This is a genomic window from Streptomyces sp. NPDC050211, from assembly GCF_040656035.1.
Taxonomy (GTDB): Bacteria; Actinomycetota; Actinomycetes; order Streptomycetales; family Streptomycetaceae; genus Streptomyces.
In genome coordinates this window covers 1-57,033 of the sequence record NZ_JBFALC010000058.1, presented here as the reverse complement: position 1 = coordinate 57,033, position 57,033 = coordinate 1, and the positions used below count along the sequence as shown (strand labels likewise).

Here is a 57,033-nt window from a genome sequence, read left to right as displayed (position 1 = left end):
CCGACCTGCTCGGTGAACGAGGCCCGCTCGCATGCCGACTCGTCGCACCACCAGCGGCGCTTGTGCCAGACCAGCTCCAGCCCCGCTCGCCGTACCGCAGATCCCGCGGCCGGGTGACCGCGCTGCCGCATACCCGCCGGGCGAACACCCCGCACCCCGGGCAGGGCCGGGCCGCTGTCTCCGCGGTGACCAGATGCACCCGACGGATGCCATCCGCACACCGCTCCACCCCTTCCACGGCCAGCCCGTCGAGGCCGAGCAGCCGCGTCGTATCGTTGACCACGCCCGTGGCTCCCGGATCCGTCTGCCTAGAGAACAGACATGATCACCCGGGGCCGCGGGCGCTCCGCATCCGGGTGCCTCAACTCCCCAGCCAGTCACCGATGGTGACCAGCAGACAAGCCCCACCGCTCAAGTTCGAGGACCCAGATATTCGAGGCACGCGGCTCATGCGCCGGATACCCAGTACGATCCGTGACGCACCGCGGGGGTTGTAGAGCCGTGGGCCGGCCGGCCGGCATCGTGCTCACCTAATTTCAGCCGATCCGGAGCCCGTCGCGCATCGCGGTTGAGATCGTCGGGCAATGGTGCGAGCGGGCCCGCCGAGATCCGAGGCGGACTGCGTGGGAGGGGACCGGGGATGCGGCCGGTGCAGCGAGACGGGCTGGGGCGGATACGGCGCGTGCACCGCGAGCGGCTGCGGTGGGGATTCCCCATGACGGCAGGGGCGGTGATCGCCGTCGCCGTGTGCGTCGGGATGGATGTCCAGGGGGTGTTCGACCGGCACCACTGGACCGCGGCCGCCGTCCCGCTGGTGCCGTTGCTGACGCTGGGCATGGCTGCGGCCTACGTCCTGTTCGCCACGCTGCCCGGCTATCAGCCGCGGCGCTGGGTGGCCGTCTGCGATGGCGGACTGCTGGTGTGGTCGCTGCGAGGGCCGGACAGGGAGGTCATCCCGTGGGAGGCGATCACAGGGCTGGAGGGGTTCACGGGGAGTTATCCGGCGAACGTCACGGACCAGCTGCTGTGGACCGAGGAGGACAGGAAACGGACCCTGGGGCTCGGCGCGTTCACAGGGCGCCGGGATCTCTTCCGGGCCATCACCGTGCGCGGGCCGGTGCGGCGGACGGTGGCCGGTCAGGTGGCGGCGGCCGGGGCGGTCGCGGGGCTGCTGGCGCTGGTGACGTGGCAGGTTGCACTGCCGTACTACGCCCCGGTCACGGTGAGCGACGCAGCGGACGACGTGGCGGACTACGCCCGTGCCTGCGAGAAGGCGGGGGCACGCTTCGAAGGAGCGGCACGGTATGACAGCAGGAGGGGCGCGTCCGCGTTGGCCGTCTTCACCGTGGGTGAGGACGGCCTGGTTGACAGCTCCGAGGGTGCGCGGCGGCTGACGGGCGGCCGCGGCAGCGAGACGGAGTCGCCGGACACTGTCGAACTAGTCGGGTGCTCCCACAGGATCGGGCGGGGGCCGACGGGCCTGGTGAAGTCCTGCTCCTACAGCAACGACATCTTCGTCGAGCACTATCAGGGCAGGTACCGCGTGGACGTGTACGAGGCGCGCACATACCACAAGGTCGGCAGCGTGACGGTGAACGGCGGCGTCGACGTCTCGTGCGGGTTCATCGCGACGGCCGACTACGAAGGGGAGGTACTGGAAAGGGAAACTGAGCCCGACGACAACGACTACGCGTCTGCGCTGGAGAGATTCCTCTCGTGATGCGGCCCGGGACGGCACCCGGACACCGGCGACTGCCCGACGACGCCCGGCACGCCACACCCGATATGGAAGATGCGGCTGCCACGCGGGCGCGCACCAGATCCACCGGCGCGTACGCCGGATCCGCCCGAGCCGCGCCCCGCTTCACATCGACGCCATCGACCTGGTCGACGTGGTCGCCGACGACGTCGAGAAGACCATCACCTGGAAGAGCTGGGAGACGTTCCCGCTCGGCGGCTGACTCCACACCACCAGTTCATCGAAGCCCCTCAACGCGCGAGGGGACAAGATCGTGAGACGGAATGCCGTGGCCCACGAATGAGACACGCCGAGAACGTGCAGGTCGCCTCCCCAGAACGGGACATTCCGATTGCGCGCCTACAGCAGCCTGCCGTGCGGTGATCGATCACTATCCCATGTGGTGCTGTAGGCTCGCATTTTCGATGTCCCTTTCTCGTTGACGGTGGCCCTTTTCTGGCCCAAGGGACAAGCGCGTGAGACGAACTTCCGTCTGTTCGTTCGCCTGTAGTAGTGCTGATCCCGTTCTCGACTACGCAGCGGTGTTCTCCGACATGATCGTGGAGATGTCCCAACTGGTCGCGGCCGGGGTCTCGACTCCCCTCTCTTGGGCACGCCGACGTCCGCAGCACCGGCTCGGGAAGGGGCCGACCGCGCACCAGTGAGCGGGCCGTGGGCTGCCAGGCGGATCCGTGGGCTGGTGGTTCAGCACGCTGTCGACCCGGCCGCTTCTTCGCCCCTTGCCCCCCAGTTACACCGAACGTTTGGCAGACCCTCGAGACGGCGCGCGGCCGTACGCCCCAGGGGCAGAATCCACCGCGCGCCATTGATGTATGCCCCTTCGCAAAAGCGTTGGAGCAGGAAACCCTTGAGTGTACGGGCTGAGGGCTTCGAAGGGCAGGACCATGCGGCATTAGGTGAGCGCTGTCTGAGGCAAGGGTGGTGTGTCGCCTGGTTATTACTGCTGTTTCGACGCTGATCTGGCCGCTGCGATGTGGTAGTCGGCCGGGAAAGACGTGCGCCGCCTATTGGCGCATCAGTTGCCCGCTCTGGCCGGGGAGATTCGTTAGTTTCTGCCCGCGACGGTCGCCGGGGCGGGCGTCTGGGGCGGCATTGGGGTCTCGCACGCCTCCACGGCCCTGTCCTGCGCCGATGTTACTTACCGAGGCTCGCCAACTGTCAGGAGTTGCAGTCGCGGTGGCAGCTGTAGTCGAGGGCGGTGTGCTGACGGGGATGCCGTAAGGGTCGGGGCATCGCCGCTGTCCCCGAAGCGCAGCTTGTCGATGCGCTTCTGTCGGAAGCGTTCAACCTCACGATGGAGGAAGAAGTAGAGATGTCTCAGCGTGACCGCGAGAACCTGACCGTCGAGCTTGTCGACGCCAACGGGAACACCACCGGAACCGCCACCGTCGAGGACGCACATCGGAACCCTGGGAAACGCCACCGCGCCTTCTCGGCCATGCTGTTCGACGGCAAGGGCAACGCCCTCATCCAGCGCCGTGCAGCTGGCAAGCTCCGCTTCGCCGGGCAATGGGGCCCTTCCACCTGCGGACATCCCTTTCCCGGAGAGACTCTCTCCACCGCCGGGCAGAGGCGCATCTTTGAAGAGCTGGGCGCCTCGGGGGTTGAGGTCCATGAGGTCGGTCACGTCGAGTACCGCATCACCGAGCCCGGTGGGGCCTACACGGAGGAGGAGTACGACCACGTCCTGATCGGTTTCTACAACGGCACCCCGCGCCCCGACCCCGAGGAGATCGACGAGGTCCGCTGGATTCCTGTCGACGAGCTGACCAAGGAACTCGCCAACCCCAGCGAGGGCAACGTCTACGGGGAGTGGCTGAAACTGGTGTGGGAGACCGCTCTGCCCGCGGCCGTCGAATCCGGTGCGGTCCGCATCGAGTCGCCTCAGGTCCACAGCGACCAAGAGGCCAACACCTACGCGTACTACGAGTACAAGAGGGCCGACACGATCAACATCGCCGCGGGCGACGACGATTACGTGCATTCCCACTTCTCCGTCGTGCCTTTCAACCGCGCCGTCCTCGACCTTGAAGGGCCCGCGCGCGAGCGGGCCATCCTGCGGGAACTCCACCGGCTGGAAAACATTCAGTCGCAGGAAGTCCTCGCCCTCTGCGGGGACATTTCCCCCAACGCCCGGTTGCTGGACACTGGCTGCGGCAGGGGCGGCACCGCCTTTCATGCCTATGAGCGTTTCGGTTGCCACGTGGACGGGGTGGACTTCTCCCCCTTCCGCGTCGAGCACGCCAACAGCGTGGCCCGCCAGCGCGGCATCACCGACCGGGTCGCCTTCTACGTCGGCAACATGACGTCCACCGGTCGTCCTGCCGATCACTACGACGCCGTCTACGTCAACGAGGCGGCGATGCACCTGGAGTCCATGTACGAGCTGTGCGAGGAAGTCGCCCGCGTACTCAAGCCCGGCGGCCGGTTCGTATTCGTCGAGTGGACCGCTGACGACATCGCCGCCCGGCAGGGGGCCGAAGTGTCGGCAATCGACAAGAACTACTACACCTGTATCCAGCTTCGTGCCAATGCTCTCGACGCCATGCTGCAGAACCGGCTCGTCCCGCGGCGCATCGAGGACCGTGCCAAGGATGTCCTGCCCTACTGGGAGCTGCGCAGCGAGTCGGATCACCGCACCGGTGTGGAGGAGCCGTTCCTGAGGGCATTCGGCAACAACATCCTCAACTACTTCATGGTCATGTGCGACTACCAGCCGGAGTGGACCGGCGAGCAGAGGACGTGACCGTCATGGCTGCCACGTCCGAGCACCCACACCACCGGCCGTCGCTCGCCAGACCCGGTACCCGGCCGACGAGTAACGCCGGCTGTAGCTGGTTGGGTGCGTCGGCCGAGCGCGAAGCCGGGGCTGGCAACCGCAGTCCTCGCCTGGCAGAGGTCACCGCCGCGTCCGGCCTGGCGGCGGGCGGTAAGCGTCTGCGGCCGGTGATGTGTGTCATGCCGCTGCAGCCCGCGGAGAAACCACGATGACCCCGCCGCGCCCCGCACATCGCCCCTCACCTGTCCCGCCGCCGGCCCGGACAACAGACCGGGTACTGATCCACACACGGCAGCTCATCGGGCCGCTGCTACGGGACGAGGTCGACCGGCTGCCTGCGCGGGTACGCCGCGTCGTCGGCTACCAATTTGGCTGGTGGGACGCCCACGGCCGCGTCATCAAGGCAGAGTCCGGGAAGGTATTGGTGCCGACCCTAGGGCTGTTGTGCTGCCAGGCCCTGGGTGGCGAGGCCGGTCAGGGCGTGCCCGCCGCGGCAGCATCCGAGCTGCTGCACAACTGGGCGCTGGTACAAGACGACATCATGGACGGTGACGTGCTGCGGCGCCACCGCCCCACGGCCTGGAAAGCCTTCGGCACCTCGAACGCGCTGCTGGCGGCGGATGCCCTGCTGATGCTGGCCTTGCAGCAGCTGACCGCAGTCGATGAGCGTGGCGCTCTGGCCTGCACGCGCATCCTGCAAGGCGCAGTTCTGCAGCTGATCGAGGGCGAGGACGCCGACCTCGCCTACGCGGAGCGCCCCGCTGTCAGCATGGACGAGTGCATGGCCATGACGGTAGACAAGACCGCCGAAGGGCCCGCAGCCTGTGCGATGGGCGCCCGCATGGCCAGTGATGACATGGAACGGGTCGAGGCCCTGCGGTCGTTCGGCGAATGCCTGGGGCTGGCCTATCAGATTACCGACGACCTGCTCGGCATCTGGGGCGACCCCTCCGTCACCGGAAAGTCCGCAGCTTCCGATCTGACCAGCCGAAAGAAGACCGTGCCGGTGGTGGCCGCCCTGAACTCAGCCACCCCGGCGGGCCGGCAACTGGCTGATCTCTACCAGCACGAAGGCCCGCTGGGGCCCGATGAAATCACCCGGGCAGCGCGGCTGGTGCAGGAGGCCGGCGGACGGGCCTGGGCCGAGCAACAGGCGACCAGCTGGCTGGCCAAAGCCTTCGGCCATTTGGACAGCGCCGCCCCTGCTCCGCAACCGCGGTCAGAACTGCGCGCCCTGGCACACGCGATCATCCAGCGCAACCACTGACCGACACCCCAAGGGAGCGTGACGATGACCGCGCACACCGACACGCCATCGCCCCTGCACCGCAACGCCTTCGAACGCGAGGTCTTCGCCTACTACCACACCAAACGCGACGACGCCCTCAACCTCGACCTGGGGCATGTCGACGGGTTCTACCACCACCACTTCGCGGTCGGCGACTTCGACCGCAGCATCCTGGCCCTGGACGGCTATGCACGAGAGCGAGCCATCGGGGCCGAGATCCACCGAATGGAGACCCGGCAGGTCGACACCATCATCCAGGCACTGGGCAACGTCTCCCCCCAGGCACGACTGCTCGACGCCGGCTCGGGCCGCGGCGGCACCGCCTTCCTGCTCCATCATGCCTTCCGCTGCCAGATCGACGGCGTCAACTTCTCCTCGTACCAGAACCAGTTCGCGCGCGCCCAGGCCGACAAGCACGGCTGCGCTGACCGGGTCCATTTCCACGACCGGAACATGATCGGCACTGGTTTCCCCGACGCGCACTTCGACTACGTGGTCACCAACGAGACGACGATGTACGCCGACTTGGACGAGGCATTCGCCGAGTTCTCCCGTCTGCTCAAGCCCGGCGGCCGGTATGTCCTGCTGAGCTGGTGCCGCAACGACGCCCTCGCACCGCACTCCGATGAAGCCACAGCCATCGACGCGCACTACCGCCAGACCCACCGACGCGACGAATATCTACGAGCCCTGCTCCAGGCCGGACTGATCCCCTACCAGGTCGACGACCTCACCTGCCGGGCCACCCCGTACTGGGAACTGCGTAGCCAATCGGCACTGGCCACCGGAGTTGAGGCGTCTTACCTCAACGGCTACCGCAGCGACCGTGTCAACTACATCCGCATCGCCGCGCGCAAGAGTCTCTCGGACGCGGGTAGCTAGCCTGCAGGAGTCGGGAAGTAAGGGGATCAGGATGGCAAACGCGACATACGCGCTCGCAGACCTGGCAGGGATCACGATTCCACGCTTGGTCACTCCGTCGACCAAGCGGGCGGCCGTCATTCAGCCACCCATATGTATCGGAACTGCAGTTGGCGCTGCTCGCGCTGTCCGACTGCGAGCTGCTCCCAGCCGCTATCCGGGATCTGAACGCCCTGGCTCACCTGATCACCCACCGCGATACATGAACTCGGCAGAGGTGCGTCGACCTTCGCTCGGGAATCGGATCCGACGCTGCCCATCGGGTGAATGGGACTCGGTCTCCGGGCGGTGAACAGGCCCACCTGCGTAACCGCGCTTCGGCTCACCATACGAAGGGATCACAGACATGGTTCAGGAGCCGCTTCCCGGCAGTCTCGACGGATGGGTCCTTCCCGAGGGGGAGCTGCGCAGCGTCTCCGCGCACAAGACCGGCGTTGAGGCCCCCTTCCTCGCCGCCTACCGCTCCGGTCCGCTGAAGATGAACTACCCGTTCGCCGACTACCAGCGACCCGCGTCATGACCGACCCCGACACCGTACGCGCCCGGATCGCCGAGCGGCTCGACGAGCACCTCACGCGCCTGACCGCAGACACCGCCTGCGAAGCTGACCGCCCCCTCATCGACCGCACCGCCACGCTGTGCTCGACCGGCGGCAAACTCCTGCACGGCCGCTTCTGCCACGCTGGATGGCTCTGCGCCGGCGGAGACGACGACGAAACCATCTTCGACGCCTGCGCCGCCGTCGAACTGTTCAAGGCTGCCTGCCTGCTCCAGGACGACATCGTCGACAACTCCGCACTGCGCCGCGGCCAGGCTTCCCTGCACCAGGCCACGGCGGACCTGCATGCCAAGAACGCCTGGCGTGGACCGGCAGCCCACTTCGGCACCGCCACCGCCCTTTCCCTCGGAGGGGTCGTCTTCGGCTGGGCCTACGACACCCTGGCGCGCTCCTTTACGGGCCTGGACCCCGCTGGCGCCCAAGCCTGCCTGGCCTGGTTCTCCCGCTCCATGTACCGCGCTTTCGCCGGGGAAGTTCACGAGCTGTACGCCCAAGCCACCAACACCCTCACTCCTGACACGGCGTGGCAGATCGCCATGCGCAAGACCGGCACCGTCACCGCCTATTCCTTCAATGTCGGCGCTGTACGCGCCCCGGGCGGCCGGACGATCGTCCAACAGATGGAGACGCCCCTCGCCCGCATTGGCACTGCATTCCAGTTCCGCGACGACCTGCTGGGCATGTTCGGAGACGTGCACCTGACCGGAAAATCGGACCGCGACGACCTGCGCGACGGCAAGCCCACGCTGCTGGCCTGCACGGCCCTGGAGCGCCTCCACGGCGACGACCGCGCCCGTCTGCTGGCCCTGTACACATCAGGCCGCGACGACGATGCCGCCGCGCAGGAAGTACGTGCGCTGATAAACCAAAGCGGGGCGGTGGCCGAGGTCGAGGACACCATCGGCAGCCTGGCGCGGGAGACAGAGCAGGCACTCGCCGCAGCACGACTGCCATCGATGGGGAAACAAGCACTCGCCACGCTGGTCCATGACATTGTGTGGAGGAACCGGTGATGCCGCCCGCGGCGGGCGCTGCGGGCCCGCACGGAATGCGCTATCCAGACCTTCCCGATGAACCCGAGGCACGGATCAACCCTCACTACCCGGCCGCCGCCCGGGCCGCCGAGGAGTTCATAGCCACCTGCCCGAACCTGTCCACTGCCGAGCGGGAAGTGCTCTTGGAGGAGGACCTCGGCATCATCGCTGCCTGCGGCTGGCCGCTCATGAGCCGGGACACGCTGTGCGCTTCGACTCAGTTCCTGGTGACGGTTGTGGCCCGCGACGACCGGATCGACGAAGGCGACACAGACGGCGCCGCGGCACTGGACGAAGCCAACGCTCACGGACTGCAACGGCTGCTGAAGACGCTGCCGACTGCTTCCGCCCAGCGGGTTGCGCGCGCGGCGCGGGCGGAGGCGGAATGGGCGCGTGGACCCTGCGCGCCGTCGGCCTCGGTGGAGGCATACCTGGAGTACATGCACGGTGCCGGTCAGCAGCTGGGTGTAGAGCTGACGGCGGCAGGCGCCGGAGGAGCGTATACGCGGATGCTGGACGCGGCTGAGGCACAGGAGTTCATGCGCCTGAACGCGGATCTGATGCGGCTGGCCAACGACATCGTCGGTGCCCCGAGGGAGATGAGCGAGGCCGGCGCGCGACTCAACGCCGTCGTGGTGCACCAGCGGCTCACCGGTTGCACGGCACAGCAGGCGCTGGACGCCTGTCTGGAGCTGTACCACCGCCTGCGAGAGCGGTACGCCTACGAGCGGCAAGAGCTGGCCCGCCGAGAGGGTTTTGAGATGATGTGCGCGCACTTGCATGCGATGTACTGCGGGCTCGTGTTCGCAACAAAGCGGTCGCCGCGCTATCAGCGGTACTGGATACAGCCCGCTCGGTGATCTCACCTCCATCCCTATCCTCGCCGGAGCGGACTTCACGCCTAACCGGGTCAGCCTGTGCCGTGGCCGGAGCGCAGGGGACAAGATCGTGAGACTGGTTGCCGTGGCCCGTGAACGAGACAAGACGGAAAATCCCAGGTCGTCACAACGGAACGGGACATTCCGACTTGGAACCGACAGCTTGGCCCAGGAGGCCATCGGTCTGTGGTGCGTGGGCTGTCAGCGGCCAGTTCGGAATCCCCACGTACGGCCAGTTGTGATGTCACTCTTGGTTACGGCCCGGGCTCGACGTCTGACCCGATCGGTCACATGCGGATGAACGCGACCGGTTGTCGGGCCACGTCAGTGCCAGGCACAGGCGATCAGCTGTCCGCGGAGTGGGCGTCGGCAAGGGCCTCGCCGAAGAGCCGTCCGGCGAGTTCCATGCAGCGCATCCGGGCAGGAGAGAAGTCGTAAGGCATCTTGGTGATCGCTGTGGCGGCAGTCATCAGGTCGGCGTCGTAGATCTCGAAGATCTTCTCCTCGGCCGCGTCGAGACCAGCTGCCTCGATGGCCTGATTCAGGGCCATTAGGTGAGCGCATCGCTGTACGGCGAGCTCTTCGACGCGCGGGTCGTCGGGTTCGACGCCGTCGTCGAGAGCGGCCTCGGCCGCCTCAATACGGTCCTCCTCGGCCCGCAGGTCGGGGTGGGTGGCCAGCACGATGAACGTGCCGGCCTGGATGGCGGCGCCCAGCGGCCCGAAGATCCGTTCCGCGACTAGCAGGGCGTCCAGATCGGAGGGACGCAACGCTCCCCGGGGCAGGTGGCTGAGCCGGTCCGTGACCAGTTCGGAGAGCAGCCCCAGCGGGCTGCCCACCGCCTGCAGGCGCTGGACAGCCGCGCGCCGACGTTTGATGGCGGCCTCCTGCGCCGCCAAGGTTTCCTCCAGCCTGCTCAGGACCGACTCGATATCCGGGGCTTGGTCCAGGGCTTCGTCTCCAGCTTCGTCCCGGGCTTCGCCGAAGGCGGCCCGCATGTCGTCCAGGCTGATACCGGCATCAGCCATCTTGCGGATCCACAGCAGGCGGGTCATGTCGTCATAGCCGTAGCGGCGGCGGCCGTCCCCGCCGCGCTCGGGCTCCGGCAGCAGACCGATCTCGTGGTAGTGGCGGATGGCGCGTGGGGTGATCCCGGCGAACGCAGCGGCATCACCGATCTTGACCTGCCGGGGAGGCGTGAGGGAGGGGTACATCGCAGACAGAGCCTTTCGTGCTGTGGTGCCCCGACCCCACCACATGCCGCTACGGCATGTGCAACAAGCCCATCCAGGTGCCACCGGAGCCAGGCCCTAGCTGCCGCCGGGACCGATCAAGAACGACGAACCATCCGGGAACGCAGAGTGACCACCGGTGGCCAGATAGCTCCCCGCCAAGTGGCCGCCGCTGGGGAATTCCCACTGACCGCCGCCAGTGGGCGCCGGAGTGGTACTGACCCTCGTGGGCTCCCTCATGGGGTGAAGGCGGCCGGAAACCTCTCGGCCCGCGACGAGCGGTGGCTTCAGTGTGTCACCCCACACGGCTGAGTTCGCTGTCAAAGCGCCTCGGTGGGATGGCAGCGGTCAGAGGGCCCGGATGGCGGAGTTGGACCGGCTGCGGTGCGGCCCCGTACGCATCGGGTCATGAACTCGCTGAGAGCCAGCGCCTGTTGACAGTAAGTTGGGCGAGAACTACTGGACGCACGTCGGGAGGGTGTTCTCCGTGAAAGATGGCGACCCAGCACAGCAGGCGCTAGCCAAGATCGACACCTCAGTGCCGCATTCGGCGCGGATATGGAACTACTGGGTTGGAGGCAAGGACAACTACGAGGTCGACCGCGCAGCCGGAGACCAAGTGATGAAGGTGTTCCCGGGCATCGTTGACGACGCCCGTCACACCCGGGCGTTTCTGGCACGTGCTGTCCGCTACCTTGCAGGTGAGGCTGGCATCCGGCAGTTCCTCGACATCGGCACGGGCCTGCCGACCGCCGACAACACTCACGAAGTCGCCCAGCGGGTAGCGCCGGAGTCGCGGATCGTCTACGTCGACAACGATCCCCTGGTGCTCGTGCACGCCCAGGCCCTGCTGGCCAGCCACCCCGAGGGAGCCTGCGACTACATCGATGCCGACGTACGAGCCTCGGACCGGATCCTGGCGGGAGCCGCCAAGACGCTGGATTTCAGCCGCCCCATCGGACTGATGATGCTGGGGATCCTAGGCAACGTCCCAGACTACGACGAGGCGCTGGAGGCACTGAAGCGCCTGCTGGACGCTCTGCCCTCTGGCAGCTATCTCGTAGTCAACGACGGCACGACCACTAACGTGGAACGGAACGAGGCTGTCCGTCAGTACAACGAGAACAGCGGCAGTCCTCATCCCTACACCAACCGCAGCCCAGAACAGATCGCCGCCTACTTCAGCGGTCTGACCCTCGTAGAGCCCGGCGTGGTGCCCACCTCACAATGGCGGCCCGAACCGAACCCGTGGCCCACCACCGACGTTGCGGTGCTCTGCGGAGTCGGCCGCAAAATCTGACACCGCTTGGCTCAGCGGATACCTGGACTGGAAGCGGTGGAGGCGTCAGGTGTCTCCCATGCTCGACGAGGCATTCCCTGCCCGACAGCACGGCGAGGTCATCAGCAAACAAGATGTCAGCTGGCCCGTGCGAGTTCGAGGAGTTCGTCGACACCTTCCGCTCCGGCGTACTTCCTGAACCCGGGCAGCAGATCGTGGACAAGGGTGACGCAGCGAGGGGCACCGATCCGGTTGGCGAGCCGGAGCGACTCCTTGGCGGCGGCTGCAGCGTGATCGGCTTCGCCGACCTGGAGGAAGCTGCCGGCTTCGTAGGTCAGGAACACTGCGCGGGTCTTGTCCCGGGCACCGGGGAGCAGCAGCATCCCTTCGCCGATCAGCTGGTGGGCCCGCTCGGGTTGGCCGAGGTCGAGCAGGCACTGGCCGGAGTCCACCAGGAGGTCGGCGGGCGACATCCAGGTGCACCAGGCCGGTGACGGCTCGCCGCTGGCGGCGCCCAGTTCGGCCTCGGCCATCGTCAGGGAGCGGTGGCAGGCGCGGTCTTCTCCGAGCGCGGCCTGGGCCCGTGCGAGCCGCAGGTGCAGCAGGGAACGGGCGGCGGAGTGCCGGGTGTGGACGATGGCGCTCTGCAGGATGCCCGCTGCGTCCTTCGGCTCGCCCAGCCACGTGGCCTGGTAGGCGAGGTCGGAGAGGATCCCGGCACCCAGGTCCCGGTCCCCGGATTCGTGCGCGCTGTGCAGGGCGCCGTGCCAGAAACGGCCAGCGGCGGCGTGTTTGCCCTGGTCGAAGCGGTGCCAGCCGACGGTGGAGGACAGGCGCGCGGCCAGGGCGTGCAGACGCTGACCGACGGGCTCGGTGTAGTTCCGGCCGTCGATCAGGTCGGTCACGGTCGTCAGGTGGGCGTCGAGGAGCGTACGGGTGTGCTGGCGCTGCTCGGTGACGAGGCTCGTGAGCTTCGTGCCGGTGGCTTCCAGCAGGTCGACGAGTTCGGCGTCGACGGGTTTGCCGTCCAGGGCGCTGGCCAGGGCCTGGGGCTCGCTGGAGGCCCACTCGTGGGCGAGGCCAGCCAGTGCGGCGGTGCTGTAGGTCAGGAAGGTGCGGCGGTCCATGGAAGTTCGCAGGGCCTCTCGAAGAGCAGGAACGGTGCTGTGCGGCCCGAGCGGTAGAGAGCTGTCACGGCCCGGCAGCCAATAGGGCCAGCCGAGGGCCGTCACGAGACCCTGGTCGATCTCGAACACGTCGGCGAGGAACATCTGGGAGTCCGCGTCGGGGACGGCGCGGTAGTTCTCCCACTTCCAGATCCGCTGCCGCTCAGCGCCGGAGCGCAGCCCGCGCCCAAGCGCAGCACGTCGGATCTCACGGGCGAGCTCGGACTGGCTCCATCCCCGCTCGATCCGGGCGTGCGCGAGGGGATGGCGGATCAGGTCGTCCACGGCGTAATCCCATCATCCTGCGTGACCAAAAGCGTACTGCGCGTGGCGCGGGACTACAGCGGGACTACACCCAACTCCTGTCCCTGGTCGAACAGTTGAGCTGTACTCCCAGAAGATCCCCGCCAGCAGGGGCGGGGGCCGAGGACCGGGAGAGGAGGACCGCGATGAGCGAAACGACGAAGAGCACCACAGCGAAGGTGACGCCCCAGGCGGTGCGCGCACTGCAGCGCCGCGTGAAGGCGTTCGCCGCGACCGGTGCCACCAGCCACGCGCCCACCACGTACCACCGGTGACGCTTCACGGCTGATGACATGACGGCGGCCGGGGACGCTGGAACCGTCCCCGGCCGCTCCGCCCATACGTCCCACGACCATGTAGAGGAGAAGCACCATGGCCGCTCCCGCCGGGCTGGAGCTGACATTCCTGGGCCACCAGACGTGGCACCTCACCGACGGCCTCTCCACGGTACTGCTCGACCCGATCCTGGCCGAGGCATTCGGGGCCGGGAACCTGAAGTTCCCGATCTGGCCGCCGCGCACCGTCGACGTCGCCAGCATGCCGACACCGGACGCGGTGATCCTCAGCCACGAGCACCTGGACCACTTCCACCTGCCCTCGCTGAACCTGCTGCCGAAGACGGTCCCCGTCTATACCGGCATGACCACCCCGGCCGCCGTCACCGACGCCATCGAGGTCCTCGGCCTCACCGTGCACCGCCTCGACCACACCACGCCGCTGACGGTCGGCGACATCGAGATCACCCTCTACCCGGCCGGCGCCCGCACCCTGTTCTGGGAACAGCGCGTCGCCCAGCCCCTGGTCCGGCTCGCCGGCACCACCGGCAACGACGTGTTCATCGGCGTCGACGCCGACGTCTCCGACCTCTACATCGAGCAGCTCACCGACGGCGCCCTCGACCCGCCGCGGCTCGCGATCGTGTCCAACAACGCGCAGACCGTCCCCTACGGGGCGCTCGGCGCCGACAACAACCTCCTGCCCGGCATGGACGGCCCCCGCAACCGCAAGTCCGGCATCGAGATCCTGAACGGCCTGCTGATCGACTACTGCAAGCCGCTTGACGGCGTGCCGGACGTCGCGCTGTGCGGCAACGGGTTCACCGCCCCGCGCAGCCCGCACGGCCCGTTCCTGTACGCCGACCACCCGGCGCTCGCCGAGGCCGCGGGCGCCCTCCAGCACCTCTTCCGCGTGCACGGCCCGCGCCCCGGCGACCGGCTCACCGTTCCGCCCGGCGGCGGCCCCATCACCACCTCCCGCGCCGGATGGGTCCACCTCGACCAGGACGCCGAAGCCCGCGCCCTGGATGAGCAGCGCGCCTTCCTCGCCGACCCGAAGCAGGTGGAACCCGCCCCGATCACCGAGCCCCTGCCGGAAGAGCAGTGGGAGACGGCGCGGGCCCTGCTCGCCGAAGAACTTCCCCGGATGGCCCGCGAGTTGATCGCGACCCGAATGGGCGCCCTGGCATCCGGGATCCACGACTACCTCAGCGGCCCGGTCGGCTCCCGCCGCGCCGTGCTGCGGCTGCTCGACCCGCCCGGCGCCGGAGGAAGCATCGAGTCGTACGCCTGGAACATCACCGGGCCCGCGTGGGAGCCGGTGGAGTCCACCGGCCGCGAAGAGGCCATGGCCCTCTACCCGTTCGGCATCGAGATCTACTACCAGGACCTGATCGCCGTCTTCGAGGGCCGCGCTCAGATCTGGGACGTCGTCGGCGGCTCGTACCAGGGCTGGCACATCGGCGAACCGCTCGACTCCCCGGTCTACGCCCTGTTCGCGGTCTACGGCGAGCACCAGCGTCCCGACCTGGCCGCCCGCTGCTATGAGCACAGCCTCACCGCGCTCGGCCACACCCAGGGCACCGCAGCATGAGCACAGCACTGGCCGGGCCACTCGCCGGCGCCGCCCGCGTGCGGCCCGACGGGTGGCTCGCCACCCCGCTCACCACCGACCCCGCCCGCGCGGAGGCCCAGGCCCGCTCCCTGATCTACCGCCATCACCCGGCCGCACCCGGGCCGGTGCGCTGCCTGACCGCCCGCTACCGCACCGCGACCTTCACGCTCGGCACCCCGCCCCGCCAGCTCCTCAAGCGCCACGGCGACGAGGCCGCCTACCTCGGGCGAGGTCCTCGCCTACCAGCTCCTGGACGCCGAACGGGTCCTGCCCGAGCTGCACAGCGCCAGCGACACCAGCCGCACCCTGGTGGTCGACTTCCTCGACGAGGGCGCGGACATCGACCACCAGGACGGATTCGAGGAGCTGATCGCCACCGTCGCAGCCATCCACACCTCACCAACCCGGTGGCTCCAGCACACCGCCGAGACCATGAGCCCCTGGCGCCTGGCCAGCGCGGCCAACTCGCCCGCACCCGCGTGGGTCCGAGCTCCCGCCGCGTGGCGAGAGCTGCTGCAACTGACCGCCGCCGCCCACGGCGACGACCACGTGCCCCTCGGCCACCTCGACCTCAAGACCGACCACTGCCGACGCCGCCCCGACAAACGCCTCGCGCTCATCGATGCCGAGACCCTGCGCCCAGACCTGACCGGACTGCCCGACCTGATCACCCTCGCCTACCTCGCGCAGGTGAACGGGCGTGCGCTGTCCCCGCGCTGGACCCGCCAGGCATACCGTCGTCACACCAACGATCTCGGCGCCCAGTGGAGCGACGCCGACCTCGTGCGTGCGCTGATTGCGTTCGCCGAGGCCACCGGTCTCACCTCCCTCCGCGGCGTCGACCAGTGACCGACGGAGGCACCAGTGTTCAACGGCATCCGCGCCATCATGATCTTCGCCGAGGACCCCGAGAAGTCCGCCCGCTGGTGGGCCGGTGTCCTCGAAACCGAGGTTCACCTCGACGTCGACGGCAGCTCCGTGTACGCCTGGCTCGACGTCGCCGGCGTGGAGTTCGGCTTCCACCCGCTGGACGAGAAACGCAACCGGCGCGGCGGCAGCCCCGTGCCGTACTGGTCCGTCGACGACGTCCACGCCGTACGACAGCGCCTCCTCGACGCCGGCTGCACCCACCACCGCGGCCCCCTCGACGTCGGCGACGGCACCGGCCGCAAGATCGCACAGCTCACCGATCCGTTCGGCAACGTGATCGGCATCGACGGTTTCTGACATCCCCGGAGGGCACCCATGCGCCACTGGCCGCTCACCCAGCTCACGCTCACCACCCCCGACCTGGTCCTGCACGTCCCCGACGATGACGAGCTCGCGCAGGTGGCGGCCGACGGCGTTGTCCCACCGGGCGCCGTGTACTTCCCGCAGTCCTGGGCCTCCGGCACTCCCGAGCAGACAGCCCGCAACGTAGTTCAGAACCACTGGTGGGCCCGCGGTGACTGGCGAGAGGACAACTGGCGCCTCCACCTGGCCGTTCTCCACAACGGCCAGGTGATCGGCCAACAGAACCTTTCCGCCCGCGACTTCCGCGTCACGCGCGAAGCCCGCACCGGCTTCTGGGTCGGGCGGCGTTTCCAGGGCCGCGGCTTCGGCACCCAGATGCGCGCCGCAGCCCTCCATCTCGCCTTCGCCTGCCTCGTCGCCGAGCGGGTCACCTCGACCGCCTTCGCGGACAACGCCGCCTCCCGCCGCGTCTCCGAGAAATTCGGATACCAGGCCAACGGTGTACGGCGCCTCGCCGTCGACGGCCGCCTGGTCGAGGCCCACGATGGGGTGCTTACCGCCGATACGTGGCGCCGACAGGACCAGCAGCCCGTCTTGATCAAAGGATTCGTCGAGTGCCGCCACCTGTTCGGCATGCGCCCGGAGCCCCCAAAGCCGGAACCCGTCGACGTGCTCCTGCACCTGTAAGTCGAGCCGCTGGCCTCCATCAACTTCCTCCGCAGCCGGGCCGCGGCCTCCCGAGCCTCCAACTCCTCGATCAGCGACACCATCGACACCGCCTCCTCCACCGTCACGGTAGGAGGGCAGCGGTCCAACGACAGCCCCGATCAGCGAACTGGCAGCTCAGCACTTCCCAGCCGGACAGCCACACCCTGCCGAGATGTCCTGGGACTGTACGCCTGCTGGCGCAAAGCAGCACTTCATGGGATGACGAGTGCCGCCGCGGCGATGAAGACCAGTTGCAACGCGGCACGCCGACCGATCGGGTCACCTTGGGCCGCATTGCGCCGGGCGGCTGAGACATTCGCCGGAAACATCACGACCATCAGCACGATGAGACATATCGCGGCGAGGCGCGCGGTCGCCGGGATGAGGACGCCGACGGCTCCGGCGAGTTCGAGGATTCCGGTGAGCGTGACGAGGAGGTCGGGACGCGGTAGCGCCGGCGGGACCATGGCGATGAGGTCGGCGCGGAGTTTCGGATAGAAGTGGGCAAACGCGGTGAGCAGGAACATCACCGCAAGCCCTACTCGCAGCGCCGGATGCCAGCCGTCCAGTGCGTCGATGCCGGCGAATCCGGCCAGCCGGGCGGCACCGAAGCCAATCAGGAGTGCGAGGAGGGGTTCCATCGGGACCTCCATCTGACCTTCACGGAAGTTTCCAATGGAAAGATAGCCTTGGCCCTGCAATGTTGTCAACGGTAAGATTTAGAGCATGACCGATCGTCCGTATCACCACGGAGACCTGCGCCGGGCCGCGCTCGCGGCAACCGTCGAAGCCATCGAGCAGGGCGGCGGGCCTGCCGCGCTCAGCCTGCGCGACGTGGCCCGCCGCGCCGGGGTTTCGCACGCCGCGTTCAAGCATCACTTCGGCGCCAAGCCCGGCCTGCTCACCGCACTGGCGGCGGAGGGCTACGACCTGCTGGCCGACGCCGTGACCGCCGCAGGTGACGACCTTGTCGAGGCCGGCGTGGCATACGTGCGGTTCGCGGTCGGACACCCAGCACATTTCGAAGTGATGTTCCAGCCTGGCCTGCACCACGCCGACGACCCGCAACTGATCGCCGCGCGGGAGCGCGCCGACCAGGCACTCACCGCGGTGCTGTCGACAGCCGCCACCGAAACCTCCGAGCTGGCCGCCTGGTCGATCGTCCACGGCTTCGCCGGCCTGTGGCTGAGCGGCGCGCTTCCGGCCAACCTCGGCGACGATGCCGGGAACGCCGCGCGACCGGTCATCCGGCTGCTGTCATTCACCCCATGATCTGGCGCACCCCGATCAGCGCGCGAACCATGCGCCCGGCAGCCGCCTCCCGCGCCGCAAGCTCCTCGGTCAACGCACGACACCATCGCCACCGCCTGCTACCCCGTCATGGCAGGAGGCCAGCAACTCCAACTCCACTACAGCCCCGATCAGCGAACTACCAGCTCAGCGCTTCCCAGGGAACGAGCTACACCCATCGCCGACCGTGTCGTTAGTCGTCGATTAATCCGGTTCAGTGTCGCTTCGGCCTGTTTGGGGGTGTCGCACGAGTTGCAGGCCGAGCGCTGTTGCTGCGTGTTTGACGCTGGTGCCCGTGCGACGGGTGGTGAGCAGGCCGGCGTCGCGCAGGATGGCGGTGTGGTGGCTGACCGTCGAGGGAGAGATTCCGGTGTGTTGCGCCAGGTCGGTGGTGGTCTGCTGACCGGCTGCCACCACGGCCCGCAGTACTGCGGCGCGGGTGCTGCCGAGCAGGGCGTCGAGGGCTTGGACAGACTGCGGCGGGCGGAGCCGTGCGGCAGCTGCAGGCGGTTGCCAGACACTGTGGTGCGCCAGCGGGAGGGTCAGTGTGAATGGAATCGTGTCGGCCACCATCGGGCCGGGGTGACAGAAGAAGGACGGCTCGATGTGGAAGCCGCGTCCGTTGAGGTGAAACTCGAACCCGATGAAGCCGGGGTATCGCAGTTCCAGGGCTGGGGGGCGCCAGCGGATGGTGGGGTGAAGACTGTTCAGAGTGGTGTCGAGCCCGGTGCGGGCCAACGACTGAAGGATGTGCGCGCTGTTGAGGTCGAGCTGCTCGCGCAGGTGTTGCTGGACTGGTGCGATCACCGCCTGGTGGTAGTCGCGGACGGCCCGGCCCACGACGCGCAGGGTCTGGGGCTCGCCTTGGGCGAGCGAGCCGGCCCACGACGGCGGCCTCCGGTAGGCAGACAGCTCCGCAAGCTCCTTCCGAAGTTGGGAGCGGGGCGTGCCCTGCAGCGCGTCAATCCCATCCCCCAGCCCGCCCCCTGTGTCCTTCGGGGTGAGGAAGTCAGGGAGGTACACGTCCGGGGGGACGAGCGCGAGCACGGGGCGGGCGTTCCGGGGGAAGCGTGCCCGAGCCCAGGGCTGCCAGGCGTCAAACACCGTCCCTTCCGACTGCCGTTGCAGCATCCGCAGACTCATCATGGTTTCCAGCATCGGATCCGGGGCTTGGCCCACGGTGACCCGCGCCAAGTCCTGTTGCGTGAAGTGGATCCTCACCACGCCCATAGACCGCCTCCGCTGCACTGAAACGTCTCCTGAGTGCTTTTCCATGAGCATCGAAAAGCTTGGCGAAGCGTCAGCCTGCATGAAAGCTTGACGTGCGCCGGCGAGCCCAGCAGCAGTGTGTTGCCGTATGCCTCGACCGGTGAAGACAAGATCAGGCCACCTCGCCAGCCAGAAGTGGCTGCTTAGCGGCGAATGGCACAGCGGACGATTGCAGGCCGTGCAGGGTGCTGTGCCGCTGACCTGTCGTCATGACTTGCATTCACCTGCTGGTCCAGTAGCGAGCAGGTTCTCAGGCATAGCGGCGTTCCGTCGAAGCGATAACCGACTACAGGAGGAATTCATGAGGGCGCAAAACATAGCCGCCATTGGCGCTAGTGCTGCTCTACTTTTGGTCGGAATGGGCAGTGCTACACCGGTGCAAGCAGATGTCAATATCCAGGCGAGCCGAACGGTGGAGATGTACACATCGGATCGGGCACCTGGCGGCTACGCGAAGGTGAAGGTCGAGTGGTGGGGCTCTGGCAACCCTGGCCGTTACGACGGCCGGGTCACTGGAAGCCTGACGGATCGTGAGGCCGACGGGTACTGCGTGCAGGTTGTGGTGAAGGAGGATGGACACCGCATTCCGCTTGAGCCAGAGGCATGCCCCAAGGGCGAGTGGCAACAGGTCCAAAAATCATTCACCCAGAGGGAGAACGTAGTAGTGCAGGTGTGTCTCACCAAAAGTGTTGTCATCGAGCACTGCAGCCGCTACCGCTGATATGCTATCCGCGTATCGGCCACCGGGCTGACTTTCTGCACCCGACCCCTGGGACATTCCGTCGACACTGCCCCGGGGGTTAGCAAGCCATCAGCCCCCCAAAGACGGACGGATGTCGGTGGCGGTCGCTCCCCAGCACTGCGGCGCTTTGGGCAAGCAGGCCAACTGCCAGGTCGCGGTCAGGGTGCACGCTATCAATACGAACCTAACGGAGTCCTACTGGAGTTGATGCAACGGCTCACGCGGCAGGCGCTCGAAGTCGCCGACAAACAGGGCCGAACTCCTATGAAACAAGGGTAAGTTCGATTGCACGGGCGATACCGTGACGCGTCATGAAGCCCTTCGTCTTCAAGCACGCCGACGCCCGCTGGCATGAGGGCGCCACCCTCTTGCACGTATATCTGGCCGTATCCGACCGGGATGGAACGAGATCGACTGTTGGTTCGGCCCCAACACTGTTGCTGCAACCAAGGAGTGGCAGTGGACTGAGATCGACGTCAGCAAGGTCGACGGCAAGGTAGGACGCGAGACTTTCGGCGCGGCAAGTAAGTACCTGACAGGGGGTGCAGGCTCCAACCACATGATCGTTTATCAGTCCGTGGGTGAACCCCTGTACTTCAAACGCACCGATGACGGGCGTTGGAACCTGTACCTCGACGGCGATCGACAGCCTCTTTGGTACAACAAGGCAACCTTCGCGAAGTGCACCTGATTCCAGCAGTTTTGACCTTGGATCCACCAGATGGTTCCGTTGAAGCCTCCAAGTCCATGGGGCCGCCAGAGCACCCGGCTGCTATCCGCCAGGGGTCACGAGACCGGATTCGTACGCCACCACTACCGCCTGCGCCCTGCTGTCCAGGTCCAGCTTGGTCATCGTGCGGTTGAGGTGGGTTTTGACGGTGGCCTCGCTGATATAGAGGTGGTCGGCGATCTCGAGGTTGGACAGGCCGCGTGCGATCAGTTTCAGGACCTCGAGCTCGCGGGAGGTCAAAGCATCCAGGTCCGCGGGCTGTTCGCTGGCGGTCTGGCGGGCGTACGCCTCGACCAGGCGGCGGGTGACGCTGGGTGCGAAGAGCGCGTCGCCGCCGGCGACCGCGGTTACCGCGGCGAGCAGCCGTTCCGGGCCGGAGTCCTTGAGCAGGAACCCGCAGGCTCCGGCGCGCAGTGCTCCGTACACGTACTCGTCGAGGTCGAAGGTGGTCAGCACCAGGATCCGGGGCGTGGGCTCGGCGGCCTGGGCGAGGATGCGTTCGGTGGCCTCGATGCCGCTCATGCCGGGCATCCGGATGTCCATCAGGATGACCTGGGGGGCGGTCTCGGCGGCGAGTGCCACGGCCTCCGCGCCGTCGCCGGCCTCGCCGACCACCTCGATGCCGGGTGCGGCGCGCAGCAGCCCGACCAGTCCGGCCCGGATGAGGAACTGGTCGTCGACGACGAGCACGGTGGTCATGTGGTGGCGTCGTCCCCCCGCCCTGCGGCCCGCGCGGAGGTCGGCAGGGTCAGCCGCACGGCGAAGCCCCCTTGCTCCTGCGGGCCGATGGTGATCTGCCCGCCGTAGAGCTTGGCCCGCTCGCGCATGCCAAGCAAGCCGTGCCCGCCGTCGCTCCGTACTCTGTCCGGATTCACCCCCTCTCCGTCGTCCGTGACCGAAACGGTCACCTGTTGCGGTTCATACCTCAGCCGTACCTCCGCACTCGCGCCGTGCGCGTGTTTGAGGACGTTGGTGAGCGCCTCCTGCACCACCCGGTAGGCGCACAGTTCGACGCCGGGGGCGAGCGGGCGCGGGGTGCCCTCGACGGCGAGGGCGACCGGGACACCGCCGGTGCGGATGCGTTCGGCCATCTCGTCGAGACGGGCGAGGCCCGGCATCGGAGCGGCCGGGGCGCCGTCATCGGCGGCGCGCAGCACCATGAGCATGCGGCGCAGCTCTTCGAGGGCCTCCTTGCCGGTGGCGTCGATGGTCTCGAGCGAGGTGCGCGCGGTGTCCCGGTCGGTGTCGAAGACGAAGCGGGCGAGACCGGTCTGCACGGAGATCACGGACATGTGGTGGGCGACCACATCGTGCAGTTCGCGGGCGATCCGGCCGCGCTCCTCGGCGACCTCGCGCCGGGCGCGCTCGGCCTGTTCCCGGCGCAACTGCCGGGTCAGCTCGGCCGAGCGGCGGGCGAGAACGCCGAACCGCCACAGCACCGCCGGGTAGACCACGGCCTGCCCGATGACGGACGGCCAGCCGTCGGTGTGGCTCACGGCACCCGCGTAGATCCAGACCCCGCCCATCAGCGCGGCGCAGGGGACGGAGACGCGCAGCGCTCGCAGAGAGGCGACGGTGTAGACGGCGAGCATGGGGCCGAAGCTGCACACCACGGCCCAGTAACCGGCGGTGATGTACACCAGCCAGGTGGCGTGCACGAGGCAGCAGACCACGACCGGGGCCCGGCTGCGGAGCACGAGCGGCAGATGGACCAGGACCACCAGCGCATAGGCGGTCGCATCGAGCGGATTCTGCCCCTGGCGCGCGGCCTCCGGTCCCAGCAGCAGGGCCACACTGGTCAGCGCCGCCGCGATCAGCGTGTCAACGGCGAGGGGGCGGATCCGCATCGCAGCAGCGTAAAGCCGGCTCCGGTAGATGGGCGTCAAACTCCTGCGGTACCGCGGAAGTTGCAGGAACCGGGCGGCTACCGCGCTGGTCTGCACGGGAGTTCAACCCCGCGTGGGACGCGGGTCGTACGCGGCGGACCGTACGTTCTAAGCATCTGGAGCGCAGCGCTATCCACGCATCAGCACCACGGATGAATTGCTCGGGTCGTGACGATGAGCCCCACCGCCGCGAAAGACGCCATCTCGCCAACCAAAGGTGTGACCTGCTTTGTTTCACGCCCGGGACACGGCTGTGCAACAACCCCAAACCCGGTGAACTCGATCCAGGACGCCCCCAGTGGCCACCGTGGCCGCGGGCCGGCGTCCCCCTACTAGGGCCCGTCATTTGGGCCCAGCCTGGAGATGCAGTCGAGGAAACATGCACGGAGACTTCGAACATTCCGGCGGCAAAGGCCGTCCAGCGACCACGAAGGAGAATGATGCTCACACGTACCAAGATCAGCACGGTTCTCACTGCAGGTATCGTCGCGGTCGGACTCCTGACCGGGACGGGCGCCACGGCAACAGCGGATGCCCGCCCGACTTCCGCCGCAGTCGACTGCACGCCCCCGTACCACGAGAACAACTCCACCGGCTGGGGCAAGTTGAACGGGACGTACAACCTCAAGAAGGCCCCTTACGCGTCCTGCGGAAATGTGAAAAGCCTCAGCTCCGGCACCAAGTTGTACTTCCACTGCTATGTCATCAACTCCTACGGGAACGACTGGATTTACGTCCGTCAGGCAGGCACCGAGACCCACGGCTGGATGTCGTGGGCCAACTTCGGCGAAATATCCGAGGACACGGGCATTCTGCCCTGCTCTGTGTGACCTGCCCGCATGTACCGACAGGGCACCACAAGCTGATTGTGAGACCGCGCATTCAGCCGCCGTCATCGTGCTTCACTGCGGGGCCGTGCGCCCTGGCAGGGGTCTGGGGTCGATCGGATGGTGCGATCTGAGTGCTGACTCGAAAGGGGAAAATCATGAGGTCGCGAGGACAGGTAAGGAACGCGCTGCGAGCTGCGGGGGTGTTGGTGGCGGGGGCAGCGCTGGCTGTCGCAATCCCGGGATCTGCGCATGCTGGCGGCGGGAAATTCACTGCTCACACGAGGGACAGTAAAGTTTGTGGTGATGCCCTGGGCTATTACTATTACTACGAGGCAGGCGCAGCTCAAGGGAAGAAGTTCTACGACACAAACTGGGATTTCGACGTCGACGACTATTGCAGGGACGGCAAAGGCGTTTCGCTCTACACCAAGTACAGCAAATGGGACGGCGCGAACCAGCGATGGGATTACTCGCACCTCAACAAGTACAACAGGATAAGCAGCGCAGGCCAGGGCCACTTCGTGGCGGATGTACGCATCTTCGTGTGCATCGTGGGCGTGCCGAGTTCCTGTGGAGAAATTCAAGGGCTATGAACCCCTGACCTCAGTTCGGGTGCACCTCACGGGGACACCCGGCCGTGAGGCAGGATGCCGTCTGGTATCAGTCAGAAGATCTCAGCGACGTCCCCGAGGCCCACGGTCTCGGGGACGTCGTCGCGTTGGGTGGGCACCTAATACTCCAGTTGTAGATCGTGATCTTCATTGGTGATGGGCGGCCTGCCGTTCGTAGTGGCAGGCCCGGGAGCGGGCTTGATGGCGTCGTCGCCAGTCGGACCAGCCGAGGTGATGTGCGGCTGAGCGGACGGTGGTGATGAGTGCGGTGAACAGGTGCTGGATCTCGTTGCAGGTCAACGGGATCAGCCCGTCCGAGCCCGGCTGGTGGTCGCGTTCGTGTGCGGCGGTCGTGGCCAGAAAGGCATGGGCGAGCATCGCGAGGGTGACCCAGCGGTGCCAGGACGTCCAACGCCTGACCTGGTGTTCGTCCAGCCCGGCCAGGCCCTTGGCGGCCTGGAACGTCTCCTCGACGGTCCATCTGCGCCCGGCCACCCGCACCAACGTGGCCAGCGGAACTGGGTCGGCCGAGTAGCAGCGGTAGAAGGCGAGTTCGCCGCTGCTACGGTTGCGGCGAACGAGCAGATAGCGATGACCGGGACGGTCGTCGGCGACGTCGGCCAGGGCCCAGTCGTAGAAGCGGTGCCCCTTGGCGCCGGCGCCTGCGGAGAGCTTCTGCCAGGCCCGCTTCGGCAGCTTCTTGACCAGGGCATCGGCCCGCATCTTGCCCGCCCGGGTGGCGATCTGGTGATCGCAGGCGACCGCGAGGACGTAGCCGACCTGGCGGTCTTCCAGCGCGCCCCGCAGTTGCGGATTGGCTCCGTAGACCTCGTCCGCGGCCACCCAGGACGCCTGGATCCCGGCATCCAGGGTCCGGTTGATCATGCGTGCGGCGAGTTGGGGCTTCGTGGCGAAGCCGACGTCCTCGGGAATCCCGGCCAGCCGGCAGCGGGTCGCATCCTGCGTCCACGAGCGCGGCACATACAGTTCCCGGTCGATCGCCGCGTGGCCGTGCGGGCTGGAATAGGCGAGGTAGACGGCGACCTGGCTGTTCTCGATGCGTTCGGGGGCCCGTATTTCAATAAGTGCTCGGCAGAGGGGTGTTGGTGGGAGTCTGAGATATGACCCCGTGTCTGGCAGGCCACGTTGCCGCTCGTGCTCTGCGGGCCAAGTTCGATCAGATCCTGCCGCACTTCGATGAGCGCCGCCGTCGGTTGTACCTGGCCAGTGAGGCGACGGCCCTCGGCCGCAGCGGGATCGTCCGGGTCGCCGCCGCCTCCGGCACCAGCACCGCAACCATCGCGCGAGGTATGGCCGAGTTGGCCGGTTGCTCCTCACCGACCCTGCGGGTCCGGTCTCCAGGTGCGGGCCGCAAGCGGCTGACAGACACCGACCCTGGTCTGCTGCCCGCGCTGGAGTCGCTGATCGAGCCGCACACCCGAGGCGACCCCGTCTCCCCGTTGCGGTGGACCACGCTGTCGTTACGGGCCCTGGCCTCAACCCTCACCGCACAGGGCCACCCGATCAGCGCTTCAACCGTCGGACATCTGCTGCACACCCTGGGCTACAGCCTGCAGGGAACCGCGAAGACAACAGAGGGCATCAGCCATCCGGACCGCGATGCTCAGTTCACGCACCTGAATGCCACCGCCGCCGCGTTCCTCAACGATGCCCAGCCGGTGATCAGCGTCGACACCAAGGCCAAGGAATGGCTCGGCAACCGGGACCGGCCGGGTCGCACCTGGCGGCCGGGCAAGAACGCGATCAAGGTGGACTGCCACACGTTCACCACCAACGACCAGCCCATGGCGATCCCCTACGGGATCTACGACATCGCCAACAACACCGGATGGGTCAACGTCGGCACCGACCACGACACCGCCCAGTTCGCGGTGGAGTCCATCCGACGCTGGTGGCAGCACCGCGGACGGGCGGATCACCCGAATGCCGGCAGGCTCCTGATCACCGCCGACTCCGGCGGCTCCAACGACCCCCGCCGCTGGACCTGGAAAAGCAACCTTGCCACCTTCGCACGAGAGAGCGGCCTGGAGATCACGGTCTGTCACCTACCGCCGGGTACTTCGAAGTGGAACAAGATAGAGCACCGGATGTTCTGTCACATCACCGCGAACTGGCGGGGGCGGCCGCTGACCAGCTACCAGGTCGTCCTCGAGACCATCGCCGCCACAACAACCAAGACCGGCCTGACCATCGGGGCCGAACTGGACACAAGCAGCTACGACCTCGGCATCAGCGTCACACCCGCCGAGTTCCACTCCCTTCCGATCACACCCAACGCCTTCCACGGTGACTGGAACTACACACTGTCTCCCGTTCCACCGCGAGCGCCAGACGCGCCGGCAACGACACACCGGATCGACCCGGTCCTGACCGCGATGCTCACCGATCCGGCCCTGACCGGCATGTCACGAACCGCCTTCGAGCATTTGGTGGCGGTCTCGGAGCCATTCTGGGACGCCATGGCCGAGGCAGCATTCCAGCGACGCTTCCACCGCCCGCGCAGCTACCGCCACCCGCAGACCAGCAGCGTGGACCACCTCCACCGGCTCCTGGCAGCCATCTTGCGCCGCCGCAGAGCGGTGACCATGACGTTTTTGGCCCAATTACTGGGCGTCAACCGCACCAACCTTTCCATCCAGTACCAGGACGGAAAACGGCTCCTGGACCTGCACCGGATCCTTGTCACACCTCTACCCGGATCGGCCGCCCGCACGTTGGAACAGCTACACGCCCGAGCGACCCCCACCAACACCCCTCTGCCGAGCACTTATTGAAATACGGGCCCCGGCGGTGCCGGTGTACTGGCGCTGCACCCCGACCGTGCTGGTGCCCTTCTTCACGTCCCCGGTCTCGTCGACCACCAGTACCGCCCGGTCGTCGTGCAGATGCTCCACCACGTACTCCCGTACGTCATCGCGTACCGCATCGGCATCCCACTTGGCCCGGCCCAACAGGTGCTGCATTCCGTCCGGAGTGGTCTCGCCGGCCCACTCCGCGATTGTCCAGCAGTTCTTGCGTGGCAGGTCGGCCAATAGACCGAGCACCAACCGCGCCGCCCTGCACCGGGGTTCGACCCGCGCGAAGCGCCCCGCGATCCGGCCCATCAGACCCTCGAACGCGTCCCGCCAACGGGCGGGTTCTATGCTGTGACCTGGGGCCACCGTCTCTTCGTCAGTCCACACAACTCACGATGATCAACGGTGGCCGCAGCCGTCTTATCGTCGGCCCTGACCAGCCAACATTACGATCTGTGCCTGGAGTAGGCGGCGGTCGAACGGGCGACGCAGGCGCGCCGTCCCGTATCAGGAGGACATATGCGACGTGGCGAAGTCTGGTGGGCAGATTTCAACGAGCAGCGGGCAGTCGTACTGCTGTCGGGAGAAGAGGCGTCCGGTTTCTTGGCGATGCAGGTCGTCGCTCCCGCGGGCACCGATCTCAGCGGCGTGGCCGTTGAGGTGGCAGTAGGTGCCCCCGAAGGACTGCCTCTCGAAGGCGTCCTGAGAGTCGCACTTCCACGTCCCGACCTCATCCCTTGCACTTGGCTGGTCACCCTGGCCAGGGAAGACCTGATCGGGCAGGCGGGCGTCCTGCCGTCCGCGAAGCTCAGCGAGATCGAGGATGCCCTTCGTCTCGGTGGACTCAAGTAGGCAGAGAGGGATGGACGCCGCCGATGGCGCGGCCGGTTTCGTCGAGATGGTCAATGGTGGCCGCGCCATATCAGCGGCGCCCCCACTCACAAGATCACGATCTACGGCTGGAGTACTAGTGAGCAGCCTGCGGGTCAGCTACAGGGTTGCTTGTAACGGCCTTGAATCAAAGTCGAGTTGGCGGCAGGGCGGCCTCGCTTTGCTCCTGAAGAGCCGGTCGACCTTCAGGTCCCACTCGACCCAACCTGCCTTCCCCCTCCGTGAGTCTGAGCAGATCATTCGCAGCCTGCGACTCAGACCGAAGGGACAAGATCGTGAGAGCACGTGCCGTGGCCCACGAATGAGACAATTCACAAACCACCAGGTCGACACGACGGAACGGGGCATTCCGAATGCGGGCCTACAGGCTTGTAGGTTCGCATTTCGCGTGTCCCTTTCTTGTTGACGGTGGCCTTTGTCCGGCCCAAAGGACAGCGTGGTGAGACGCGCTCCTGTCCTTTGCATTCAGGCTGTCGGATTCTCACCCGTTCTCGTTCGCGCTGGCTGATTCTCATCGCGTCACGTCCTGAGCGGCAGCGTTTGCTTCGTTCGGCGGGCGTGTTGTTGCTCCTGGCCTGGTGCTTCTGCCCGACCGCGAACGAGACTTCCGCGAAGGCCACCATGTCTGAGAACGAGGGCCACCGGTGTTCACAATCCAGTTGGCGCCTCCGCAGGTCGGCGAACCGCGACCTGCCAACTCCACTCGACAGGACACGTGCAGCACGGTCGAATTGCCGGGTTTCCAGGCGGCTTCGGGTATGGCTGATACGCCCCTGCTGACCCCGGTGGCGGTCGCAGGCCCAGGGACGCCGTGGCAGCGAAGTGGCCCGCTCGCTAGTCCTGTTGGGTGCGCCACACCCCGCGGCGGGTGCTGCGCGTGGACGATGTCGCGATAAGGCGAGGGCACATCTACGTCATCGTGCTGGCCAACGGGGAGACTCACCGGCTTGTCGACGCGCTAGCCACCCGGGACGCCGAGCTGCTGACCACGTGGCTGCTCGCCCATCCTGGCATCGAGGTCGGTTGCCGTCATCGGGCGAGTGGCTACACCTGGCGGGCTAGGGGCCCAGGTGGAGGTGGGCGGCCCAGGTGTGAGGGTTTCGCGGATATTTCTGTCGCATGTGGATGGTCGCGCGGTGGACGGCGGCGGCTACGGCGTCGGGGTGGGCGGCGAGGTCGGTGTAGATGGCTCTGGCCAGCTGCTCGGCGAGGTCGTCGGCGATTGGCCACAGGGTGCCGACCACGTGCCGGTAGCCGGCCAGTTGGAAGGCCGACGACAGGTGGATCGCCTCGTCCACCAGCGCGCCGCCGCTGGCGGTTTCGCATGCCGACAGGTAGGCCAGCCGGGCGTCGGCTACCTGGATGGTGCTCAGGTCGAGCACGGACAGCGGGCCGTCGGACAGCGCGAGGCCGCTTGTCGACGGGTCGGTGAACTCGGAGGTGGCGTGGCAGGCGAAGTGCGCGACGGAGGCACGGGGAAGCGCGGCCAGCACGGCGTCGCGGGTCGCTTGGGGTCCGATCAGTGTCCGGGCCTGGCTGGGGATCGCGGCAGTAACCATGGCTGCTTCTGCCTCGGCGTTGGGCAGGGGCGGCAGGCCGTCGGCTTCCGGGACGGCGATCGCCAGAACCGTCGCCGGGCCGGGATCGGCTGGCCGGGCATGCGCGGCGGCCAGCGCGCGCAGGGTGGACACGGTTGAGGACACCGCGAGGTCCGGCACACCGCGATGGCGTCCGGCGGCGTCGTAGGTGCCGGCCGCGTGCAGCGGCAGCACCGTGAGCGGCCCGGTCGGCAGCCACCACAGTCGGGGCGGTGTCCCGGATCCGGCCTGGATGTCCAGATGGGACAGCACGGGTTCGGCGATGACTTCCCAGAGCCACGCCAGGACCGCGCGGAGGTCGGCGGCCGAGCCGGTGCCGCCCGGGCGGGTGGCGTCGATCAATTGGTTGGCCCTCGCCGTGGCGTCGGCTCGGCGTAGGTCGGGCAGCGGGCAGACCTCGACGTTTCCGGCTCGGGTCAGGATGAGCGCGTCGCAGCGGTGCCGGCTGGCGTTCACTGCAATCACCGGACCCACCGTGGCCAGGGCGGAGAGTGCCGGAGGGGCAAGGAAATCCGCCATGCCCGGCTGGGAGCGGATCTCGGCGATCAGGGTGTCCAGCTCGGCGGCCAGGTGGTGCCGGGCGTCGCTGGTCAGCCCGGTCCCCGGCTGGGCTCCGGCCGGCGTGTCCAGCGCGTCGCGTAGTTCCTCGAACCGGGTGGCCAGGGCCGGATCGATGTCCCGCAACGCGCCCAGCTCGCCGCGCAGGTCCAGGCTGCGCCCGATTAACACGCCGCGGCCCTGCTCGAGCAGGCGTAGCGCGCCGACCGGGTCGCCCTGTTGAACCGCGACCGCCGCGGCGTCGCAGCCCACGCCGGTCATGGCGGCCAGCACGCGCTGCTGGTCGGCGCGCGCCTGGTGCTGGCCGGCGAGCAGCGGTAGTGCCTCGACCACGATCCGGTAGCCGTCGGCGGCCTCGGCCCAGCGCCGACTGCCCACGGCCAAATCGGCATAGCGCGCGGCCGCCTCCGCACGGTCCGACACCGGCGCCGCGGGAACGGCGGCGGCGGCCCGGAAGCAGTCCATCGCCCGGGCCAGGTCTTCGGGGGTGCCCTTGCGCCGGTGACGCTGATGCAGCGTGTTGCCGAGATTGCGCAAGAAGGCGGCGCGGTGGAGGTGATCGGCCGGCGTCGCCCGCACTGCGGCGTCCAAGGCCGCGACGGCACCGTCGAGATCACTGCCGGTCAACTCGTCGCGGGCGGACAGCGCGAGCGCGAGGTTGGACAGGAACATCCCCTGGTTTCCGTGCCCGTCCGGAGTCGCGCGCACGGTCTCCTCAAGCGCGGCAACCGCGGCGTTCAGTTCGGCTGCGTCTCCGAGCTCGTCGTACCTCTGCTGTAGGACCACGGCCAGGTTCGCCAGCCGGATGGGCCGGTTCGGATGCCCCGCCGGGGTGGCTTCGACGGCCTGCCGGGCCAGGTCAACAGCTTCAACTAGGTCACTGGGACCGCCCAGAGCGAGGTACCGCAACGTCATCGCGGCAGCCAAGTTGCCGACCAGGTCTGCCCGGTTGGCCCGTTCGCCGGCGGTGGACGCCACGGCGGCGCGCCAGGCCATGACCGCCTCGTCGAGGTCGCTGCGGGTCCCGCCGATCTCGAACCGTTGCTGTAGGGCGCCGGCCAGCGTGTCCAGGACGAGCGCACGGTCCGGATCGTCGCTGGCGATCTCGGCGACCGCCTGCCGGGCGACGCCGATCGCGCGCTCGAGGTCGGCCCGGTCACCGCGCAGGCGGTGCCGTTGGAGCAATGCCTTGGCCACGGTGTTGCGCCGGCCGGGTCGGCCGGTCCTGTCCCCGGCGGACTGCTCGATGGCCGCGTTCGCCGCGGCCACCGCCTCGTCCAGATCCGCGGCGGCCCCTTCCCGGTCATGCCGGATCAGCAACGCCGACGCCAGCCCGTCCAGCGCGATCACCTTGTGTGGGTGCCCGTCGGGCAGCTCCCGCTCCACCTCCCGGATCACGGCGATGCCGGCATGCAGATCCGCCACGTCGCCGAGGTGCTCGTAGCGGACACGCCGCACCAGGGCAAGGTTGTGCAGCGTGTCCAACCGCTGCGGATCGCCATCCCGCACAGTCCGAACGGCCTGCCGCCCCAGGGCGAGGGCCCGGTCCAGGCTCGCCGTGTCGCCGGACGCCTCGAACCGGCGCAGCCAGATCAGCGCGAGGTTGGACAGCGCGCGGGGCCGTTGCTCGTCCGGCGCCGCGTCGGCCGCGCCCTGGCCCACGGACAGCGCCTCGTCCAGATCGGTCAGTGCGTGCGTGCGCTCGTGCCGGGTCAGAAGCGCGACCCCGAGATTGGCCATGAACGCGCCGCGATTGGGATTGGCGGCGGGCGTCAGCTCGACGACCCGGCGGGTCAGCGTGATGACGGTGTTCAGGTCGTCGAGGGAGTCGTCGCGGTAGAAGCGAAGCTGGTGGGCGGTGGCCAGGGCGTTGACTCGGAAGGCGTGGTCGACGTGCCCGTCCTCGGTGAGCGCCACCGCCTCCCGCGCCGTACTGATCGACTCGTCGAGGTCTTCCGGGTCGCCGGTGGCTTGGTGCCGCAGTTGCAAGGCAATGCTCAGGTTGGACAGCCAGCTCGCCAGCTCCGGGTGGTTGGCCGGGGCGTCGTTGGCGGAGTGTTGGAACGCGGCGATCGCCTCGTGCAGCGCGACGGGGTCCCCGGTCCGCCTGGCCTCGGCCAACCGGTCCCGGCCGTACTGTCCGACCTCCTCCCGGCTGTACTGATCTGGCACCTCCTCGGCGGCGAATTCGCGGCGCACCTCCGCCGGCACCTGGCTCGGATCGACTTCGTACACCCGAGTGAACAGGTCGATCGCCAGGAACAGATCGGCGGTTTCCTGGCCTCTCGGCGCCGCCATCGCGCGATACCAGTGCGTCCAGCCCACCGTGTGGGCGACCCGAACATCGTCGTGGGCCAACGGAAGAAGCAGCCGGGCTAGGGCGAGGGTCCGGTCGTCGAGCAGGATCAGCGGATCCGACGTCGCCATGAACCTCTCCAGGCGAGTGACGAGCTCGGCGAATTCGGGATTGTCCTGCATCGCGGGGAACCGACCTTCCTGGCCCGCCGGCCATGCGACACTGCGCGCCATGACATCCGCAGACGTGGTCGCCCAATTCTGCCTGCAATTGGCGAGGTTGCGCCGGTTGGCCTTGGAGGAAGGCCGGGTGGCGGACCTGGATGCCCTGGTGGCCGCGGCAATCTCCGGCGAGGACGTGGCGGCGCGGCTGGTCGAGCTGAGCCGGCAAATCGGCGGCCCGGAACTGCGTACTCGGGGTGTCGACGCAGGAGTGCCCATGGGCGGGCCGTTCGGGCCCGGACAGCCAGTCGGTGGCCGGTACGTTTGTCCGCACGGTCGGTGCAACCGGGCGGAGCGAAGGGCGCCCGGCGGGCCGGTGCCAGAATGCCGGCTCGCCCCTGTTCCGCTCGTCTTTGAGGCGTGACAACCGTGACCACCCTGCTGACCACGCTGGCTACAAAGCTCGCCGAGAAATTGATGACCCTCGTGGTGCTGCCGGGCCTGCTGCTGCTGGCCACGGCGTTCGCCGGAAGCCTGTTGGGGCACCGCCACCCGGTGAACGTCCGGCACCTTGTCGACGAGGTCAACCGGATCGCCGAGGCCGCCGGTGGTGCGCCGGCCGCGACGCTCGCCGTCGTGCTGGTGGCCCTGCTGCTGGCCGCGGTCTCGGCTGGCCTCCTGGCCCAGGCGGTGGGCGCCGCACTGCGCTGGTTGTGGACGATCAACCCCGACCGCCGACCGTTCACGGACCTGACCAAGTGGCGGCGCACTCGCTGGGCAGAGCTCGACCAGAACTACCGCGCCGCGCAAGAAGACGTGGAACAGACCAGGATCGCTGCCGACGACACCCGCGCGGAACTGGCGGCGCAGCCGGACTCCGCCGCGGCCCGCACCGCCGCGGAGCAGGCGCAGGAGCGCCTTTCCCGCGCGGTGGACATGGCGGCGCCGATCGCCGCGCGCCGCAACCGGATCGCGTCCGCCCAGCCGAGCCGGCCAACCTGGATGGGCGACCGGCTCGCCGCCGCGGAGACCCGAGTGCGCGGCCAGTACGGCCTCGACCTGCCGGCCCTCTGGCCCCGGCTGCAGCTCATCACCCCGGATGGAGCCAGAGCCGACCTGCGCTCTGCCGCCGATGCCTGGAACCGCGCCGGCATTCTCGCCGGTTGGGGCCTGCTGTACCTGCTGGTCACCACCGTGTGGTGGCTGGCGGCCCCGATCGGTCTGGTGGTCATGCTCGTCGGCTGGCGTCGCGGCCGAGCCGCCGTCGCCGCACTCGCCGACCTCACTGAGTCCGCCGTCGACCTCTACGCACCCACCCTCGCCGAGCAACTCGGCGTCACCGTGCCCGCGGGCACCATAACGCCCGCCCTCGGCCGGCAGATCACCGAGCAGTTCCGCAAAGGCGCCTGACCGGAGGGAGTTCCCTGGCAGGTCAGGTCCTCGAGGCCGCGAGTGGTGCAGGGCGAGGGTTCGGTCCCGCTCGGTGGGCTCCTTCGCTGGCGTGGGCGATTTGAGATGGGTGCGGATCCTCTGCAGTGACGGTCCGGATCAGGATGTGGGGCTGTAGATCCGCTGGTTCGTCCTGGGCAGCAGCAGCAGTTGGTGGGACAGGCCCTGGCCCGGTGCGGTGGTGGAGGCTACTTTCAGGTGATGCGGATCTTGCATCTCTCTGACACTCATCTCGACCGGGCGGGCGGCCCGGACGCCGACGGAGCCGACGGCACTGCGGCCCTGCGGCTTCTGCTGAACGAACTCCAGCACCTGGACGACCTGGACGCGGTGGTGGTCACCGGTGATGTTGCGGATGACGGCTCTCGTGAGGCGTACACGCGGGCGGGCGAGCTCCTGTCCGACTACGCCGGTCGACGCGGGGCGGAGGTCTTCTACACGACGGGTAACCACGACGAGCGCACCGCGTTCGGCGAGGTACTCGGCAGCGGCCACCGGCAGCCCGAGGCTGCCTATCAGGGGGCGGCGGGTGAGCGGGCAGCGGTCAGCACGGTGGGTGGATGGCGGTTGATCACGCTGGACACGCTCGTTCCGGGCAAGGGCTACGGCCGTTTGGACAACGGCCAGCTCGACTGGCTGCGTGAACTGCTGGCCACGCCCGCGCCGTTGGGAACCGTGCTGGCGTTTCACCATCCGCCGGTCGCCCTGGATGTCGATGTCCAGCGGGCCCTGGGCCTGCAAAATCATGCGGACCTGGCCGAGACGATCCGCGGGAGTGACGTCCAGCTCATTTTGTGCGGACACTTCCACCTGCAGATTCTGGCGCGTCTGGAGCAGGCCACGGTTTCGGTTGTCCCAGGGGTCGTCAGCCGCATTGACCTGACCGTCCGGCCGGGTGCCGAGCGTGCGGTCCACGGTCCTTCGGCCTCTTTGGTCCACCTCGGGACACTGCACGGGCCGCTGATCCATACGCTTCATGCCCGGGATCCGCGCATGGGTGAGACGGTCTACGAGGCCGACGAGGCGGAGATGCACGACGTCATCAAGAGGCTCGGTCCTTCGCAACTGGCCTGAATTCGGGCAAGTCGCCGCGTACCCCTCCCTCAAGGACGCGCGCGCGGCACTCGCCATGCCCCCGCACACCGTCACCAACCACCTTCGTCGTCTTGAGGAGGATCTCGGCGGCCCACTGCTGCTGCGGACCCTGAAGAACCGGCCCATAAAGCCCACCGAACTCGGGCACCAAGTCCTCGCGGCTGCCCGGCCTCCGGCCGAGCGCCTCGGAGTCCCGCCGCTTGCTGTTCCAGCGGATGCGTCACGCCCACGGCAGACCCGCAGGAGAAGGCCACAGACAACCGCCACCGCAGCGGCGAGACTGGCCCAACTTCCCGCCCTCTTGCGGCCGGCAGCGGGGACCTACGGTGGACAGCGCCGACTGCGCCGGTTCCTGGAAGCCGTCCGGTACCCCACGGTGACGGCCTTCGCCCGCGACGCGGGCCTTGACCCGTCCACAGTGACCCTGCAGATCGTCCGTCTGGAGCGGGACTTCGACGGCCAGCTCCTGGTGCGCGGCGGGAACAAGCACGCCATGCAGCTCACCCGCCTCGGCAAGAGGGTCGTTGCCGCCGCGCAACCGTACGCCGACCAACTCGGCGACTTCCATGGGCCACGCCACAAGCCGAAGGCGCCCTCGCCGGTTGGCCCGACCGCGCCTTGTGACACCTCGCGGGCATGCGCCGGCGGTGAATCTGGCTGATCTCCCTGCGCAGGCAGCCCGGAGTCTGGATCATGAGAGGAGTGGAGGACTGGTCTGACTGCAACGACCTTGACGAACTGCGTATCCGTCTCGACGTAGCCCTGCAGGAGAACGCGGAACTCCGCGAGGAACTCGCTCAGATCAAGGCAGACAACATCCGCCTGCAAGCGCGCCTGGGCGAGACCGCCCCCACCGGTTTTGCTGTGCTGCCGCCCGTGGTCGACCCCGTGCCGGCCTCGCCGGTCGTCGGTGCGGGCGGGCTCCCGTACGCCGACGCCTCCTCCGGCACCGCAGCGAAGATCGCCCTGTTTCGGGCGCTGTTCGCCGGGCGGGAGGACGTCTACGCGAGGCGCTGGGTGAGCACCCGGACCGGGCGGACCGGCTGGAGTCCGGCCGAAGACAACCCGTTCGACAAGACCAAGGACGATGCGGACCGGGTGTTCTGGCCGCTGACCGACGAGACCGTCTACGGCCACCTCAACCCCTCCCGTCAGGGCCGCAGCGAACTACACGTCGGCCTGTACCCGCTGCTGGCCGACGACACCTGCCGGCTGCTGGCGTGCGACTTCGACGGCAAGGACGGCAGCGACTGGCGTGCGGACGCCACCGCCTACGCCGCAGCCTGCGACGACGCCGGTGTCCCCGCCCTGCTGGAGATCTCCCGCTCGGGCAAGGGCGCGCACGTGTGGACGTTCTTCACCGCCTCCGTCGCCGCCACCACGGCCCGCGCGCTCGGCATGACCCTGCTGCGTCGGGCGATCGACGCCCGCGGGCAGATGGCTCTGTCCAGCTACGACCGCCTCTTCCCCGCCCAGGACTTCCTGCCCATCAAGGCCAAGGGCAGCTTCCGGTTCGGCAGTCTGATCGCGCTGCCGCTGCACGGCGCCTCCCGCGCTACGGGCACGACCGTCTTCGTGGACCCCACCACCTGGCAGCCCTACCCGGATCAGTTCGCCCACCTCGCGCGCACCGAACGCCTCACGCCGGCCGAGGTCGAGGCGCTCGTCGACAAGCTCGGCCCGGTCAAGGCCGGCCCGTCGGCGACCGCGCCCGAGCTGGGACCGCGGCCCCGCAGGAAGGCCCTGGGCAAGGCGCCGGCCACGGTGCCCGCACGGCTTGCCGCGATGCTGGCGATCTCCACCGCAGGGCTGCCCCCGCAGCTACTCGCGGCGCTCAAGCACGCCGCGTCGTTCCACAATCCGGAGTTCTACCGCAAGCAGAATCAACGCTTCTCGACCTGGAACACACCCCGGCTCATCTGCAGCTTCGACGCCACCGACCCCGACTGGCTCAAGCTGCCGCGTGGTCTTGCCGACGAGGCCGTCCAGCTGATCGCCGCCGCCGGCGGCACGCTCACCATCACCAGCGAACTGCCCGAACACCCCGCGATCACCGCGCACTTCACCGGCGAGCTGAGCGGCATCCAGCAGCAGGCCGTGGAGGCGATGACCCCGCATCCCGCCGGGGCCCTGGTCGCTCCTCCTGGAGCTGGCAAGACGGTCATGGCCTGCGCCTTGATCGCCCACCACCGCACGCCAACGGCCGTCGTCGTGAACCGCAGCGAGCTGCTGGACCAGTGGAAGCAACGCCTCGCCGCCTTCCTCGACCTCGGCGATCACCAGATCGGCTCGCTCGGCGGCGGCAAAGACCGGCGCGGCCACGCCGTCGACCTGATCATGCTGCAGACCCTGTCCCACCGGGATGCGCCGCCCGACCTGCTCGACGGATACGGCCTGGTCATCGTGGACGAGTGCCACTCCGTGGGAGCACCGGGCGCCGAAGCGGCGATCCGCAGCGCGAAGGCCGGACGCTGGATCGGCCTGTCCGCCACCCCCTACCGGGCGGACCAGATGGACCCGGTGATCACGATGCAGTGCGGCCCGATCCGCCACGAGATCGAAGACGCCAGCACCTTCGCCAAGCACTTCGTCGTCCACCCCACCACGTTCACCACCGACGAACCGGGCAACGACGGCGCCTCCTTCCAGGCCATCTACACCGAACTCGCCCACCACGCCGACCGCAACGCCCAGATCGCCGCGGACATCGCCGACGCCACCGCACGCGGCCGGTGCAGCCTGGCCCTGACCAACCGCGTGGAACACCTCCACCAGCTGGCCGCCGCCCTCAAACCGCACGGCGTCGAGCCCCTGCTGCTCCACGGCGGCCTGCCGCAGGCGGAACGAGCCCGTATCCGTTCCGCCTTGGGCGAGGACACCGCCAAGCCGCTGGTGCTCTTGGCGATCGACAAGCTCGTCGGGGAGGGCTTCGACCAGCCCCGGCTCGACACCCTCTTCCTCACCAGCCCGATCTCCTTCAAGGGCCGCGTCATTCAGCAGGTCGGCCGCATTACACGTAACACCGAAGCGAGGAAGTCCCACGTCGAAGCCCACGACTACCTCGACGCCGACGTCCCGCAGCTGGAGCGCATGCACCACCGGCGCCGCCGCATCCTCGAGCGCCGTGGCTTCACCACGACTCCACTCGAGAAGCTGCCCAAGTCCCCGCCCACGGCTCGGCCCGACGCGCAGACCGCCACCGTGACGACCACGCGCCCCGCACCGGCCGTCGCGCAGGTCCGGGCCTGGGCCCGCGGCCAGGGAATGGACGTGCCGGCCCGGGGCAAGCTACGCCAGGAGATCTGGGAAGTCTGGCACACCGCTCACCCAGACCAGAGGCAAGGTGCAACGCCTCCTTCCTGACCCGCTATGTCAACGGCACTCGCGCGGGACCTCGGCGTGGCGGAACACGCGCACGCCCGTCGCAGCAACTCCCGGCAGACGAGATTCCTGAAAATCGTATGCTCGTTCCCGGAATCCTCTACGGTGGCGACAGGGAATCCTCAGGAACCCCAACGCCACTTCCTGGGAGGGCAGTTGTATGACGTGGTCCGAGAGCCTGCCGGAGGTCCTCACCCGGTCCGACTTCGCCTCGATGGTGGCGCGTGAACCGCGCAGTATCGAGCTGATGGCCAGCCGTGGGCTCATCGCGGATCCGACCCACCGCAACCGCGGGAAGTTCGTATGGGAGGAGGAGTCCGCGGTGGGCTGGTTCCACACGCTGCACGAGCACGCAGTGGTCGTGCCCGCGAACGACCTGGCCGAGGAGGAACTCGCCAGGTACGGCGCCTACCTGTGCCCGCTCAGCAGCAGTCACGTCGGACTCGCCCGCCCCCGGCTCCTGGTGATGTACCGGCCGGGCGGCCAAGGCCAGGTCTTCGACGTCACCGCGGTGGAGACCATCCACCAGCAGGTTCCCGGAACCCGGGATACGACTCCGGCGACCGGGAGCATCGTGCGCAACGGCGCGACGCTGGACGCGTCCCGGAAGCCGTGGACGGTCTTCTACCTCAGCGAAATCGGCACGATCGAAAGGATCACCCCGGTGATCCAGCAGGGTCGGTATCTGCCCGTCGACGACGCCCGGAACGCGCTGACGTCCGGCCACCTCGTCGTCCCCACGCTTGACGAGGCATTTCCCGCCAGGAAATGACCTGCACTGGTCGGCACCGGGATGACCTTGGGCATGTTCGTTCCTACCGCTCGCCGGGCGTGGAGTGCACTGGCGGAGCTGGTTCGATGCTGAACGCGCCGTGGGTGCCGGTCAGCCGCAGGATGCGGGCGAGGAAGTGCGGTACGGCTCGCAGTCGCAGCTCTACACCGCGTCCTCGGGCGGCCCGGGCGGCGGCCAGCAGCGCGCTCAGCCCGGTGCAGTCGCAGAACGTCACCTGGCCGAGGTCGACGACCACGCTGCGGTGCTGGTCCACGGCCGCCTTCAGCGCCTGGCGGGCGTCGGTGGCGGTGACCAGATCCAGCTCGCCCGACACAACGACGAGGCACCTGCCAGGGCCGGTGGTCTTCAGGTCAACCTGCATCGTGCCGGACACCGGAGCCCCCTTTGTCCGCGGGCTTATCTCCAGGAGACTCCCCGACCAGCGGCCCTGTCCACGGCGCCAAGTGCGGCGGGTGCCATGGGTCAGGCCTCACTGTGCGTGGTGTGCGGAGACTCTGGGAAGGCCGTGGCCGGTCTCTTGGTGGCCATCAGGTGGTGATCGTGGTGACCCACCAGGACCGCGCAGATCACGCCGAGAGAGACCGGTATGGAGATCTCGGGGACCTGGACACCGGACTCGTGCAGAGCTTGACGCCGATGAAGCCGAGGATGACCGACAGGCCGTACGAGAGGTGGACCAGCTTCTTCAGCAGGCCGCCGATGAGGAAGTACAGCTGCCGCAGACCCGCGTGCAGCACCCCCGACGAGCGGGAGGGCCGATGGGGGAACTCCTGGAGAAGATCGAAGCCCGGCAGCAGGCCGTGCGCGAGACGGTCGAGCAACTGCGTGAGCAGATCATGCGCCCTGCGTTGCCGGGCGGCTCGCCGACCACTTCCGTTGTCGAGCTGGGGCGCGCGGAGTGGGGCGCTTTTGCGGACGGCAAGATCCGTTGCGGTAGCAGTCGCCGGTCGCGGCTTCTTATCAGTCCCACCACAGCGTCCAGACCGGGGTGTCCACGAGACCGGCGGCGTACGTGTCGAAGTCGTCGTGGATCTGGAGCAGGTCCGGGCAGGAGGCGATGTGCTCGGCGGCGACACGGAGCGCGTGTTCGGGGGTGCGGGGCGGCCGGGCGACCGTCATGGCGATTGTGGCGACGCCGCCCAGCGAGCACAGCCGTACGCCGAAGCGCTGCTGCCAGCTGCGCACCATCGCCGCGATGGTCTCGCTCCCCACCTCCGGCCGCCAGCCGCACGCTGTGACGGCCGTGGCGCCGTCGGGGGCGGCGACCAGGCCGAGATAGGGGCCGTGGCCGCTGCCCGGGAGCAGGGCGCTCATGGCCTGGGGGGAACCCGCGAGCGCCACCGCCCGCTCGTCGGGGTCGCCGTCGTCGCCGTCCGGCCCGGCCGCCGGCGCCATGCCCGGCCAGGCCGGGTAGGGCATCTCCCCCGGGCCCATGCCTTCGACCATGTCCTCCCACTCGGTGACGCACCGCTCTTCGAGGTCCACCTCGTCCGACGCGGCGGCGGGCACCGGTGCAAGCTCGCCGTTGTGCCACGGCCGTAGCGTGCCGCTGCGGGGGTCGGTCAGCGCCCCCAGCAGCAGCGGCCACAGCCCCGTCACCCGGTGCCGCTGGAGCAGTTCGCCCCAGCGGTGCCCCGCCTCCGCCTCGGGCAGGGGCTCGTCCGAGACCCACAGCGCCGGTTCGGGCGTACCGGGGCCGGTGAACCGCGCGCTGGGCACCACCAGCCGGCCCGGTGGGAGGCCGTCGGGAAGCTGCTCTTCGGTGAGCGTCATGACGTGAGGCTAACTCCGATGCGACGGTCAGGACGGGGCAGGACGGGTCAGGAGAAGGCGGCCGTAAGCCCTCCTACGATTCCGCCTACGATGGCAACGCCTCCTGCCACGACGGCCTCCACCGGAAGGAGGACGACCGCCACGACGACCAGGGCGATGAGGGCCGCGGCGCCCAGGATGGCGAGGCCGATTTCCTTCCACGGCACCTCCTCCCACCAGGGGTCGGGCTTCTGATGCGGCTGGGGGTTCGGCTCCGGCACGGGCGCCGGTACCGGCACCGGAACGGGTTCGGGGGCCGTCGGGCGCGGGTTCCGGAACTTCGACCGCTCGTAGATGAGTTTGCCGTCCCAGTTTCCGCCGGGTGAGCTCACCTGGTGGTCCGGGAACCGGAACACGAAGTACTTGCCCGGCAGCGGCTGGCCCGCACCCGCCCGCCAGCCGGGATCACCCTGCGCCGCCTTGAACTGCTCGAACCGCCTGCGGTAATGGACCACTTCGCGTGCCGCCTTGTACGCCTCCCTCTTGGCCTTGACCTCCCAGATGTCCGCGGTCTTGTTGCCCGGGCGCTCGTACAGGAGGTCCGGATAGCCGGGGTTGGCGCCTGGATTGGGGTTCGTCGGAGGGTTGCCGGGCCGGTAGAGGTTCTTCTCCTTGGTGCCACCCTCGATTGTGTAGGTGTCGATGTGCATGGTGCCGCCCCCGGCCACCAGTCCTTTGAGCAGCGTGCCGGCCGTCTCGGTGGCGGCGTCATGGAGAGCGTTGCCCCCGCGGCCGGGGGCCGCCGCGGCCGTCAGCGCCCCGACCATGCCGTAGACCTGGCCGTGGGAGCTCTTCCGCCGCTGCGCGACCGCGCTCTGCGCCGCGGTCCCGCCGGATTGTGCCGCCCAGGCGCCCACCTGGAGAGCCGCGCCGGGGCTCGACAGCAGGCCGCGGGGGTCGGTGCGGTTCAGCGGGTCGTTGCGGGTGTAGACGTACGGGTGTTCGGCGGCGCCCGCTCCTCCCGTCTCGTTGGTGGCCGGGTCGCGGGAGGTGTAGCGGCCGATGCCGGTCCAGTAGAGCCGGGCCCGCAGGTTGAGCACACCGTGCAGGGTCTGCTCGCCTCGGTAGCCGAAGCGGGGGAGTTCCGGGTCGGACGGGTGCCGGTCGTGGTGGTCGTCGTGATGGTGGTCGTCGTGATGGTGGTCGCCGTGGTGATGGTCGTCCCGGTCGCCTGAGTGACGGTCGCCCCGGTCACCATGGTCGTCCCGGTCGCCCCGGTTACCGTGGTGGCCGTGGTCGCCGTCGCCCCCGGGCTCGCCGAACAGCCCGTACCTCTCGGCCTGGACCCAGGCGCGGGTACCGCGCGTGCGGACGGCCGAGCCGTAGATGTCGCGGTGGAAGGTCTCGGTACCGCCCCGCCAGGCGGCGAAGGTGCGACCGTAGCCGTAGCTGAAGTCCGCGTTGTACGGGCTGGGATGGCCGCGTTCGGTGTCGGCGAGCTCCGGGTCGGCGCGCTGGCTGAGGATCTGCGGGACCTTCTCCGGGCTCCACCGGTAGCGCACCGACGCCGAACGCACCGTGTCGTGCCGCCGGTCGGTGTGGGTGAGCACGAGCCGGACGAGGAGACCGTCGCCGTTGTAGGTGGCCTCGGCCTCCTCCCGCGGCGCGCCGTCGTCGGTGACCGCCCGCACCGGCCGGCCGAAGCCGTCGTACGAGATCCGGTGACGGCAGTCGTCCTCGCGGACCTCGGTGAGCCGTCCGGCGGAGTCGTACTCGTACCGGGTGCGCAGGCCGTGCGCCAGCGACGAGACGAGCTGGTCGGCGTCGTCGTAGCGGTAGTGCGTCTCGCTGTCGCCGTGGCAGCGCACGGTGCGGTTGCCGACCGCGTCGTAGGTGAGGTCGAGTGCCTCCCGGCGGTCCTCCTCCCAGAAGCCGTACGTCTCGCCCGGCTGGTGGACGGTGAGTTCCGGGTGGCGCTTCGGCGACTGCCAGGGCCAGGGGTGCATGTCCCAGGTGCGGGCGTTGACCAGCTGCCCCAGCCGGTCGTAGCGGAACGACCGGAAGGTGCTGGCGACCGGGGTGGTGTCGCGCTGGGTGAGGATACGGCCGTCCGGGTCGCGGGTGAGGTCGGTGCGCGCCACCGGGCGGCCGTCCCGCACCACCTCGAACTGGCGCAGCCGGTCGTGGTCGTAGGCGTAGCGGCGCGCGAGGCGGCCCGGCAGCTGCTCGGTGAGCAGCCGTCCGTCCGGGTCGAGGGCGTACTGGGCGCGGCCCGCGCGCGAGTCCTTCATGGCGATGAGCCGGCCGTTCGGGTTGTAGCGGTAGTCGACCTCCGCGCCGCCCGGGTAGCCCAGCCCGGACAGGTGCCCGGCCTTGTTGTAACCGGCCTTGACCACGCCTCCGTCCGGCTCGGTGACGCGGACGATGTTGCCGACCTTGTCGTAGTCGAAGCGGGTGGTGCCGGTGGCGTCCGTCATGCTGGTGCGGCGCCCGTTCTTGTCGTAGGCGTACGTCACCTCGGTGCCGTCGTCGGCCCGCCAGCGCGTCAGCCGGGCCTCCTTGTCGTACTCGAAGTGCTGGGCGTCGCCGTCCGGGTCGACGACCTTGCTCAGGTTGCCCGCCCGGTCGTACGCGCGCTTGCTGACGCGCCCCAGCGGGTCGGTGACGGCGACGACGCGCCCGGCCTTGTCGTACTCGTACCGGGTGACGGCACCCTTCTCGTCGGTCGCCGAGATCAGCCGGCCGGCCCGGTCGTAGCCGTACTGGGCCTGGTTGCCCTCGCCGTTGACCACCGCGGTGAGCCGTCCGGCCTTGTCGTAGCGGTAGCGGGTGGTGATTCCGGAGGGGCTGGTCTCGGCGGTCTTGCGGCCCTGGCGGTCGTACTCGTAGCGGGTCACCCAGCCGCGCGGGTCGGTGCGGGTGATGACCCGGCCGGAGGCGTCGTACTCGGTGCGGGCGGTGAGGCCCGCCGGGGTGGTGACCGCGATGGGGCGGCCGTCGGCGTCGTAGGCGGTGCGGGTGACTCCGCCCTGGCGGTCGACGGTCTCCACCACCTGACCGCGGCGGTCCCGGCGCATCCGGACCGAGTTGCCGGCCGGGTCGACGAGCTCGTCCAGGTAGCCGCTCTGCGTCCAGTGCTGCTTGGCCAGCGCCCCGGTCGGGTCGAGGACTCGCACCGGATCGCCCGATGCGTCGTGCTCGATGCGCCACCTGCCGCCCTCGGCGTCGGTGACACCGGCGGGGCGGCCCGTCCTGTCGTAGGAGTACCGGGTGGTGGCGCCCGACGGCGTGCTGACGGCCACCGGCCGGTCACGGGCGTCGTACTCGGTGCGCCTGATGCCGTTGGGATCCTCGATCTCGGTGGTGTTGCCGTCCGCGTCGTAGCGGTAGGCGGTCTCGATGCCGGCGGGATCGGTGGTGCGGGTGACCTGCCCCAGGGCGTCGTATGTGTAGGTGGTCTCGCCGCCCTCGGGGTCGGTGGTCTTCGTCAGGCCGCCGTCGGCGTCGTACTCGTGGGTGGTGGTGTTCCCCGTGGGGTCGGTGACGGTGGTGTTGCGGCCGGCGTCGTCATAGCCGAACGTGGTCTCGCCGTCCTCCGGGTCCGTCTGCCGCAGCAGCCTGCCGCCCGGGGACCACTCCTGGCGGCTCTTCTCGCCGAGCGGACCGGTGTAGGAGGTGACCCGGCCGACGGTGTCGTACGTCCAGCGCAGCGGGCTGCCGCTGGGCAGCGTCGCCTCGGTCATGTGGCCGGCGCGGTCGTAGCGGTAGCGGGTGACCTGCTCGTCGGGGAGGGTGACCGAGGTGAGCTCACCGCGCTCGCCGTACCGGTAGCGGGTGGTGTGACCGTCGGGGTCGGTCGACGCGGTGATCAGGCCGTTCTCGATCGTCCGCTCGGTGGCGCCGCCGCCCGGCTCGGTGATACGGGACGGCGTGTGGCTGTCGCCGGTGTACGCGTACCGGGTGGTCCGGCCCTCCGGATCCGTCTCCGCGGTGAGGCGGTCGCGGTCGTCGTAGCTGTACGTCGTCGTCTCACCGGCGGTGGCGGACCGCAGCAGGTTGCCCCGGCCGTCGTAGCGCTGCACCAGCTCGCTGCCGCCCGGGCGGGTGGCACCGGTGAGCCGGCCGGAGTCGTCGTAGCGGAAGGCGGCGGTCTGCCCGGCCGGGTCCGTCATCTCCGTCAGCCGGCCCTGCGCGTCATAGCGGTACGTGCTGCGGGCGCCGGCCGGCTCGGCGCTGACCGTGGTCTCGCCCGCGTCGGCGTCGTACTCGAATCCGGTGGTGCCGCCCCCCGGATGCTCCTGGCGCACCACCCGGCCTTCGTCGTCGTAGGAGTTGACGAGGGCCACCGTGCCGTCCGGGTCCGTCTCCTGCCGGAGCCGGCCGTCCTCGGTGTAGGCGTAGTGGGTGGTGGCGTCGTCGGCGGGGCCCGTGACCGTGGTGAGCCGCCCCTCGCCGTCGTGGCCGTAGGCCGCGGAGCGGCCGTCGTCGGCCGCGACCCCGGTGAGCCGGCCCGTGCCGTCGTACGAGAACGTCAGCTGCCGGCCGAAGGAGTGCGCGGCACTCTGCAGGCGGCCCTCGCCGCCGTAGGAGAGGCTGACGCGCTGCCCCTCGCGCTCCCGGGCGATCAACCGCCCGTCCGCGTCGAACAGCCACCGGGTGCCGCTGTTGGTGCGCAGGGTCCAGCTGCCCTCGTCGCCGTCCCGGCTGAGATCCGCCTCCAGATCCTGTGGGCGCTGATAACCGCCGTCCGGCTGCCTGGTGAAGGTGAGCACCCGGCCGTCCTCGTCGTGGAACGCGACGTTCCCGCCCTCCTGCTCCTCCAGGCGGGCACTGAACGAGGTGGTCCAGCCGCGTCCCAGCGGGCCGTCGACGGTGCCTGACGAGTTGTAGGTCCGGGTGAACTCCAGCAGTCCCAGTAACGACTCCGGGAACGGAGTATCCGTGATGCGCTGGGTGTAGTTGCCGGTCGCGGTGCTGACACCGTCCCCGGCGAAGCCGTAGTCGGGCTGCCTGCCGAGCAGTTCACGGACGGGCCTGGTGATCGGTGATCCGGTCGGTGACGTCATCGATGCTCTTCCCTCGGCCAGAGCCCCCGGAGCACCCCCCGCGGCACCACTGGCGACGATCCCCGTGGAGCGGGCTGAGTTACGTATGACAACAATGGGGCTGGCACAGCGTCAAGTAGCTTCTGAGCCAGGAGCAGGGCCGGACTTCAGCGCCTTTCGGGCGAGCCTGACGGCAGCCGGACATCTCCCCGGTCCTGGACGGACACCGGCCGGCGAAGTTGGCAGGTGCGAAGACCAGCGGAGAGTGCTTCCGAGGCCGAGAGCAGACCGCGCTCCTCCATCGCCGGCGCCCGGCGTTCCCGCGTGCTCGTCGACTACCTCGAGATTGTCCACAACCGGCAGCGCAGGCGCTCGGTCCTGGCTCATCCCGATCCGGTACGAGTTGCGCCAACCGTCTGTGGCGTGAAACCAGCGACGCGACCGCACACAAGCCGCGAGCACATCAGTTTCTACGCTTCGGCGTCGTCGGTGCCTCGCAGGAGCGGGTGGCGCCGCCACCGCCGCAGTCCGCCCTCCTTCGTACGGCCTGCTTTGGGCATTGCTCGACACCCCTTGTGGGTATCACCGCACAGACGCAGCCGCGAGCAGTTGCCGGAGATCCGCCGCCTGCGCCTGTAGTTCGGCATGCCGCTCACTGATCTCGCGGGCAAGGCCGTGATCGGGCACGTCGAGCAGTTCCATGTTGCGCACCAGCCGCCGGCCCCGGGCTGCGGTGTCCGCAAGGGCCGAGCGCAGGGAGGCCGGCCGTTGCTGCCGTTCCCGACCCTGTTCCGCCTCCCCGACCGCCGGATGGGCCTTCAGCAGACCGTCCAAGACCGGGATGACCGGCGAGGATGTCGGTCTGCGCCGACGGGCGTTCCTGCGCGGATTCGACCTGGCGCACGCGTTCCGGACGGCCGAGCCGTTCGTGTACCTGGCGTCCAGGGAAACGCGGATCGCCATGCCGAGGACACGAACATCCCGTACCTCAACGCAGTGGACGTCCCCGCGCGCGAGGGGCGCAAAGCAACACGAGTCGACGGCGGCTTCCACGTCCCCGCCCTTCTTCCTGGCGACGGGCCGCGTCCGCGAGGCGCGCGAGCAGTGGTACACGAGGACAGGCTCGCACAGCGTCCGGACCGCGGCAGGCGTCACAGCTTGCGGGCCATCGCGACGTAGCAGGACACTTCGGCGTCCGACACATCGGCGGTCACCCTGCTGGCCTCGGCCAAGCCGTCCGTGTCCCAACGGTGCGGCACCTCCACGCCGGGCGGGACGATCTCCAGGCCGTCGAGGAACCGTTCCACTTCCGCCTTGGAGCGGGCCTGCGCCGGGATGCCGGAGGACTGGTACACCTGCACCGCACGGCCGATGCCCTCGGGGTCGAAATCCGCCGTGACATGTGACATCACCAGGTAGGAACCGGGCGCCAGGGCGCCCACCAAGCGTCCGACGATGCCGTACGGGTCGAGGTCGTCGGGGAGGAAGTGCAGGACGGCGTTGAGACTCAGGGCCACCGGACGGCTCATGTCGAGGGTGGCGGTCAACTCCGGGGCGTCGAGCACCGAGGCGGGATCGCCGGCATCCGCCTCCACGAACGACGTGCGGCCCTCGGGGGCGCCACTCAGCAGCCGTGCGGCCTGCGCGCGGACGACCGGATCCCGGTCCACGTACACCACGCGTGCGTCGGTCGCGACATCCTGGGCGACCTCGTGCAGGTTCGGGCTGGTGGGGATCCCGGTGCCGATGTCCAGGAACTGGCGCACGCCCTGTTCGGCCAGGAACCGGGTGGCGCGGTGCATCCACACCCGGTTGCTGCGAGCGATGACGATGATGCTCGGGAAGGCGGCGATCGCCCGGCCGGCGGCGGCGCGGTCGGCGGCGTAGTTGTCGCGCCCTCCGAGGTAGTAGTCGTACATGCGGGCGCTGTGCGGCTGATCCGTACGCAGATCCGTTGAGGTCATGCCCGGCTCCTCCCCGTCGGTCCGCCCGTGTGGCGCGGGCGTATCGAAGGCTAACCGAACGTCCGTGTCACCGCGCCGAGTTGACCCGCCTGCGATCAGCACCCACCTTCGACGGCCGATTCTCCGCCGCCCGTCAGTAACCCCAAAACCCCAACGACTGATCACGCCGTTCGTTCAGCCGATCAACTTGTCCGGAGTGATCGGGAGGTCGCGGATGCGCTTGCCGGTGGCGTTGAAGACGGCGTTGGCGATCGCGGCGCCGGAGCCGGTGGTACCGATCTCGCCCACGCCACGGCTGCCCACCGGGCTGATGACCGTGTCCGGGTGGTCGAGGAAGCGCACGTCGATGTCGGGGACATCGGCGTTGAGGCACCAGATAGTCGGCGAAGTTCGCGTTGGCGATCCGGCCGGTGGCGGGCTCGCGTTGGCGATCCGGCCGGTGGCACGCTCCACCTCGGCGCCCTCCAGCAGTGCCTGGCCCAGCCCGAACACCACGCCCCCGACGATCTGGTTGCGTGCGGCGCCGGAGTTGAGGATCGTGCCGCCGTCCACCACCGTCGTCATGCGCGCGACGCGCGGTTCACCGGTGAAGCGGTGGACCCTGACCTCACAGAAGTGCGCGGCGAAGGTGCTCAGGGCGTAGCGCGCCATCTCCTCGGTGGGCCCGCTCGACCTCTCGGCCCCGACGGCGCGCGTACGAGTCATGGCCAGCAGTCGGCCGAAGTCCACGCCACGCCCGTCGGCGCTCAGCCTGCCGTCGCGATAGCGAACCTCCTCAGGATCGAGACCGTGGAACGGCGAACACCGGTGCTCGACCGCGTGCTTGATCAGCGCGTCTGTCGCCGCCTCGCTCGCGGCCCGGACCGCCGGCGCGACGCTGGCGGTGCCCGCGGAGCCGGCGGCGACTCCCCAGCCGTCCGGCGACTTCGACCTCAACGTGTTGTCACCGACCTCGGAATCGACGCGCCCGACCGGGATGCCCAGGCGGTCGGCGGCCGTGATGGCCACCACCGTCTTCATACCGGTGCCGGGATCGGAGGTGGCGGCCTCGACGGCCACCGTGCCGTCGCGCCGGAACGCGACGTGCGCCGAGATTCCGTAACGCATCGCGCGAAAGACGCCGACCGCCATGCCCCTGCCGACCAGCCACTCACCGTCGACGGCCGACCGCGGCTCGGGCGCCCGGCGCGACCAGCCGAAGCGGCGCGCGCCGACACTCATGCATTCGTCGAGGTGCTTGCTGGAGTACGGCCGCCCGTTCGTCGGGTGACGGTCGGCGTTGTTGGTGCGCCGCAGCTCGACCGGGTCGATGCCGAGTTCGTACGCCAGCTCGTCCATCGCGCACTCGAGCGCGAACGAGCTGGCCTCCTCGCCGGGCGCGCGCATGATCGTCCCCGGTGGCACGTCGAGCGTCACGATGCGGTTGGACGTGTAGATGTTGGGCGAGCGGTAGATGTTGTGGGTCAGGACGTTGGTGACGGCGCATAGTGGTGGGCAAGGTTGGTGGCGAGGTCGCGGAGGTGAGCCCTGGCTTCGGTGGGGCCGTGCACAGTGATGGCGCTCCCGAACGGCAGTAATGCTCGCACGTCCTCCAGACGCAGGAAGCGGATCGTTACCTTGTGGCCGGTGGGGGATTCCTCATGGTCGTCCCTGACGAGTCGTTGGCCAAAGATCCGTCGCGCTCGCTCGATCTGGGTCTGGTCGATGGTGGCGCTGACCTCTATCGCATGGTTGTGTTCCCACTGAGCACTGTGCATCGTGAAAACCTGCAGGTCAGGTGGGCTGGTGTGCGCGGATTCCGGCGTGCTCGTGCTGGTCGGCGGCGAGTGTCCATGGTGAAGATCGTCTGACTGGGTGGCTGAGGCGGTTCCCGGGTTCTGCTGCGCCTGCCGCGAGGCGCTGCCTACGATCCATCGCTGTGCGGGGACGCTGCCGGTATCGCGGGGAGGGTGCGGGGATGTCGGAACTGGAGCGGATCACGGCTCGCCGGAGCGAGCTGGACGCGCTCGCCTAGGAGTTGGGCAAGCAGCTTCAGGAGGTCCAGGCGGAGCGGGAGGAGCTGGCGATCGCTGAACGGGTCCTGCAGCGGCTGGCCGAGCAGGATCGGGCTGAGGCGGAGGCCGCCGGCGCAACGGCTCCGGTGAAAGCGCAGGTGGCGGGGCGTGCGGTGCTGCTGATCCCGCACCGTGGAGACAGCCTGGACGAGACCGCGCTGCCCGGTGACTACCGCAGGATTCTGGCGATCGTGCGGGCCGCCGGCGGCCCGGTGCAGGTCAGGGCGGTGGGCGAGGAGCTGGGACTCGAGGTGGCGGTGCGCGGGAAACTGGAGCCGCTGCGGGCGAAGTTGACCAAGCTCGCCGATCGCGGCTGGCTGCACAAACACCCCGACGGGCGGTTCACCCCACGCCCGTAGCCGCGCCGGACCAGATCCGAGCGGGGCGTAACTGGCGGGCCCCCCGGCGGCAGTTGAGTTTGGTGTGAAGAAAAACAACCCTCACGCCGAGGGCCCTGACGGCCTTGTCTACACCGCCCGCCTGCCGCTGTCGAGTGCCACCCTGAACTGGCTCGCCGACCTGATACGCGGCCACCTGAAGAAGATCGGCTCGCGGTGGCGGGCCCTGCCGCCGGGAAGGATCGCCGCCATCGTGCTGGCGGTACTGCGCTGTGACCAGCGCCCGGGCGATCTGGCCGGCGGCAACGGCATCCACCGCACCACCGTCACCCGGTGGGTCAGGGAAGTCGTCGGCCTGCTGGTCGCCCGCGCGCCCAGGCGGGACCGCGCGTTGAAGAAGATCACCCGAACGGGTGGCGGGGTGGTGCTGCTGGACGGCTCCGTGATACGCACCCGACGCCGCACCGGCGCGGCGAACCGAAAGAACTACTCCGGCAAGCAGAAATGCCATGGCCTGCTCGTGATCGCGCTCACCGACGACAAGGGACGGCTGATCTGGGTCTCTGCCGCCCGTCCGGGACGCACGTCGGAGATCACCGCCTGCCGTCACGACAAACTCACCGGCCACTTGCGGGCGGCCGGCCTCGGCGCCATCGCCGACCTGGGGTTCGTCGGCCTCGACGACAGCGGTCCGGACGCCGACCCGGCGGTGATCACCGGCCACAAGGCCGCCCGGGACCGCCCGCTCACCCGCGGTCAGAAGCTGTCCAACACGGCGCTGGCCGCGGTCCGGGCGCCGGTCGAGCACGGCTTCGCGCACCTGAAGAACTGGCGCGTGCTCGGCAAGGTCCGCACCGACCCGAAGTGGGCAACCATGCTGGTGAGGGCCCTGCTCGTCCTGACGAACCGTGAAGTTTCCCGCTGGCCGATGATCTACACCGAAGTCATCCGCCCGTGACCAGCCCGGCACACCGGAACCCGCGCACACCAGATCCGTGAACTGCAACTTCACGATGCACACCCCTCAATGGTGTGCATGGCCAGAAGATACCTGTCCTCCGGTGGCCTGCTGTGGTCTCAGCACCGTGAATTCTCTGCTTTGGCCAGTTCAGAACCCCTCTCCGCAACCGTGGCGGTATTCCGTTGGAAGGTGTCACTAATGCCGCTGGGAGACAGGTTGGCAGCCGGTTAGCGTCGGGAGCGACCCCGGCACGGGCCGGATGCTGCCGCACCCGAAGGAACCCCCATGTACGCCCAGATCATCCTGTTTGACGGCTTCGACCCGCTCGATGCCATCGCCCCCTACGAGGTGCTGTACGCCGGCGGCACCGCCTCCGGCGGCACCGTGAGCGTGGAACTGGTCTCCGCCGAAGGAGCGCGCGAGGTGGTCAGCGGCACCGGATGCCTGACTCTGCGCGCCACCGCCGCCCTCGATCCCCGACGCGCGGGCCTGATCCTGGTTCCCGGCGCCTCGGGCCGCGTCGGAGAACCCGGCGAGGTCCCCGACCACGATGCGGGGGCCGGGGAATGGCAGCAGGACGAATCCATCCCCGTACGGTTGGGCCGCACCCTGGCCACCGAGTTGCCCACGCTGTTGAAGGCGGCGATGGACAACCCCGAGGTGACGGTCAGCGCGGTGTGCGGCGGCTCGCTCGTCCTGGCCATGGCCGGCCTGCTGGAGGGCCGCTATGCCACCACCCACCACATGGGCCTGGACATGCTCGACGCCACCGGCGTCCACGCGGTGAGCGCCCGCGTTGTCGACGACGGCGACCTCGTCACCGGCGCTGGCGTCACCTCCGGCCTCGACCTGGGTCTGTACCTCCTGGAGCGCGAGGTAGGCCCCCAGATCGCCCACGCCGTCGAAGAGCTGTTCGCCCATGAGCGCCGCGGCACCGTCTGGCGCAACGAGGGCCCGGTACCCGCCGGCCTCTGACCACACGTCCCACCCCCGCACCTCTTAACCGCACCGCACCGTGAGGAAGAACAGCAGCATGTCCGTAGAAGGCATCTGGGACCTGTCCATCTCCACCCCCATCGGCAAGATCAAAGCCGTGGTCGAATTCCTGCGGGAGGCCGATGTCCTGACCGGGACCGCCCACGGGGCAGGAGAGGAAGTCCCGCTCAGCGACGTCGTCCTCGACGGCGACCGGCTCACCTGGAAGCAGGCCATCACCAAGCCCATGCGCCTGAACCTGGCCTTTGCCGTGACAGTCGACGGCGACACCCTGACCGGCACTTCCAAGGCCGGACGCCTTCCGGCCTCGAAGGTCACCGGCGAGCGCCGCACCGTCCGAGCGGCCCGGGAACAACGACCGTGACGAAACTCTTCATCTCCCTGCATGTCCTGGCCGCCATGTCTCGGCGTCGGGCGAAATCGAAATCTTGGAAGAGTCCGAAATCTGACCCTCTGACGGCGGATCAAAACTGACTCACTTGGTGATCTTCCTCTGATCCTGGTTTGGTGATCAAGACCGGGAGGAAGTCGGTGATCTCTGTGGAGGACTGGGCGGAGATTCGCAGGCGGCACCGGGCCGAGCAGATGCCGATCCGGGCGATCGCGCGGCATCTGGGGATCTCGAAGAACACGGTGTAACGGGCCCTGGCCAGTGACCGGTCGCCGATGTACGAGCGGGCGTCGGCGGGGTCGGCGGTGGACGCGGTCGAGGTGCAGATCCGCGAGCTGTTGCGGGAGACTCCGACGATCCCGGCCACCGTGATCGCGGAACGGATCGGGGGGAGCGGGGTATGACGATCCTGAAGGAACGGGTGCGTGAGCTGCGGCCCGCGTACCTGCCGGCCGACCCAGTCTCGCGGACGGTCTATCAGCCGGATGAGCTGGCCCAGTACGACCTGTGGTTCCCCGAGGCGGACATTCCGCTGGACTGGGGGCAGGCGGGACGGCCGCCGGTCCTGGTGATGGTGTCGGGCTACTCGCGGGTGATCACCGCGCGGATGCTGCCGTCAGAACCACCCCTGCCGCCCAGTCAGACGATCTTCACCGTGGACACCGGCCGCCGACCAGCGCGAGCACAGAATGATGCGCGCACCCCAGACCCGTGACCTGCGACTTCACGATGCACACCGCTCATTGGGGCGCGGGCAGCTCGTCCTCCGTCCAGATCAACGTTCGGGGAAAGTCCGGATGGGCGTCCGTGGCCTCCCACTCCTCATCACCCGGCAGTATTGCGATCCAAGGGCGCGGCGAGACGAGCAGGTTCCCGACGAAATCGAGAACCGACGACAAAGTTCCCCCGGGAAGTTGCGCGTCGGACGAGTAGGGGCTCTCGATGTCCCACCAGCCCAACTTTCCCGTTCTGGTGTCAACAAGGAGCATGTTGCTACTCAGAGCGGCTATGGGCACGATGAAGGGTTTATCGGTTTCGCTCAGGTTACTGTCGTCCGTCATGGCGAAACGTAGCCATGATGCGCGCTTCTTAAGAATGTCTTCGGTGCTGAGCAGCGTGAAGCCGGGAGGGATAATCGTGGTGGTGCCGGAGCCGTCGTGGCGGAGCAGGGAACGTTCCACGTCCTCCGGTAGGCGTACCCCGAGCTGATCATGAAGCTGTTGGATGTCCGAGGGAGTGCACGGCCGTGGCAAGGCAGGCTCGTTCGGCGCATGTCGGACTATCCACTGTTCGATCTTCTCCCAGGACTCTTCAACCGACATGTTCCACTCCTTCGTCGTCGGAGATGACGGTCGGGGTGTGGTGTCCGCGCTGCCGGACGACAGCGCGGACACCACACATGCCGAGCAGTTATGCGTTACGGGCAGGGTTTTCCGCGGACCAGGGAGAACGTCCCGGCCAGAGGGCGTTGTTCTGGTCGACAGGGTATCGCTGTCTTCTGCGGTTGCTGGGTCGAGTACTTGAGGTTCGCTTCGCTCCGTTTGACGTTGGACGTCTCCAGAGTGAACGAAACGAATCGCGGCCGGTAGATCGTGGGATCACGATAGTGTGCGGCGCCGGGCGCGATGTTGCTGTCGAAGTTGTTCACGTTGTAGGACAGGATCCAGCGGCTGTCACTCGACAGTGACGGGTGGACGTGCGCGTTGTACGAGAAGCACTTTCCGTCTTCTTCTTTCTCGGTGCAGTCTCCGTATGGACCCGGTTCAGGCATTTGATAGACCTCGTCGTGGCCTACCCAGGAGCCAAAGGGGCCGTAGGGATCGCAGCCGTTCCACATACGGATCTTTCCGCTGAACGCTACGGTGCTGTCCTGGCTGACGAGGACGTAGTTGCCCTTGAATGGGGTGACGCTGTATTCGTTGGCGACGCCCGTCAGTGCGTTGTCGCCCTCGGTCTCGCCATACATCCACTCGCCTCTGGCGGAGTTGAGGTATTGCCACTTGTCCGGGTCGGCAATGTTGGTTCCCTTGACGCGAGCAATCCTCATGCCCTTGTGGGTGGGTGCGTCATCGACACCGTAGATGTAGGTGTACCCGTCGTCGCTCTGATCGGCTGACATGACGGCTGCTCCCCACTGGACGCCTGCTTCGGCGGGCAGCGGCTGCATCCACTCGGGAGCGGTGAGGTCGTCAGGGTCGAAGGTTGCCACGAGTGATCGCTTGATCTTGAAGTCCCAGAGGCCCTCGCCGAACTTGTACCACTCGTGGAAGACGACCTGTAGCTTCTTCTTTCCCCCGATGGTGGTGATGAGGCCGTCTCCGAGCCAGTACCAGTGTTTGTCGGCCTGGGGCGGCATGAGTGCTTTGGGGTTGCTGTCCGAGCCTCCCTTAATGGTGGTGAGGTTGTCTCCGACCTGGGCCACGAAGGAGCTGTTGATCAGGCCCGCGCTTGTCGGCCGGGTGCCGTCGTCGTTCAGCGGACCGAGGAAGGTGTCGGAGAACATCCACAAGCGGCGACCGTCGGGCATGGTGACGCTGTAGGTGGAGTCCCCTCCCGTCCAGCCATTGCGCGTGGTGGCGGCATACTTGTTGAACACGTCCTCCGGGTACGCCTTGGGGGCTGCTTGTTTGGCTTCCACCACGGCATTTCCCTCGCACTGGTGGTAGGTGACGGGAGCAGCGGCCCCGCTCGGTTTATTGGGCCCGTTGTACTCGCCCCCGGAGGGAGTGATCAGGTGAACGTAGAACCTGTCGCCGTCGAGTATGCGATTTGATACGTAGAAGTGCGCCGTGAGATCGTTTCCAGCGAGCTGGTTGTGTTCGGCGTTGATCGGCTTCACGGAGAAATGCCGGAACCCGTCATTGGGTTCGATGCCGTTCACGCCCGTTGCGGATCCCTCATAGGTGGATGCGTACGGGTACTCGTCACAGTCGCGGGGATATGACAGCGCGTCGGAGTAACGGCCGAAGTAGTTCCTGCACTGAAGGGTGGACCTATCTCTGTTCGCCCTGTTGTCGCTTGCGCTGAAGCGCCTCGTGAGGGGATCTTTACTCTTGGGGGAGCCAGGTATCTGCTTCTTGTATTGCGACGAAGGCTTCGTCCGTTCGGGACTGTTCTGTGCCTCCCAGACGTGTTCCGTCTGCTCTACCCACTCAGGACGCGAATCGAATCGATAGGTGACTGGCTCATCGTCATCGAAGACACATCCACGCGCGGACCCCACGTAGGTAGCCGAGTCGCAGCGGAAGGGAACGTCTTCGATCCTGTTCACCTCCTGCGCGGTGAACTCGATGTCGAAGGTCGAGTTTGCGACCTTGTCGCCGGTCAATGATCCTTCCGGGGAAAAGAAGGTCACCCACTCGTTGACGTCATCGAGGTAACGCCACTCGCTGAGCGGGGCAGTTCGGCCACCTTGGTCGTTGCAGGTCACGCCAGCCGTCTTCGGGTGGCATATCCCCTTCAACCCGAAGCGCTGGGTCCAGTCCGGAGTCCCGGTAGTGCGCCAGTTGTCCAGGTGGATCCACACATCGACGTTGCGGTCAGCTTCCGCTGGCCCTGAGCTCGCCTTGCCGAGGGCCGTCAGCCGGAACCGGATGGAGCCGCGGCTGGTCTGGTACAGGACGTCACCCATGGCGCACCAGGTCAGCCGATCCATGATCATGTGGCGTTTGCCGGCCGGGTAGGGGGCGTTGCGGCAGGTCTCCAGGTCTGCCTCGGCAACCGCCTTCCGCTTCTTCTGTGACGCCAGCTCTTCGTAGTCGGGGGAGTGCTGGTGCATGTACCGGGAAAGTTCTGTTCTTTCCTCGGGCGTCATCGGCTTCTTCGACCGTTCCCAGACCTTGGTGTCACGGGTCTTCTCTCCCGATGAAGACCCGTGGTCGGCGTCCTGGCCAGCAGTCAAGGCCGTCGCGAGAAGTGCTGCGATCACAAAAGTGATCAAGGTTCGTAACTTGCGTCTTCGTTTCAACTCTCGCCTCCGCGGTTCGGGCCATTACTGAGGGGCCAAAGTAAAACTGAGGTCTTTCAGCGTTGCCGCTCCAGAGTGAGGACAGCCGCGGAGATTGACGACATTCGATTCGGGCTGCACCGGGATCGGCGGAAGATGCG

Annotated in this window: 47 protein-coding genes and 8 pseudogenes (1 of these 55 only partly in view); 33 read left to right on the top strand and 22 right to left on the bottom strand. The window is 68.3% G+C overall.

Annotation, left to right across the window (positions count from 1 at the left end; genetic code table 11):
* On the bottom strand, positions 1–33 hold the start of the coding sequence (locus tag AB0I98_RS38610; protein WP_362950050.1) for a transposase. It extends 363 nt beyond the left edge of the window; 33 of the gene's 396 nt are visible here — the first part of the coding sequence; the start codon lies at positions 31–33; the stop codon falls past the left edge of the window.
* A gap of 616 nt (positions 34–649) precedes the next feature.
* Here AB0I98_RS38610 and AB0I98_RS38605 point away from each other — a divergent pair.
* Positions 650–1,720 carry a hypothetical protein gene (locus AB0I98_RS38605; RefSeq protein ID WP_362950048.1) on the top strand — a complete coding sequence of 357 codons (1,071 nt, stop codon included), beginning with the start codon at positions 650–652 and terminating at the stop codon, positions 1,718–1,720.
* Positions 1,721–1,864: 144 nt separating this feature from the next.
* Here AB0I98_RS38605 and AB0I98_RS38600 read toward each other — a convergent pair whose 3' ends face one another.
* Positions 1,865–1,993, bottom strand: coding sequence for a hypothetical protein (locus AB0I98_RS38600; protein WP_362950046.1), 129 nt, complete (start codon positions 1,991–1,993; stop codon positions 1,865–1,867).
* A 221-nt stretch (positions 1,994–2,214) separates the two neighbouring features.
* On the opposite strand from AB0I98_RS38600, the gene AB0I98_RS38595 reads away from it, so the two are divergent.
* The 7 genes from AB0I98_RS38595 to AB0I98_RS38565 all read left to right on the top strand — a co-directional run bounded on the left by AB0I98_RS38595 (position 2,215) and on the right by AB0I98_RS38565 (position 9,200).
* A complete protein-coding gene (locus tag AB0I98_RS38595) occupies positions 2,215–2,403 on the top strand; it encodes a hypothetical protein (RefSeq protein WP_362950044.1) in 189 nt (62 codons plus the stop codon).
* A gap of 668 nt (positions 2,404–3,071) precedes the next feature.
* Positions 3,072–4,505: an isopentenyl-diphosphate Delta-isomerase gene (gene idi / locus AB0I98_RS38590; protein WP_362950043.1), complete on the top strand. Its 1,434-nt coding sequence runs from the start codon at positions 3,072–3,074 to the stop codon at positions 4,503–4,505.
* Between the two features lie 241 nt (positions 4,506–4,746).
* Complete coding sequence (locus AB0I98_RS38585; protein ID WP_362950041.1) at positions 4,747–5,805, top strand: polyprenyl synthetase family protein; 1,059 nt, start codon at positions 4,747–4,749, stop codon at positions 5,803–5,805.
* Between the two features lie 24 nt (positions 5,806–5,829).
* Positions 5,830–6,708 carry a class I SAM-dependent methyltransferase gene (locus AB0I98_RS38580; RefSeq protein ID WP_362950040.1) on the top strand — a complete coding sequence of 293 codons (879 nt, stop codon included), beginning with the start codon at positions 5,830–5,832 and terminating at the stop codon, positions 6,706–6,708.
* Between the two features lie 385 nt (positions 6,709–7,093).
* On the top strand, positions 7,094–7,267 hold the full coding sequence (locus AB0I98_RS38575; RefSeq protein WP_362950039.1) for a hypothetical protein: 174 nt from the start codon (positions 7,094–7,096) through the stop codon (positions 7,265–7,267).
* Entirely contained in the window at positions 7,264–8,319 is a 1,056-nt protein-coding gene (locus AB0I98_RS38570) for a polyprenyl synthetase family protein (protein WP_362950038.1), read from the top strand. The genes AB0I98_RS38575 and AB0I98_RS38570 overlap by 4 nt, the downstream gene beginning before the upstream one ends.
* Entirely contained in the window at positions 8,319–9,200 is an 882-nt protein-coding gene (locus tag AB0I98_RS38565) for a terpene synthase family protein (protein ID WP_362950036.1), read from the top strand. The genes AB0I98_RS38570 and AB0I98_RS38565 overlap by 1 nt, the downstream gene beginning before the upstream one ends.
* 362 nt (positions 9,201–9,562) lie before the next feature.
* Here the strand turns inward: AB0I98_RS38565 and AB0I98_RS38560 are convergent, their stop codons facing one another.
* The gene (locus AB0I98_RS38560; RefSeq protein WP_362950034.1) at positions 9,563–10,432 is read right to left on the bottom strand and encodes a MerR family transcriptional regulator; all 870 of its coding nucleotides are present in this window, start codon (positions 10,430–10,432) and stop codon (positions 9,563–9,565) included.
* Positions 10,433–10,937: 505 nt separating this feature from the next.
* Between AB0I98_RS38560 and AB0I98_RS38555 the strand changes: the two genes are divergently transcribed.
* Entirely contained in the window at positions 10,938–11,750 is an 813-nt protein-coding gene (locus AB0I98_RS38555; protein WP_362950032.1) for an SAM-dependent methyltransferase, read from the top strand.
* Positions 11,751–11,866: 116 nt separating this feature from the next.
* Here the strand turns inward: AB0I98_RS38555 and AB0I98_RS38550 are convergent, their stop codons facing one another.
* Entirely contained in the window at positions 11,867–13,180 is a 1,314-nt protein-coding gene (locus tag AB0I98_RS38550; protein WP_362950030.1) for a helix-turn-helix transcriptional regulator, read from the bottom strand.
* A 164-nt stretch (positions 13,181–13,344) separates the two neighbouring features.
* Here AB0I98_RS38550 and AB0I98_RS38545 point away from each other — a divergent pair, with 164 nt between their 5' ends.
* The 5 genes from AB0I98_RS38545 (at position 13,345) to AB0I98_RS38525 (ending at position 17,008) form a co-directional block, all read left to right on the top strand.
* The gene (locus AB0I98_RS38545; RefSeq protein ID WP_362950028.1) at positions 13,345–13,473 is read left to right on the top strand and encodes a hypothetical protein; all 129 of its coding nucleotides are present in this window, start codon (positions 13,345–13,347) and stop codon (positions 13,471–13,473) included.
* 97 nt (positions 13,474–13,570) lie between these two features.
* Positions 13,571–15,067, top strand: a complete 1,497-nt coding sequence (locus tag AB0I98_RS38540) for an MBL fold metallo-hydrolase (RefSeq protein WP_362950026.1) — start codon at positions 13,571–13,573, stop codon at positions 15,065–15,067.
* A 330-nt stretch (positions 15,068–15,397) separates the two neighbouring features.
* Positions 15,398–15,937, top strand: coding sequence for a hypothetical protein (locus AB0I98_RS38535; protein ID WP_362950024.1), 540 nt, complete (start codon positions 15,398–15,400; stop codon positions 15,935–15,937).
* A 15-nt stretch (positions 15,938–15,952) separates the two neighbouring features.
* Positions 15,953–16,315 carry a VOC family protein gene (locus AB0I98_RS38530; protein ID WP_362950022.1) on the top strand — a complete coding sequence of 121 codons (363 nt, stop codon included), beginning with the start codon at positions 15,953–15,955 and terminating at the stop codon, positions 16,313–16,315.
* A gap of 18 nt (positions 16,316–16,333) precedes the next feature.
* The gene (locus tag AB0I98_RS38525) at positions 16,334–17,008 is read left to right on the top strand and encodes a GNAT family protein (RefSeq protein WP_362950020.1); all 675 of its coding nucleotides are present in this window, start codon (positions 16,334–16,336) and stop codon (positions 17,006–17,008) included.
* A 233-nt stretch (positions 17,009–17,241) separates the two neighbouring features.
* On the opposite strand, the gene AB0I98_RS38520 is transcribed toward AB0I98_RS38525, so the two are convergent.
* Complete coding sequence (locus AB0I98_RS38520) at positions 17,242–17,739, bottom strand: DoxX family membrane protein (protein WP_362950018.1); 498 nt, start codon at positions 17,737–17,739, stop codon at positions 17,242–17,244.
* A 16-nt stretch (positions 17,740–17,755) separates the two neighbouring features.
* Between AB0I98_RS38520 and AB0I98_RS38515 the strand changes: the two genes are divergently transcribed.
* Complete coding sequence (locus AB0I98_RS38515; RefSeq protein WP_362950016.1) at positions 17,756–18,301, top strand: TetR/AcrR family transcriptional regulator; 546 nt, start codon at positions 17,756–17,758, stop codon at positions 18,299–18,301.
* Positions 18,302–18,523: 222 nt separating this feature from the next.
* On the opposite strand, the gene AB0I98_RS38510 is transcribed toward AB0I98_RS38515, so the two are convergent.
* On the bottom strand, positions 18,524–19,549 hold the full coding sequence (locus AB0I98_RS38510) for a helix-turn-helix domain-containing protein (RefSeq protein ID WP_362950014.1): 1,026 nt from the start codon (positions 19,547–19,549) through the stop codon (positions 18,524–18,526).
* Between the two features lie 340 nt (positions 19,550–19,889).
* Here AB0I98_RS38510 and AB0I98_RS38505 point away from each other — a divergent pair, with 340 nt between their 5' ends.
* Positions 19,890–20,309 (top strand): hypothetical protein, encoded by a 420-nt coding sequence (locus tag AB0I98_RS38505; protein WP_362950012.1) that lies wholly within the window; start codon positions 19,890–19,892, stop codon positions 20,307–20,309.
* 97 nt (positions 20,310–20,406) lie between these two features.
* Positions 20,407–20,496 (top strand): annotated as a pseudogene (locus AB0I98_RS38500) (transposase); the annotation flags it as partial.
* Positions 20,497–21,102: 606 nt separating this feature from the next.
* Here the strand turns inward: AB0I98_RS38500 and AB0I98_RS38495 are convergent.
* Together AB0I98_RS38495 and AB0I98_RS38490 are read right to left on the bottom strand one after the other, a co-directional pair.
* Positions 21,103–21,759 carry a response regulator transcription factor gene (locus AB0I98_RS38495; protein ID WP_362950011.1) on the bottom strand — a complete coding sequence of 219 codons (657 nt, stop codon included), beginning with the start codon at positions 21,757–21,759 and terminating at the stop codon, positions 21,103–21,105.
* Positions 21,756–22,907 carry a sensor histidine kinase gene (locus AB0I98_RS38490; RefSeq protein ID WP_362950009.1) on the bottom strand — a complete coding sequence of 384 codons (1,152 nt, stop codon included), beginning with the start codon at positions 22,905–22,907 and terminating at the stop codon, positions 21,756–21,758. Before AB0I98_RS38490 ends, AB0I98_RS38495 begins: the two co-directional genes overlap by 4 nt.
* A gap of 479 nt (positions 22,908–23,386) precedes the next feature.
* Between AB0I98_RS38490 and AB0I98_RS38485 the strand changes: the two genes are divergently transcribed.
* On the top strand, positions 23,387–23,776 hold the full coding sequence (locus AB0I98_RS38485; protein WP_362950008.1) for a hypothetical protein: 390 nt from the start codon (positions 23,387–23,389) through the stop codon (positions 23,774–23,776).
* Positions 23,777–23,907: 131 nt separating this feature from the next.
* Positions 23,908–24,369, top strand: coding sequence for a hypothetical protein (locus AB0I98_RS38480; RefSeq protein ID WP_362950006.1), 462 nt, complete (start codon positions 23,908–23,910; stop codon positions 24,367–24,369).
* Between the two features lie 165 nt (positions 24,370–24,534).
* On the opposite strand, the pseudogene AB0I98_RS38475 reads toward AB0I98_RS38480, so the two are convergent.
* Positions 24,535–25,449: pseudogene (locus AB0I98_RS38475) on the bottom strand (IS701 family transposase); the annotation flags it as partial.
* Positions 25,450–25,508: 59 nt separating this feature from the next.
* On the opposite strand from AB0I98_RS38475, the pseudogene AB0I98_RS38470 reads away from it, so the two are divergent.
* Positions 25,509–27,192, top strand: a pseudogene (locus AB0I98_RS38470) (ISAzo13 family transposase); the annotation flags it as partial.
* Here AB0I98_RS38470 and AB0I98_RS38465 read toward each other — a convergent pair.
* A pseudogene (locus AB0I98_RS38465) lies at positions 27,192–27,512 on the bottom strand (transposase); the annotation flags it as partial. The pseudogenes AB0I98_RS38470 and AB0I98_RS38465 overlap by 1 nt on opposite strands.
* Before the next feature lie 210 nt (positions 27,513–27,722).
* Here AB0I98_RS38465 and AB0I98_RS38460 point away from each other — a divergent pair.
* On the top strand, positions 27,723–28,055 hold the full coding sequence (locus AB0I98_RS38460; RefSeq protein WP_079076564.1) for a type II toxin-antitoxin system PemK/MazF family toxin: 333 nt from the start codon (positions 27,723–27,725) through the stop codon (positions 28,053–28,055).
* 1,097 nt (positions 28,056–29,152) lie between these two features.
* On the opposite strand, the gene AB0I98_RS38455 is transcribed toward AB0I98_RS38460, so the two are convergent.
* Positions 29,153–32,728 carry a CHAT domain-containing protein gene (locus AB0I98_RS38455; RefSeq protein WP_362950004.1) on the bottom strand — a complete coding sequence of 1,192 codons (3,576 nt, stop codon included), beginning with the start codon at positions 32,726–32,728 and terminating at the stop codon, positions 29,153–29,155.
* A gap of 49 nt (positions 32,729–32,777) precedes the next feature.
* Here AB0I98_RS38455 and AB0I98_RS38450 point away from each other — a divergent pair, with 49 nt between their 5' ends.
* From AB0I98_RS38450 to AB0I98_RS38420, 7 genes and pseudogenes are all read left to right on the top strand, one after another.
* A complete protein-coding gene (locus tag AB0I98_RS38450; RefSeq protein ID WP_362950002.1) occupies positions 32,778–33,131 on the top strand; it encodes a hypothetical protein in 354 nt (117 codons plus the stop codon).
* Positions 33,128–34,117: a hypothetical protein gene (locus AB0I98_RS38445; protein ID WP_362950000.1), complete on the top strand. Its 990-nt coding sequence runs from the start codon at positions 33,128–33,130 to the stop codon at positions 34,115–34,117. Before AB0I98_RS38450 ends, AB0I98_RS38445 begins: the two co-directional genes overlap by 4 nt.
* A gap of 192 nt (positions 34,118–34,309) precedes the next feature.
* A complete protein-coding gene (locus tag AB0I98_RS38440) occupies positions 34,310–35,230 on the top strand; it encodes a metallophosphoesterase (protein WP_362949999.1) in 921 nt (306 codons plus the stop codon).
* Positions 35,133–35,384, top strand: a pseudogene (locus AB0I98_RS38435) (LysR family transcriptional regulator); the annotation flags it as partial. The gene AB0I98_RS38440 and the pseudogene AB0I98_RS38435, both read left to right, overlap by 98 nt.
* Positions 35,385–35,552: 168 nt before the next feature.
* The gene (locus tag AB0I98_RS38430) at positions 35,553–35,912 is read left to right on the top strand and encodes a LysR family transcriptional regulator (RefSeq protein WP_362950057.1); all 360 of its coding nucleotides are present in this window, start codon (positions 35,553–35,555) and stop codon (positions 35,910–35,912) included.
* Between the two features lie 32 nt (positions 35,913–35,944).
* Positions 35,945–38,614: a DEAD/DEAH box helicase family protein gene (locus tag AB0I98_RS38425; RefSeq protein WP_362949998.1), complete on the top strand. Its 2,670-nt coding sequence runs from the start codon at positions 35,945–35,947 to the stop codon at positions 38,612–38,614.
* A 178-nt stretch (positions 38,615–38,792) separates the two neighbouring features.
* Positions 38,793–39,404 (top strand): hypothetical protein, encoded by a 612-nt coding sequence (locus tag AB0I98_RS38420; protein WP_362949996.1) that lies wholly within the window; start codon positions 38,793–38,795, stop codon positions 39,402–39,404.
* Between the two features lie 43 nt (positions 39,405–39,447).
* On the opposite strand, the gene AB0I98_RS38415 is transcribed toward AB0I98_RS38420, so the two are convergent.
* The 8 genes and pseudogenes from AB0I98_RS38415 to AB0I98_RS38380 all read right to left on the bottom strand — a co-directional run bounded on the left by AB0I98_RS38415 (position 39,448) and on the right by AB0I98_RS38380 (position 49,943).
* Complete coding sequence (locus AB0I98_RS38415; protein WP_362949995.1) at positions 39,448–39,798, bottom strand: STAS domain-containing protein; 351 nt, start codon at positions 39,796–39,798, stop codon at positions 39,448–39,450.
* An 89-nt stretch (positions 39,799–39,887) separates the two neighbouring features.
* A pseudogene (locus AB0I98_RS38410) lies at positions 39,888–40,150 on the bottom strand (TerC family protein); the annotation flags it as partial.
* Between the two features lie 235 nt (positions 40,151–40,385).
* Entirely contained in the window at positions 40,386–41,198 is an 813-nt protein-coding gene (locus AB0I98_RS38405; RefSeq protein WP_362949993.1) for a DUF4253 domain-containing protein, read from the bottom strand.
* Positions 41,199–41,245: 47 nt separating this feature from the next.
* Entirely contained in the window at positions 41,246–46,243 is a 4,998-nt protein-coding gene (locus tag AB0I98_RS38400; RefSeq protein ID WP_362949991.1) for a DUF6531 domain-containing protein, read from the bottom strand.
* 561 nt (positions 46,244–46,804) lie between these two features.
* Entirely contained in the window at positions 46,805–47,056 is a 252-nt protein-coding gene (locus tag AB0I98_RS38395; RefSeq protein ID WP_362949990.1) for a hypothetical protein, read from the bottom strand.
* A gap of 317 nt (positions 47,057–47,373) precedes the next feature.
* Positions 47,374–48,186: an SAM-dependent methyltransferase gene (locus AB0I98_RS38390; protein WP_362949988.1), complete on the bottom strand. Its 813-nt coding sequence runs from the start codon at positions 48,184–48,186 to the stop codon at positions 47,374–47,376.
* A gap of 174 nt (positions 48,187–48,360) precedes the next feature.
* Entirely contained in the window at positions 48,361–49,605 is a 1,245-nt protein-coding gene (locus AB0I98_RS38385) for a molybdopterin cofactor-binding domain-containing protein (RefSeq protein ID WP_362950056.1), read from the bottom strand.
* Between the two features lie 44 nt (positions 49,606–49,649).
* On the bottom strand, positions 49,650–49,943 hold the full coding sequence (locus tag AB0I98_RS38380; protein ID WP_362949986.1) for a hypothetical protein: 294 nt from the start codon (positions 49,941–49,943) through the stop codon (positions 49,650–49,652).
* Between the two features lie 260 nt (positions 49,944–50,203).
* Here AB0I98_RS38380 and AB0I98_RS38375 point away from each other — a divergent pair, with 260 nt between their 5' ends.
* The 5 genes and pseudogenes from AB0I98_RS38375 to AB0I98_RS38355 all read left to right on the top strand — a co-directional run.
* Positions 50,204–50,599 (top strand): hypothetical protein, encoded by a 396-nt coding sequence (locus tag AB0I98_RS38375; protein ID WP_362949985.1) that lies wholly within the window; start codon positions 50,204–50,206, stop codon positions 50,597–50,599.
* Positions 50,600–50,663: 64 nt separating this feature from the next.
* Complete coding sequence (locus AB0I98_RS38370) at positions 50,664–51,536, top strand: transposase family protein (RefSeq protein ID WP_362949983.1); 873 nt, start codon at positions 50,664–50,666, stop codon at positions 51,534–51,536.
* A gap of 288 nt (positions 51,537–51,824) precedes the next feature.
* A complete protein-coding gene (locus tag AB0I98_RS38365) occupies positions 51,825–52,514 on the top strand; it encodes a DJ-1/PfpI family protein (protein WP_362949981.1) in 690 nt (229 codons plus the stop codon).
* 58 nt (positions 52,515–52,572) lie between these two features.
* Entirely contained in the window at positions 52,573–52,899 is a 327-nt protein-coding gene (locus tag AB0I98_RS38360; protein WP_362949980.1) for a hypothetical protein, read from the top strand.
* A 167-nt stretch (positions 52,900–53,066) separates the two neighbouring features.
* A pseudogene (locus AB0I98_RS38355) lies at positions 53,067–53,545 on the top strand (helix-turn-helix domain-containing protein); the annotation flags it as partial.
* A gap of 121 nt (positions 53,546–53,666) precedes the next feature.
* Here AB0I98_RS38355 and AB0I98_RS38350 read toward each other — a convergent pair.
* From AB0I98_RS38350 to AB0I98_RS38340, 3 genes and pseudogenes are all read right to left on the bottom strand, one after another.
* The gene (locus AB0I98_RS38350) at positions 53,667–54,248 is read right to left on the bottom strand and encodes an SMI1/KNR4 family protein (RefSeq protein WP_362949978.1); all 582 of its coding nucleotides are present in this window, start codon (positions 54,246–54,248) and stop codon (positions 53,667–53,669) included.
* A gap of 95 nt (positions 54,249–54,343) precedes the next feature.
* Positions 54,344–56,866 (bottom strand): NucA/NucB deoxyribonuclease domain-containing protein, encoded by a 2,523-nt coding sequence (locus AB0I98_RS38345; RefSeq protein ID WP_362949976.1) that lies wholly within the window; start codon positions 56,864–56,866, stop codon positions 54,344–54,346.
* Between the two features lie 83 nt (positions 56,867–56,949).
* Positions 56,950–57,033: pseudogene (locus tag AB0I98_RS38340) on the bottom strand (IS5/IS1182 family transposase); the annotation flags it as partial.

What these genes read in the sequence shown, in the direction of transcription:
- idi (WP_362950043.1), top strand. Translation starts at nt 3,072, where the DNA reads ATGTCTCAGCGTGACCGCGAGAACCTGACCGTCGAGCTTGTCGACGCC.
- AB0I98_RS38585 (WP_362950041.1), top strand. Translation starts at nt 4,747, where the DNA reads ATGACCCCGCCGCGCCCCGCACATCGCCCCTCACCTGTCCCGCCGCCG.
- AB0I98_RS38580 (WP_362950040.1), top strand. Translation starts at nt 5,830, where the DNA reads ATGACCGCGCACACCGACACGCCATCGCCCCTGCACCGCAACGCCTTC.
- AB0I98_RS38575 (WP_362950039.1), top strand. Translation starts at nt 7,094, where the DNA reads ATGGTTCAGGAGCCGCTTCCCGGCAGTCTCGACGGATGGGTCCTTCCC.
- AB0I98_RS38570 (WP_362950038.1), top strand. Translation starts at nt 7,264, where the DNA reads ATGACCGACCCCGACACCGTACGCGCCCGGATCGCCGAGCGGCTCGAC.
- AB0I98_RS38565 (WP_362950036.1), top strand. Translation starts at nt 8,319, where the DNA reads ATGCCGCCCGCGGCGGGCGCTGCGGGCCCGCACGGAATGCGCTATCCA.
- AB0I98_RS38560 (WP_362950034.1), bottom strand. Translation starts at nt 10,432, where the DNA reads ATGTACCCCTCCCTCACGCCTCCCCGGCAGGTCAAGATCGGTGATGCC.
- AB0I98_RS38545 (WP_362950028.1), top strand. Translation starts at nt 13,345, where the DNA reads ATGAGCGAAACGACGAAGAGCACCACAGCGAAGGTGACGCCCCAGGCG.
- AB0I98_RS38540 (WP_362950026.1), top strand. Translation starts at nt 13,571, where the DNA reads ATGGCCGCTCCCGCCGGGCTGGAGCTGACATTCCTGGGCCACCAGACG.
- AB0I98_RS38525 (WP_362950020.1), top strand. Translation starts at nt 16,334, where the DNA reads ATGCGCCACTGGCCGCTCACCCAGCTCACGCTCACCACCCCCGACCTG.
- AB0I98_RS38515 (WP_362950016.1), top strand. Translation starts at nt 17,756, where the DNA reads ATGACCGATCGTCCGTATCACCACGGAGACCTGCGCCGGGCCGCGCTC.
- AB0I98_RS38510 (WP_362950014.1), bottom strand. Translation starts at nt 19,549, where the DNA reads ATGGGCGTGGTGAGGATCCACTTCACGCAACAGGACTTGGCGCGGGTC.
- AB0I98_RS38505 (WP_362950012.1), top strand. Translation starts at nt 19,890, where the DNA reads ATGAGGGCGCAAAACATAGCCGCCATTGGCGCTAGTGCTGCTCTACTT.
- AB0I98_RS38495 (WP_362950011.1), bottom strand. Translation starts at nt 21,759, where the DNA reads ATGACCACCGTGCTCGTCGTCGACGACCAGTTCCTCATCCGGGCCGGA.
- AB0I98_RS38490 (WP_362950009.1), bottom strand. Translation starts at nt 22,907, where the DNA reads ATGCGGATCCGCCCCCTCGCCGTTGACACGCTGATCGCGGCGGCGCTG.
- AB0I98_RS38485 (WP_362950008.1), top strand. Translation starts at nt 23,387, where the DNA reads ATGCTCACACGTACCAAGATCAGCACGGTTCTCACTGCAGGTATCGTC.
- AB0I98_RS38460 (WP_079076564.1), top strand. Translation starts at nt 27,723, where the DNA reads ATGCGACGTGGCGAAGTCTGGTGGGCAGATTTCAACGAGCAGCGGGCA.
- AB0I98_RS38455 (WP_362950004.1), bottom strand. Translation starts at nt 32,728, where the DNA reads ATGCAGGACAATCCCGAATTCGCCGAGCTCGTCACTCGCCTGGAGAGG.
- AB0I98_RS38450 (WP_362950002.1), top strand. Translation starts at nt 32,778, where the DNA reads ATGACATCCGCAGACGTGGTCGCCCAATTCTGCCTGCAATTGGCGAGG.
- AB0I98_RS38425 (WP_362949998.1), top strand. Translation starts at nt 35,945, where the DNA reads ATGAGAGGAGTGGAGGACTGGTCTGACTGCAACGACCTTGACGAACTG.
- AB0I98_RS38420 (WP_362949996.1), top strand. Translation starts at nt 38,793, where the DNA reads ATGACGTGGTCCGAGAGCCTGCCGGAGGTCCTCACCCGGTCCGACTTC.
- AB0I98_RS38405 (WP_362949993.1), bottom strand. Translation starts at nt 41,198, where the DNA reads ATGACGCTCACCGAAGAGCAGCTTCCCGACGGCCTCCCACCGGGCCGG.
- AB0I98_RS38400 (WP_362949991.1), bottom strand. Translation starts at nt 46,243, where the DNA reads ATGACGTCACCGACCGGATCACCGATCACCAGGCCCGTCCGTGAACTG.
- AB0I98_RS38390 (WP_362949988.1), bottom strand. Translation starts at nt 48,186, where the DNA reads ATGACCTCAACGGATCTGCGTACGGATCAGCCGCACAGCGCCCGCATG.
- AB0I98_RS38380 (WP_362949986.1), bottom strand. Translation starts at nt 49,943, where the DNA reads ATGCACAGTGCTCAGTGGGAACACAACCATGCGATAGAGGTCAGCGCC.
- AB0I98_RS38365 (WP_362949981.1), top strand. Translation starts at nt 51,825, where the DNA reads ATGTACGCCCAGATCATCCTGTTTGACGGCTTCGACCCGCTCGATGCC.
- AB0I98_RS38360 (WP_362949980.1), top strand. Translation starts at nt 52,573, where the DNA reads ATGTCCGTAGAAGGCATCTGGGACCTGTCCATCTCCACCCCCATCGGC.
- AB0I98_RS38350 (WP_362949978.1), bottom strand. Translation starts at nt 54,248, where the DNA reads ATGTCGGTTGAAGAGTCCTGGGAGAAGATCGAACAGTGGATAGTCCGA.